This is a genomic window from Cyanobium sp. ATX 6A2 (assembly GCF_024346355.1).
GTDB lineage: Bacteria > Cyanobacteriota > Cyanobacteriia > PCC-6307 > Cyanobiaceae > NIES-981.
This window is the reverse complement of record NZ_JAGQCU010000001.1, coordinates 382,233-436,059: the sequence shown is the minus strand read 5'-3', so window position 1 is coordinate 436,059 and position 53,827 is coordinate 382,233. Positions and strand designations below refer to the sequence as shown.

61 protein-coding genes and 1 tRNA gene (2 of these 62 only partly in view) are annotated in these 53,827 nt (G+C 67.4%); 35 read left to right on the top strand and 27 right to left on the bottom strand.

The annotated features are described in order from the left end of the window. The 14 genes from hoxU to hypD form a co-directional block, all read left to right on the top strand. Nucleotides 1-531: the 3' portion of a bidirectional hydrogenase complex protein HoxU gene (gene hoxU, locus KBY96_RS02365; protein ID WP_254977578.1), read on the top strand. It extends 189 nt beyond the left edge of the window; only the last 531 of its 720 coding nucleotides appear in the window; its start codon lies off the left edge, out of view; its stop codon occupies nt 529-531. 25 nt (nt 532-556) lie between these two features. Continuing rightward, nucleotides 557-1,132: an oxidoreductase gene (locus KBY96_RS02360; protein WP_254977577.1), complete on the top strand. Its 576-nt coding sequence runs from the start codon at nt 557-559 to the stop codon at nt 1,130-1,132. 9 nt (nt 1,133-1,141) lie between these two features. Beyond that, nucleotides 1,142-2,602: a Ni/Fe hydrogenase subunit alpha gene (locus KBY96_RS02355; RefSeq protein WP_254977576.1), complete on the top strand. Its 1,461-nt coding sequence runs from the start codon at nt 1,142-1,144 to the stop codon at nt 2,600-2,602. A gap of 246 nt (nt 2,603-2,848) precedes the next feature. Further along, entirely contained in the window at nt 2,849-3,187 is a 339-nt protein-coding gene (locus KBY96_RS02350; protein ID WP_254977575.1) for a DUF2442 domain-containing protein, read from the top strand. A 118-nt stretch (nt 3,188-3,305) separates the two neighbouring features. Next, entirely contained in the window at nt 3,306-4,028 is a 723-nt protein-coding gene (locus tag KBY96_RS02345; RefSeq protein WP_254977574.1) for a GNAT family N-acetyltransferase, read from the top strand. Between the two features lie 221 nt (nt 4,029-4,249). Further along, nucleotides 4,250-4,666: a hypothetical protein gene (locus KBY96_RS02340; RefSeq protein WP_254977573.1), complete on the top strand. Its 417-nt coding sequence runs from the start codon at nt 4,250-4,252 to the stop codon at nt 4,664-4,666. Between the two features lie 22 nt (nt 4,667-4,688). Then, nucleotides 4,689-5,159, top strand: coding sequence for a hydrogenase maturation protease (locus KBY96_RS02335; protein ID WP_254977572.1), 471 nt, complete (start codon nt 4,689-4,691; stop codon nt 5,157-5,159). A gap of 20 nt (nt 5,160-5,179) precedes the next feature. Next, nucleotides 5,180-5,536 (top strand): hydrogenase maturation nickel metallochaperone HypA, encoded by a 357-nt coding sequence (hypA, locus tag KBY96_RS02330; RefSeq protein ID WP_254977571.1) that lies wholly within the window; start codon nt 5,180-5,182, stop codon nt 5,534-5,536. Nucleotides 5,537-5,560: 24 nt separating this feature from the next. Further along, nucleotides 5,561-6,298 carry a hydrogenase nickel incorporation protein HypB gene (hypB, locus tag KBY96_RS02325; RefSeq protein WP_254977570.1) on the top strand — a complete coding sequence of 246 codons (738 nt, stop codon included), beginning with the start codon at nt 5,561-5,563 and terminating at the stop codon, nt 6,296-6,298. Nucleotides 6,299-6,307: 9 nt separating this feature from the next. Beyond that, entirely contained in the window at nt 6,308-8,896 is a 2,589-nt protein-coding gene (gene hypF, locus KBY96_RS02320; protein WP_254977569.1) for a carbamoyltransferase HypF, read from the top strand. Next, nucleotides 8,853-9,164 (top strand): HypC/HybG/HupF family hydrogenase formation chaperone, encoded by a 312-nt coding sequence (locus KBY96_RS02315; protein ID WP_254977568.1) that lies wholly within the window; start codon nt 8,853-8,855, stop codon nt 9,162-9,164. Before hypF ends, KBY96_RS02315 begins: the two co-directional genes overlap by 44 nt. After that, nucleotides 9,133-12,921, top strand: coding sequence for a pyruvate:ferredoxin (flavodoxin) oxidoreductase (gene nifJ, locus KBY96_RS02310; RefSeq protein WP_254977567.1), 3,789 nt, complete (start codon nt 9,133-9,135; stop codon nt 12,919-12,921). Before KBY96_RS02315 ends, nifJ begins: the two co-directional genes overlap by 32 nt. Next, on the top strand, nt 12,918-13,931 hold the full coding sequence (locus KBY96_RS02305; protein WP_254977566.1) for a dihydroorotate dehydrogenase-like protein: 1,014 nt from the start codon (nt 12,918-12,920) through the stop codon (nt 13,929-13,931). Before nifJ ends, KBY96_RS02305 begins: the two co-directional genes overlap by 4 nt. Continuing rightward, nucleotides 13,928-15,064 (top strand): hydrogenase formation protein HypD, encoded by a 1,137-nt coding sequence (hypD, locus tag KBY96_RS02300; protein WP_254977565.1) that lies wholly within the window; start codon nt 13,928-13,930, stop codon nt 15,062-15,064. Before KBY96_RS02305 ends, hypD begins: the two co-directional genes overlap by 4 nt. Here hypD and KBY96_RS02295 read toward each other — a convergent pair. After that, entirely contained in the window at nt 15,037-16,077 is a 1,041-nt protein-coding gene (locus tag KBY96_RS02295) for a phytanoyl-CoA dioxygenase family protein (protein WP_254977564.1), read from the bottom strand. The two genes, hypD and KBY96_RS02295, sit on opposite strands and share 28 nt — an antisense overlap. A 68-nt stretch (nt 16,078-16,145) precedes the next feature. Here KBY96_RS02295 and hypE point away from each other — a divergent pair, with 68 nt between their 5' ends. Then, a complete protein-coding gene (hypE, locus tag KBY96_RS02290; protein WP_254977563.1) occupies nt 16,146-17,159 on the top strand; it encodes a hydrogenase expression/formation protein HypE in 1,014 nt (337 codons plus the stop codon). Here the strand turns inward: hypE and KBY96_RS02285 are convergent. Further along, entirely contained in the window at nt 17,121-17,657 is a 537-nt protein-coding gene (locus KBY96_RS02285) for a hypothetical protein (RefSeq protein ID WP_254977562.1), read from the bottom strand. The two genes, hypE and KBY96_RS02285, sit on opposite strands and share 39 nt — an antisense overlap. A gap of 113 nt (nt 17,658-17,770) precedes the next feature. On the opposite strand from KBY96_RS02285, the gene KBY96_RS02280 reads away from it, so the two are divergent. Next, nucleotides 17,771-18,004, top strand: coding sequence for a hypothetical protein (locus tag KBY96_RS02280; protein ID WP_254977664.1), 234 nt, complete (start codon nt 17,771-17,773; stop codon nt 18,002-18,004). 63 nt (nt 18,005-18,067) lie between these two features. On the opposite strand, the gene KBY96_RS02275 is transcribed toward KBY96_RS02280, so the two are convergent. Both KBY96_RS02275 and KBY96_RS02270 read right to left on the bottom strand, forming a co-directional pair. Then, nucleotides 18,068-18,769, bottom strand: a complete 702-nt coding sequence (locus tag KBY96_RS02275; RefSeq protein WP_254977561.1) for a hypothetical protein — start codon at nt 18,767-18,769, stop codon at nt 18,068-18,070. Nucleotides 18,770-18,875: 106 nt separating this feature from the next. Further along, the gene (locus KBY96_RS02270) at nt 18,876-19,364 is read right to left on the bottom strand and encodes a helix-turn-helix domain-containing protein (protein ID WP_254977560.1); all 489 of its coding nucleotides are present in this window, start codon (nt 19,362-19,364) and stop codon (nt 18,876-18,878) included. A 287-nt stretch (nt 19,365-19,651) separates the two neighbouring features. Between KBY96_RS02270 and KBY96_RS02265 the strand changes: the two genes are divergently transcribed. The 3 genes from KBY96_RS02265 to KBY96_RS02255 are packed head-to-tail and all read left to right on the top strand — an operon-like array spanning nt 19,652 to nt 23,304. Then, nucleotides 19,652-20,989 (top strand): cytochrome P450, encoded by a 1,338-nt coding sequence (locus KBY96_RS02265; RefSeq protein ID WP_254977559.1) that lies wholly within the window; start codon nt 19,652-19,654, stop codon nt 20,987-20,989. Beyond that, nucleotides 20,989-21,687: a class I SAM-dependent methyltransferase gene (locus tag KBY96_RS02260; RefSeq protein WP_254977558.1), complete on the top strand. Its 699-nt coding sequence runs from the start codon at nt 20,989-20,991 to the stop codon at nt 21,685-21,687. Before KBY96_RS02265 ends, KBY96_RS02260 begins: the two co-directional genes overlap by 1 nt. A gap of 45 nt (nt 21,688-21,732) precedes the next feature. Then, on the top strand, nt 21,733-23,304 hold the full coding sequence (locus KBY96_RS02255) for an alpha/beta fold hydrolase (protein WP_254977557.1): 1,572 nt from the start codon (nt 21,733-21,735) through the stop codon (nt 23,302-23,304). A gap of 300 nt (nt 23,305-23,604) precedes the next feature. Here the strand turns inward: KBY96_RS02255 and KBY96_RS02250 are convergent. Beyond that, nucleotides 23,605-23,678: transfer RNA gene (locus tag KBY96_RS02250), tRNA-Arg, on the bottom strand. Nucleotides 23,679-23,751: 73 nt separating this feature from the next. Between KBY96_RS02250 and KBY96_RS02245 the strand changes: the two genes are divergently transcribed. Beyond that, complete coding sequence (locus KBY96_RS02245; protein WP_254977556.1) at nt 23,752-24,591, top strand: helix-turn-helix domain-containing protein; 840 nt, start codon at nt 23,752-23,754, stop codon at nt 24,589-24,591. Here KBY96_RS02245 and KBY96_RS02240 read toward each other — a convergent pair. Together KBY96_RS02240 and rsmI are read right to left on the bottom strand one after the other, a co-directional pair. Further along, nucleotides 24,570-24,812, bottom strand: coding sequence for a hypothetical protein (locus tag KBY96_RS02240; protein WP_254977555.1), 243 nt, complete (start codon nt 24,810-24,812; stop codon nt 24,570-24,572). The genes KBY96_RS02245 and KBY96_RS02240 overlap by 22 nt on opposite strands. A 78-nt stretch (nt 24,813-24,890) precedes the next feature. After that, nucleotides 24,891-25,814, bottom strand: a complete 924-nt coding sequence (rsmI, locus tag KBY96_RS02235; RefSeq protein ID WP_254977554.1) for a 16S rRNA (cytidine(1402)-2'-O)-methyltransferase — start codon at nt 25,812-25,814, stop codon at nt 24,891-24,893. A gap of 37 nt (nt 25,815-25,851) precedes the next feature. Between rsmI and KBY96_RS02230 the strand changes: the two genes are divergently transcribed. Next, a complete protein-coding gene (locus KBY96_RS02230; protein WP_254977553.1) occupies nt 25,852-26,796 on the top strand; it encodes a 3'(2'),5'-bisphosphate nucleotidase CysQ in 945 nt (314 codons plus the stop codon). Nucleotides 26,797-26,919: 123 nt separating this feature from the next. Then, a complete protein-coding gene (locus tag KBY96_RS02225) occupies nt 26,920-27,426 on the top strand; it encodes a hypothetical protein (RefSeq protein WP_254977552.1) in 507 nt (168 codons plus the stop codon). Nucleotides 27,427-27,431: 5 nt separating this feature from the next. Here the strand turns inward: KBY96_RS02225 and KBY96_RS02220 are convergent, their stop codons facing one another. From KBY96_RS02220 to rseP, 4 genes are all read right to left on the bottom strand, one after another. Further along, nucleotides 27,432-29,558, bottom strand: a complete 2,127-nt coding sequence (locus KBY96_RS02220) for a polyribonucleotide nucleotidyltransferase (RefSeq protein ID WP_254977551.1) — start codon at nt 29,556-29,558, stop codon at nt 27,432-27,434. Between the two features lie 77 nt (nt 29,559-29,635). Further along, entirely contained in the window at nt 29,636-29,938 is a 303-nt protein-coding gene (rpsN, locus tag KBY96_RS02215) for a 30S ribosomal protein S14 (protein WP_254977550.1), read from the bottom strand. Nucleotides 29,939-30,010: 72 nt separating this feature from the next. After that, nucleotides 30,011-30,652: an endonuclease III gene (nth, locus tag KBY96_RS02210; protein WP_254977549.1), complete on the bottom strand. Its 642-nt coding sequence runs from the start codon at nt 30,650-30,652 to the stop codon at nt 30,011-30,013. A 16-nt stretch (nt 30,653-30,668) separates the two neighbouring features. Further along, complete coding sequence (rseP, locus tag KBY96_RS02205; RefSeq protein ID WP_254977548.1) at nt 30,669-31,757, bottom strand: RIP metalloprotease RseP; 1,089 nt, start codon at nt 31,755-31,757, stop codon at nt 30,669-30,671. 130 nt (nt 31,758-31,887) lie between these two features. On the opposite strand from rseP, the gene KBY96_RS02200 reads away from it, so the two are divergent. The 4 genes from KBY96_RS02200 to KBY96_RS02185 all read left to right on the top strand — a co-directional run bounded on the left by KBY96_RS02200 (nt 31,888) and on the right by KBY96_RS02185 (nt 34,635). Next, a complete protein-coding gene (locus KBY96_RS02200; RefSeq protein WP_254977547.1) occupies nt 31,888-32,061 on the top strand; it encodes a hypothetical protein in 174 nt (57 codons plus the stop codon). A gap of 170 nt (nt 32,062-32,231) precedes the next feature. Then, complete coding sequence (locus tag KBY96_RS02195) at nt 32,232-32,717, top strand: hypothetical protein (RefSeq protein ID WP_254977546.1); 486 nt, start codon at nt 32,232-32,234, stop codon at nt 32,715-32,717. Further along, nucleotides 32,717-33,682, top strand: coding sequence for a hypothetical protein (locus tag KBY96_RS02190; RefSeq protein WP_254977545.1), 966 nt, complete (start codon nt 32,717-32,719; stop codon nt 33,680-33,682). The genes KBY96_RS02195 and KBY96_RS02190 overlap by 1 nt, the downstream gene beginning before the upstream one ends. A 44-nt stretch (nt 33,683-33,726) precedes the next feature. Next, nucleotides 33,727-34,635 (top strand): hypothetical protein, encoded by a 909-nt coding sequence (locus KBY96_RS02185; RefSeq protein ID WP_254977544.1) that lies wholly within the window; start codon nt 33,727-33,729, stop codon nt 34,633-34,635. Between the two features lie 12 nt (nt 34,636-34,647). On the opposite strand, the gene KBY96_RS02180 is transcribed toward KBY96_RS02185, so the two are convergent. The 4 genes from KBY96_RS02180 to KBY96_RS02165 all read right to left on the bottom strand — a co-directional run bounded on the left by KBY96_RS02180 (nt 34,648) and on the right by KBY96_RS02165 (nt 38,686). Beyond that, nucleotides 34,648-35,226, bottom strand: coding sequence for a hypothetical protein (locus KBY96_RS02180; protein WP_254977543.1), 579 nt, complete (start codon nt 35,224-35,226; stop codon nt 34,648-34,650). After that, a complete protein-coding gene (locus tag KBY96_RS02175) occupies nt 35,223-36,113 on the bottom strand; it encodes a formylglycine-generating enzyme family protein (protein WP_254977542.1) in 891 nt (296 codons plus the stop codon). The genes KBY96_RS02180 and KBY96_RS02175 overlap by 4 nt, the downstream gene beginning before the upstream one ends. A gap of 52 nt (nt 36,114-36,165) precedes the next feature. Beyond that, a complete protein-coding gene (locus tag KBY96_RS02170) occupies nt 36,166-37,674 on the bottom strand; it encodes an arylsulfatase (RefSeq protein ID WP_254977541.1) in 1,509 nt (502 codons plus the stop codon). Nucleotides 37,675-37,801: 127 nt separating this feature from the next. After that, nucleotides 37,802-38,686 carry a bile acid:sodium symporter family protein gene (locus KBY96_RS02165; protein WP_254977540.1) on the bottom strand — a complete coding sequence of 295 codons (885 nt, stop codon included), beginning with the start codon at nt 38,684-38,686 and terminating at the stop codon, nt 37,802-37,804. 212 nt (nt 38,687-38,898) lie between these two features. Between KBY96_RS02165 and KBY96_RS02160 the strand changes: the two genes are divergently transcribed. Beyond that, nucleotides 38,899-39,453: an AraC family transcriptional regulator gene (locus KBY96_RS02160; RefSeq protein WP_254977539.1), complete on the top strand. Its 555-nt coding sequence runs from the start codon at nt 38,899-38,901 to the stop codon at nt 39,451-39,453. A gap of 86 nt (nt 39,454-39,539) precedes the next feature. Here the strand turns inward: KBY96_RS02160 and KBY96_RS02155 are convergent, their stop codons facing one another. From KBY96_RS02155 to serS, 7 genes are all read right to left on the bottom strand, one after another. After that, complete coding sequence (locus KBY96_RS02155; RefSeq protein WP_254977538.1) at nt 39,540-40,358, bottom strand: pentapeptide repeat-containing protein; 819 nt, start codon at nt 40,356-40,358, stop codon at nt 39,540-39,542. 104 nt (nt 40,359-40,462) lie between these two features. After that, nucleotides 40,463-41,332 (bottom strand): DUF2887 domain-containing protein, encoded by an 870-nt coding sequence (locus KBY96_RS02150; RefSeq protein ID WP_254977537.1) that lies wholly within the window; start codon nt 41,330-41,332, stop codon nt 40,463-40,465. A gap of 14 nt (nt 41,333-41,346) precedes the next feature. Beyond that, nucleotides 41,347-41,538: a hypothetical protein gene (locus KBY96_RS02145; protein ID WP_254977536.1), complete on the bottom strand. Its 192-nt coding sequence runs from the start codon at nt 41,536-41,538 to the stop codon at nt 41,347-41,349. 41 nt (nt 41,539-41,579) lie between these two features. Beyond that, a complete protein-coding gene (locus KBY96_RS02140; protein WP_254977535.1) occupies nt 41,580-41,825 on the bottom strand; it encodes a hypothetical protein in 246 nt (81 codons plus the stop codon). A gap of 7 nt (nt 41,826-41,832) precedes the next feature. Continuing rightward, the gene (locus tag KBY96_RS02135; RefSeq protein WP_254977534.1) at nt 41,833-42,180 is read right to left on the bottom strand and encodes a DUF5615 family PIN-like protein; all 348 of its coding nucleotides are present in this window, start codon (nt 42,178-42,180) and stop codon (nt 41,833-41,835) included. A gap of 21 nt (nt 42,181-42,201) precedes the next feature. Continuing rightward, on the bottom strand, nt 42,202-42,435 hold the full coding sequence (locus tag KBY96_RS02130; RefSeq protein WP_254977533.1) for a DUF433 domain-containing protein: 234 nt from the start codon (nt 42,433-42,435) through the stop codon (nt 42,202-42,204). Nucleotides 42,436-42,513: 78 nt separating this feature from the next. Then, a complete protein-coding gene (gene serS / locus KBY96_RS02125) occupies nt 42,514-43,800 on the bottom strand; it encodes a serine--tRNA ligase (RefSeq protein ID WP_254977532.1) in 1,287 nt (428 codons plus the stop codon). A 200-nt stretch (nt 43,801-44,000) separates the two neighbouring features. On the opposite strand from serS, the gene KBY96_RS02120 reads away from it, so the two are divergent. From KBY96_RS02120 to KBY96_RS02115, 3 genes are all read left to right on the top strand, one after another. Next, complete coding sequence (locus tag KBY96_RS02120; protein ID WP_254977531.1) at nt 44,001-45,836, top strand: hypothetical protein; 1,836 nt, start codon at nt 44,001-44,003, stop codon at nt 45,834-45,836. A 12-nt stretch (nt 45,837-45,848) separates the two neighbouring features. Then, nucleotides 45,849-46,490 (top strand): prepilin-type N-terminal cleavage/methylation domain-containing protein, encoded by a 642-nt coding sequence (locus KBY96_RS16490; protein WP_396122217.1) that lies wholly within the window; start codon nt 45,849-45,851, stop codon nt 46,488-46,490. 688 nt (nt 46,491-47,178) lie between these two features. Further along, the gene (locus KBY96_RS02115; protein WP_254977530.1) at nt 47,179-47,844 is read left to right on the top strand and encodes a prepilin-type N-terminal cleavage/methylation domain-containing protein; all 666 of its coding nucleotides are present in this window, start codon (nt 47,179-47,181) and stop codon (nt 47,842-47,844) included. 61 nt (nt 47,845-47,905) lie between these two features. Here the strand turns inward: KBY96_RS02115 and KBY96_RS02110 are convergent, their stop codons facing one another. Together KBY96_RS02110 and KBY96_RS02105 are read right to left on the bottom strand one after the other, a co-directional pair. After that, complete coding sequence (locus KBY96_RS02110; RefSeq protein WP_254977529.1) at nt 47,906-48,166, bottom strand: NifU family protein; 261 nt, start codon at nt 48,164-48,166, stop codon at nt 47,906-47,908. A gap of 54 nt (nt 48,167-48,220) precedes the next feature. Further along, complete coding sequence (locus tag KBY96_RS02105; protein ID WP_254977528.1) at nt 48,221-48,817, bottom strand: hypothetical protein; 597 nt, start codon at nt 48,815-48,817, stop codon at nt 48,221-48,223. A gap of 149 nt (nt 48,818-48,966) precedes the next feature. Here KBY96_RS02105 and lepA point away from each other — a divergent pair, with 149 nt between their 5' ends. The 4 genes from lepA (at nt 48,967) to KBY96_RS02085 (ending at nt 52,360) form a co-directional block, all read left to right on the top strand. Then, a complete protein-coding gene (gene lepA / locus KBY96_RS02100; RefSeq protein WP_254977527.1) occupies nt 48,967-50,775 on the top strand; it encodes a translation elongation factor 4 in 1,809 nt (602 codons plus the stop codon). Between the two features lie 9 nt (nt 50,776-50,784). Then, nucleotides 50,785-51,204 carry a HEPN domain-containing protein gene (locus KBY96_RS02095; RefSeq protein ID WP_254977526.1) on the top strand — a complete coding sequence of 140 codons (420 nt, stop codon included), beginning with the start codon at nt 50,785-50,787 and terminating at the stop codon, nt 51,202-51,204. After that, nucleotides 51,152-51,592 carry a nucleotidyltransferase domain-containing protein gene (locus tag KBY96_RS02090; RefSeq protein WP_254977525.1) on the top strand — a complete coding sequence of 147 codons (441 nt, stop codon included), beginning with the start codon at nt 51,152-51,154 and terminating at the stop codon, nt 51,590-51,592. Before KBY96_RS02095 ends, KBY96_RS02090 begins: the two co-directional genes overlap by 53 nt. 141 nt (nt 51,593-51,733) lie before the next feature. Continuing rightward, entirely contained in the window at nt 51,734-52,360 is a 627-nt protein-coding gene (locus KBY96_RS02085) for a Uma2 family endonuclease (RefSeq protein ID WP_254977654.1), read from the top strand. On the opposite strand, the gene KBY96_RS02080 is transcribed toward KBY96_RS02085, so the two are convergent. Together KBY96_RS02080 and KBY96_RS02075 are read right to left on the bottom strand one after the other, a co-directional pair. After that, complete coding sequence (locus tag KBY96_RS02080) at nt 52,317-52,790, bottom strand: type II toxin-antitoxin system VapC family toxin (RefSeq protein ID WP_254977524.1); 474 nt, start codon at nt 52,788-52,790, stop codon at nt 52,317-52,319. The genes KBY96_RS02085 and KBY96_RS02080 overlap by 44 nt on opposite strands. After that, entirely contained in the window at nt 52,780-53,013 is a 234-nt protein-coding gene (locus KBY96_RS02075; RefSeq protein WP_254977523.1) for a FitA-like ribbon-helix-helix domain-containing protein, read from the bottom strand. The genes KBY96_RS02080 and KBY96_RS02075 overlap by 11 nt, the downstream gene beginning before the upstream one ends. 246 nt (nt 53,014-53,259) lie before the next feature. Here KBY96_RS02075 and KBY96_RS02070 point away from each other — a divergent pair, with 246 nt between their 5' ends. Then, on the top strand, nt 53,260-53,472 hold the full coding sequence (locus tag KBY96_RS02070) for a hypothetical protein (protein ID WP_254977522.1): 213 nt from the start codon (nt 53,260-53,262) through the stop codon (nt 53,470-53,472). 41 nt (nt 53,473-53,513) lie between these two features. On the opposite strand, the gene KBY96_RS02065 is transcribed toward KBY96_RS02070, so the two are convergent. Continuing rightward, nucleotides 53,514-53,827: the 3' portion of a type II toxin-antitoxin system VapC family toxin gene (locus KBY96_RS02065; protein ID WP_254977521.1), read on the bottom strand. It continues 97 nt past the right edge of the window; 314 of the gene's 411 nt are visible here — the last part of the coding sequence; the start codon falls outside the window, past its right edge; it ends in the stop codon at nt 53,514-53,516.

Genomic DNA, 53,827 nt, shown 5'->3' with positions numbered 1-53,827 from the left:
TGTGCCACCGCCGCCGGCGAGGGCATGGCGGTGCTCACCCAGACGCCGCAGCTGCAGCACTACCGACGCATGGCGGTGGAGCTGTTCTTCGCGGAGGGCAACCATGTGTGCGCCTTCTGCGTGGCCAACGGCAACTGCGAGCTGCAGGACGTGGCGGTGGCGGTGGGGATGGACCACTCCCGCTTCCCCTACCAGTACCCCAACCGCCGGGTGGACGCCTCCCACCCCCGCTTCGCGATCGACCACCACCGCTGCATCCTCTGCACCCGCTGCGTGCGGGTGTGCGATGAGATCGAGGGCGCCCACGTGTGGGACGTGGCCAACCGCGGCGGCGAGTGCTCGATCATCGCCGGCCTCGATCAGCCCTGGGGCGAGGTGCAGGCCTGCACCTCCTGCGGCAAGTGTGTGGACGTGTGCCCCACCGGCGCGATCTTCCGCAAGGACGACACCACCGCCGAGAAGGAGGCGAACCGGGAGCGGCCCCAGCTGCTGCGCAGCGCCCGCGAGCAACACCAGTGGCAGAACCAGTGACAGCACCAGCACCCGTGAGGCAACGATGACGACCCCTTCGAAAAAACTGCGCTTCGCCACCGTGTGGCTGGCCGGCTGCAGCGGCTGCCACATGTCGTTCCTCGATCTCGATGAGTGGCTGTTCGAGCTGGCCGAGCACGTGGACGTGGTGTTTTCGCCGGTGGCCAGCGACCTCAAGACCTATCCCGAGCAGGTGGACGTGTGCCTGGTGGAGGGGGCGGTGGCCAACGTGGACAACCTGGAGCTGGCCCTGCAGCTGCGCCAGCGCACCCGCCTGGTGATCTCCTTCGGCGACTGCGCCGTGACCGGCAACGTGCCGGCCCTGCGCAACCTCTGGGCCGATGTGGATGGCGGCAGCCGCCAGAGCGTGCTCGACCGGAGCTACCTGGAACTGGCGGATATCGGCGCCCAGCACCCCCATGCCCCCGGCATCGTGCCGGAGCTGCTGGAGCGGGTGCGGCCCCTCCACGAGGTGATCCCGGTGGATCTCTACCTGCCCGGGTGCCCGCCTTCGGCGGAGCGCATCCGCGCCGCCATCGAACCGCTGCTGCGGGGCGAGACGCCGGCGATGGAAGGCACGGCGATGTTGCAGTTCGGCTGAGGCCCCCCCATGACACGCACGATCACGATCGATCCTGTGACCCGCATCGAGGGTCACGCCAAGATCACGCTCCATCTGGATGAGGCGGGGCGGCTGGCCGATGCCCGCTTCCACGTGGTGGAGTATCGCGGCTTCGAAACCTTCTGCGAGGGCCGGCCGTTCACCGAGATGGCCGGCATCACCGCCCGCATCTGCGGCATCTGCCCGGTGAGCCACCTGCTGGCGGCGGCGAAAACGGGCGACAAGCTGCTGGCGGTGCAGCCGCCGCCGGCGGCCCGCAAGCTGCGGCGGCTGCTCAACCTGGCCCAGCTCTGCCAGAGCCACGCGCTCTCGTTCTTTCACCTCAGCAGCCCTGATTTCCTGCTGGGCTGGGAGAGTGATCCGGCGCGGCGCAATGTGTTCGGCCTGATGGCGGCCGACCCGGATCTGGCCCGCGCCGGCATCCGCCTGCGCCAGTTCGGCCAGCAGGTGCTGGAACTGCTGGGGGGCCGCAAGATCCACTCCGCCTGGGCGGTGCCCGGCGGGGTGCGCACGCCCCTGAGCGCAGAGGCCAGGGAGTGGATCCTGGAGCGCCTGCCGGAGGCGAAGGCCACGGTGGCCACGGCCCTGCAGCTCTACAAACAGCTGCTGGATGGGCCGCTGCAGCGGGAGCAGAGCACCTTCGGTGATTTCCCGTCGCTGTTCATGGGCCTGGTGGGGCCGGGCGGGCGCTGGGAGTGCATCGATGGCCTGATCCGCTTCATCGACAGCGACGGCCGGATCGTGGCCGATGACCTCTCGGAAGACGACTACGCCAGCTACCTGGGCGAGGCGGTGGAGAGCTGGAGTTATCTCAAGTTTCCCTATTACAAGCCCCTGGGCTATCCCGAGGGGATCTACCGGGTGGGGCCGCTGGCGCGGCTGAACGTGTGCGAGTCGATGGGCAGCGACTGGGCCGATGCCGAGCTGGCCGAGTTCCGCCAGCGCAGCGGCACCGCGGAGAGCGGTGGCCGGATCGTGACCTCCTCGTTTGCCTTCCACCACGCCCGGCTGGTGGAGATCGTGGCCTGCCTGGAGGGGATCGAGCAGCTGGTGGTGGACGACAGCCTGATGACCGACCGCATCCGCGCCCGCGCCGACCTCAACGCCAACGAGGCGGTGGGGGTGAGCGAGGCACCGCGAGGCACCCTGTTTCACCACTACTGCGTGGACGACGACGGCCTGATCACCCGGGTGAACCTGATCATCGCCACCGGTCAGAACAACCTGGCGATGAACCGCACCGTGGCCCAGATCGCCCGGGAGTTCATCACCGAGCCGGTGGCCGATGGTGCCGAGATCCCCGAGCCCCTGCTGAACCGGGTGGAGGCGGGCATCCGCTGTTTCGACCCCTGCCTGAGCTGCAGCACCCACGCCGCCGGCCAGATGCCGCTGCACATCGAGTTGCGCGATGCTGCGGGTGGGTTGGTGGCGGAGCGGCTGCGAGGCTGAGCGGCAGGGCTGAGGTGTTGTGTGTGCACGTAGGTTTTATACGGGTCCGCATAAGTAGCTTGGATTTTGAAGCGCCCACCAAGGAAGCGTTGCGCCAGAAGGGCTTTGGACATGTTGCTCTGAGGTTTTTGCTCTCTTATGCAGCTGAAGAGAGATGGGTGGGGGATTTATACAGGTCCGTTCAATTGGCGTTAGCTGCACAGGAAGGCCGTGGTTGGTATCGTCGGTGTGATAGTGCGATTTCGGATGCCGACAATCCTCAGAAGCGGTCCTTACAGGGTCTACTTCTACAGTCACGAGCCAAACGAGCCTCCCCATGTTCATATGGCTAACCCTGGAGAGCAGGTCACTGACGTTGCCTTGACAGAGGACAGGCTGATCGTCGACCTAGCTGATGGTCGATCTATCTCGGTGCCGTTGGCTTGGTTCCCGAGGCTTCTGCATGCAACTTCCCAGGAGCGTGAAAACTGGGAGATTGCTGGGTCCGGCTATGGAATCCACTGGCCAGATGTTGATGAGGATTTAAGTGTGGAAGGCCTGCTTTGTGGTGCTCCAGCGCACCAGGCAAAGGCACTGGTCAGCTAACACCGCCATGCACCTGAGCCGCCGCCGTGAGGTTCTCTTCTTCATGAAGCACTCCTTGCAGCCAGGTGATGGCGAGCGTTAGCCGCCAAATCACCTTAGATTTCTGAGGAGAAATTTAATGCAAAACAAAAACTATACAATCAAGACAATGAACCGAAAAGAAATAGACATTGCGATTGAATGGGCCGCAAAGGAGGGCTGGAATCCAGGCATCCGCGATGCTGACTGTTACTGTCAAGCCGATCCAAATGGTTTTCTTATTGGTCTTCTTGGTAGCGAACCCATTGCCACAATCTCCGCAATCAAATACGGTAACTCATTTGGCTTTATCGGATTCTACATTGTCAAGCCTGAATACCGTGGCAAAGGATATGGGATTCAAATCTGGAATGCAGGGCTTAAATATCTTAAAGGCCTGAATATAGGTCTTGATGGTGTCGTGGCTCAGCAGGAAAACTACAAAAGGTCTGGTTTTAAGCTGGCCTATCGCAACATCCGCTACCAAGGGACTGGTGGCGGCAGCCCTCTCAAAAGCTCAGGGATTGTAGGCCTTTCCACATTACCTTTCGAAACCATTGATGCATACGATCAACAATTCTTTCCTGCAAACAGGTCTCAGTTTACCAAAGCATGGATCAGCCAGCCTGAATGCCATGCGCTGGGAATCACGAAGAATGGCAAGCTGGCTGGCTATGGTGTCATACGCAAATGCCGCAAGGGTTGCAAGATTGGGCCACTCTTTGCGGACAATCCGGAATTAGCCGAATCCCTTTTTCTAGCCTTAAAAGCCACAACACGTTTGTCAGAACTGATTTTCCTAGATACACCGGTAGTCAATTAAGCTGCTGTTGCATTGGCGGAGAAATATAAAATGCTAGTTTCATTTGAAACTGCCCGAATGTATACAGGAGAGTTTCCTGATATGCCATTCTATCGTATCTTTGGTGCAGCGTCTTTTGAGATTGGATGACCGAGGTTTGGCGGCTAGCAATCAAATGCAGCCGACCTCCTTCGTCAGCGGCTGGTTAAAAGCATTGGGTCTCACGAAAGAGCTCGTCAGCAATGTACCTGTCCTGGATTGCCTTGGTAAAGACCATTCAAGCCGCCCTCGCTTACTTCGCCATGGTGCTGGGCGCGGGATTTACTCTTGGCATGATCAGGGTTCCGTTTCTCGTGCCACGCATCGGCAGGCGCTGGGCGGAACTGGCAGAGATGCCCATCATGACGATGGTCATCTACGTCGCCGCGGGAGTCATCCTTCGCCAATTCCCAGAGGTTGGCTCTCCGGGCCGGTCCTTGTTCGCAGGCGTGCTGGCCTTGGGCCTGATGATTGTGGCGGAATTGGCACTGGCCACCGTGGTGCAAGGGTTGCCCCCCGCGGAGTTCATCGCCAGCCGAGACAAGGTGTCGGGCTCGGTCTACCTCGTTCTTCTGCTGGTCTTTGCCGGGATGCCAAGGTTTCGGGCCTCAGCCCCATGAAACCAGCTTCCCACTGCCTGCTTTGAGCGTTTCTTCAGCGCCACCCCAATGCCTGGTGATCGGCATCGGCAACCCCCTGCGGGGTGACGACGGCGTGGGTGCCCTGCTGGCCGAGCGGGTGGGCGGCCGCTGCGTGCATCAGCTCACGCCCGAACTGGCCGCCGAGCTGGCGCCGCTGCAGCGGGTGCTGTTCATTGATGCCTGGCTGGTGCCCGGCCAGGCCGACGACGCTCCTCCGTCCCGACCCCGGCTCGACCCGATAGCGCCCGAGGTGGCTGGCGACGGCAGCGGCACCAGCCATCACCTCGACCCCGCCCAGCTGCTGGCGATCACCGCTGCCCTCTATGGCCGTGCCCCCAGCGCGGCGTTGCTGCGGGTGCCGGCCTACGGATTCGCCCACGGCAGCACACTCTCGGCGCCATTGCTGGCCTCGCTGCCTGCTGCCCGGGATCTGCTGCAACAGTGGCTGGAGAGCCCGGCCGCCGCTGCCTGAACGCCGCTCCCTGAACGCCGATGCATGAACTCAGCATCATGGAAGCGGTGCGCGATCAGGCGCTGGCCCAGGCCGAGCGCCACGGCGGCGGCGTGATCACCGCCATCACCCTGCGCATCGGCAGCCTGGCCGGGGTGGAGTCCGACGCCCTCGCCCTGGCCTTCGAGGTGGTGATGGTGGGCACCGCCGCCGCCGGCGCGCGGCTGGCGATCGAGGCGGTGGCGGCGGAATGTTTCTGCGCTGGTTGCCAGGCGCCGTTTCCTGCCCAGGATGGAGTGTGCGAGTGCCCCCGCTGTGGCGCCATCAGCCGCCAGCTGCTGCGGGGCCGGGAGCTGCAGCTGGCCTCCCTCGAGCTGGCCGATCCGGAACACTGCTGACACCCCTGCTGGGAGCTTGCTGAGATGTGCACCACCTGCAACTGCGGCCAGAGCGAGCCGGTGATCGAGGCGCCGCTCCCCGGCGCCCGGCGCCTGGAGCTGGGCCAGGCCCTGCTCTCCCACAACGACGCCCATGCCGCCGGCCTGCGCCGGCGCTTCGCGGCGGCCGGCCTGCCAGTGCTCAACCTGCTCTCCTCCCCCGGTTCGGGCAAAACGGCCCTGCTGGAACGGCTGGGGCGCGACTGGAGCGGCAGCGGCCGGCTGGGGGCGATCGTGGGTGATCTGGCCACCGACAACGACGCCCGCCGCCTGCGCGCCGCCGGCATCGAGGCAGTGCAGATCACCACCGGCCAGGCCTGCCACCTGGAGGCCTCGATGCTGGAGCCCGCCCTCGATCGCCTCGATCTGGCCGCCCTGGAGCTGCTGCTGATCGAGAACGTGGGCAACCTCGTGTGCCCGGCCGCCTACGACCTGGGCGAGAGCCTGCGGCTGGTGCTGCTGGCCGTCACCGAAGGGGAGGACAAACCCCTCAAATACCCGGCCATGTTCCACAGCGCCGATGTGGTGGTGATCAACAAGATCGACCTGGCCGAGGCGGTGGAGTTTCAGCGCGAGCACGCCCATCGCCACATCGCCCAGGTGGCGCCGGCCGCCCGGATCGTGGAGGTGTCGGCCCGCACGGGCGCGGGCATGGCCGCCCTGCGCGAGGCCATCGCCGCCGGCCTGGTGGCGCCGGCCCTTGCTTCGCCGGTCCCGGCCTGAGCCCGCCCCATGGCCGAGCAGGCCCGCTTGCTGCTGCACTGCCGCGGCACCGTGCAGGGGGTGGGCTTCCGGCCGTTCGTGCATCGCCTGGCCAGCCGGTATGCGCTGGTGGGGGAGGTGGAGAACGTGGCCGGTGCGGTGCGCATCGACCTGCAGGGTGAGCGCCGCGCCCTGCAGCGCTTCCTGCGCGGCCTGCGCACCGAGCTGCCGGCCCCGGCCCGCCTGGAGCCCCTGCGGCCGCGCTGGTTGCCCGCCCGGCCGCGGCGGCCCGCCGGCCTGCGCATCGCCGCGGCGGCCCCCCGGCCCCTGGGCGTCGGCCTGATCGCTCCGGCGCTGGTGGCCGATCTGGCCCCCTGCCCCGCCTGCCGCGCCGAGCTGGCCGATCCCAGCGGCCGCCGCCACCGCTACCCGTTCATCAGCTGCAGCGCCTGCGGCCCGCGCTATTCGATCGCCACCGCCGAGCCCTTCGCCCGCGCCCACACCACCCTGGCGGCGTTTCCGCTCTGCCCTGCCTGCAGGCGGGAGTTCGAGGATCCCGCCGATCGCCGTTTTCACGCCGAAACCATCGGCTGCCCGGCCTGCGGGCCGCGCCTGCAGCTGCTCGCCGCTGATGGAGCCCACCTCAGCGCGCCTGCCGGTGGTGCCGACGAGCCGGAGGAGGACCCGATCACCGCGGCGGCCCGCCTGCTGCGCGGCGGCGCGATCCTGGCCCTACAGGGGGTGGGGGGATTCCAGCTGCTGGTGGATGCCACCCAGCCGCAGGCGGTGGAGCGGCTCCGGCGGCGCAAGCGGCGCCCCGCCAAGCCCTTCGCCCTGCTGGTGGCCGAGCCGGCCTGGCTGGAGGCCCAGGTGCAGATCGGCGAGGCCGAGCGGCAGCTGCTGAGCGCGCCGGCCGCCCCGATCGTGCTGCTGCGCCGCCGCCACGCTGCTGCGGCTGCCGCTGCCGACGCGGTGATGGCCGACGCTGTGGCGCCGGGCAGTGCGGCCCTGGGGGTGATGCTGCCCGCCTCGCCCTTGCACCAGCTGCTGGTGGAGGCGGTGGGGCGGCCGTTGGTGGCCACCAGCGGCAATCCCAGCGGTGAGCCGCTGTGCATCGATCCCCTGGAGGCCCGCCAGCGTCTGGGCGCCATCGCCGATGGCTTTCTGGTGCACAACCGCCCCGTCGCCCGCCCCCTCGACGACTCCCTGGCCCAGCTGATCGACGGCCGGCCGGTGCTGCTGCGCCGGGCCCGCGGCTACGCCCCGGCGCCCCTGGAGCTGCCGGCCCCACCGACTGCCGATGTCACCGTGCTGGCCCTGGGCGGCGACCTCAAGGCGGCACCGGCCCTCGCCCGGCACGGGCGGATCTGGGTGGCGCCCTACCAGGGCGACCTGGCCGGGGCCCGCCAGCAGCGGGCGCTGGAGGCGGGGCTGGAGGACCTGCTGCAACGCTTCGCTAACGGCACAGACGACGCTGAGGCGCCGTTGGAGGAGCTGGTGGGCGACGCCCATCCCGGCACCGTGGGCCGGGCGCTGGGGGAGTTGCTGGCGCGGCGTCATGGCCTGCCCCTGCAGCTGGTGCAGCACCACCGGGCCCATGGCCTGGCGGTGGCGGCCGAGCACGGCCTCGATGGTCCCCTGCTGGTGTGGGCCGCCGATGGTCTGGGCTACAGCCCCGGCCCGGGACACCAGCTCTGGGGTGGGGAGCTGCTGCTGCTCGATGGCCCCGATGCCGCTGCCCAGCGGCTGGCCTGCCTGCGGCCCTTCCCGCTGCCCGGCGGTGAGCGGGCGATGCGCGAGTCGCGCCGCGCTGCCCTGGGGCTGCTGCTGGCGGCCGATCCGGCGCTGCTCGATCACCCCGGTGCGGCCGCCTGCCGCCAGGCGTTCAGCGCCGACGCCTGCCGGCTGCTGGCGGTGGCGGTGGCCAGCGGCTGCAACGCCCCGCTGAGTTCGGCCCTGGGGCGGCTGTTCGACGCCATCGCTTCCCTGATGGGGGTGGTGCAGGAGCAGAGCTTCGAGGGGGAGAGTGGGCTGCTGCTGGAGGGCCTGGCGCGGCGCTGGAGCAAGCAGCCGGCGCCGCTGCCCACGCTCTCCCTGGTGCCGGCCCCGGATCTGCCCCTGGGCTGGCTCAACTGGGAGCCGTTGCTGCGCCAGCTGCTGGCGGCCCGGGCCGCCGGGGAGGAGGCGGGCCCCCTGGCGGCCGGTTTCCATGCCGCGCTGGTGGAGTCGCTGGTAGCGGCGGCGCGGCGGGCGGCCGAGGCCAGCGGCTGCCGGCGGCTGGCCCTGGCCGGCGGCTGCTTCCAGAACGCCCTGCTGCTGGAGGGCTGCATCGCCGGCCTGCGGGCCGCCGGCCTGGAGCCCTGCTGGTCTTTACAACTGCCGTGTAACGACGGCGGGCTGGCCCTGGGTCAGCTGTGGGCAGCCCTGAAGCGCATGCCTATAACGAAATCGGGAGCCCCCGCTGTGCACCACCTAGATCCTCACCTAGATCCGCACTTGGATCCGCACCCAGATCCGCGCTCCCCGCACTCCGCTTTCGGTCCCGATGTGTCTGGCCACGCCCGGAGTGATCCTGGTGATCAGCGACGGCCAACCCCCAGCCGGGACCAGAGCGGCTGATGGGGCGGCTGGGGCGGCAGCGGCGGCCGATTCCCTCTGGCGCTGCGCCGAGGTGGACTTCGGCGGCGTGCGCCAGCAGGTGAGCCTGGCCTGCCTGCCGGAGGCGGTGGTGGGCGATCGGGTGCTGGTGCACGTGGGGGTGGCCCTGAGCCTGGTCGAGGACGACGACCCCCCCTGGCCGGCGGATCGTCGTTCGCACCCCAGCTCAGCCAGCCAGCCCTCCGCCCCCCGCTCCGATGACGGCCACCCAGTTCAGCCCCGGCACTGACGCCACCGCCACCACTGCCACGATCACGGTGGACGGCAACGAGGCCGTGGCGCTGGTGGCCTACCGCCTCAACGAGGTGATCGCCATCTACCCGATCACCCCCGCCTCGGCGATGGGGGAATGGGCCGACGCCTGGGCGAGTGAGGGCCGGCCCAATCTCTGGGGCTCGGTGCCCGCGGTGGTGGAACTGCAGAGCGAGGCCGGGGCCGCCGGCACCGTGCATGGCGCCCTGCAGGCCGGCTCCCTCACCACCACCTTCACGGCCAGCCAGGGGCTGCTGCTGATGATCCCCAACCTCTACAAGCTGGCGGGGGAACTCACACCGGTGGTGCTGCACGTGGCCGCCCGCTCCCTGGCGGCCCAGGGGCTGTCGATCTTCGGCGACCACAGCGACGTGATGGCCACCCGCGGCACGGGCTGCGCCGTGCTCTGTTCGGCCTCGGTGCAGGAGGCGGGCGACTTCGCCGCCATCGCCACCCGCGCCAGCCTGCGCAGCCGTCTGCCGTTCCTGCACATGTTCGACGGCTTCCGCACCTCCCACGAGATCCAGAAGCTGCACCCCCTCAGCGACCACCTGCTCCGCCAGCTGATCCCCGAGGCCGAGATCAGCGCCCACCGGGCCCGGGCCCTCACGCCCGACCGTCCGGTGATCCGCGGCACCGCCCAGAACCCAGATGTGTATTTCCAGGCGCGGGAATCGGTGAACCGCTTCTACGACGACGCGCCCGGCCACGTGCTGGAGGCGATGGAGCGCTTCGGTGAGCTCAGCGGCCGCCACTACCGCCCCTACGACTACGTGGGGCCGGTCGATGCCGAGCGGGTGCTGGTGTTGATGGGCTCGGGCTGCGAAACGGCCGAGGAAACGCTTGAGGTGCTGCAGGCCGCCGGCGAGCGGGTGGGGCTGCTGAAGGTGCGCCTGTTCCGGCCCTTCTCCGCGCGCCTGCTGGTGGAGGCCCTGCCGGCCAGCACCCGGGCGATCGCCGTGCTCGATCGCTGCAAGGACCCCGGCGCCAGCGGTGAACCCCTCTACCTCGATGTGCTCACCGCCATCGCCGAGCAGTGGCTCGCCGTGCACGGCGGGGGCGGCGCGGTGCCGCTGCCGAAGGTGGTGGGGGGCCGCTACGGCCTCTCCTCCAAGGAGTTCACTCCGGCGATGGTGAAGGCGGTGGCCGATCACCTCAAGGGCGCTCTGGTGGGCGGGGCGGTGCTCAACCACTTCACCGTGGGCATCGACGACGACCTCACCCACCTCTCGCTGCCGCTGGACGAGAGCTTCGTCACCGAGCGGCCCCTGGCCGGCGGCGGTGATGGCGAGGGCGGCAGCGCTGGCACGGGCGGCGAGGTACGCGCTGTGTTCTACGGCCTGGGCTCCGACGGCACCGTGGGGGCCAACAAGGCGGCGATCAAGATCATCGGCGAGGGCACTGATCTGTTTGCCCAGGGCTATTTCGTCTACGACTCGAAGAAATCCGGTTCGGTCACGGTGTCGCACCTGCGCTTCGGGCCCCGGCCGATCCGCTCCACCTACCTGATCCAGCGCCCCACCTTCGTGGCCTGCCACCAGTGGGATTTCCTGGGCCGCTTCGACCTGCTCGCCGGCATCGAGCCCGGCGGGGTGTTCCTGCTCAACAGTCCCTATGCGCCCGCCGAGAGCTGGAGCCGCCTGCCGCAGAGCCTGCGCGGGCAGATCCGCGAGCAGCAGCTGCGGGTGTGGGTGATCGACGCCAGCGGTGTGGCCCGCGACGCCGGCATGGGCTCGCGCATCAACACCGTCATGCAGGCGGGGTTCTTCGCGGTCAGCGGCGTGCTGCCCCGCGAGGAGGCGATCGAGCGCATCCGCGCCTCGATCCGCAAGACCTACGGGCGCAAGGGGGAGGCGGTGGTGGCCATGAACCTGGCCGCCCTCGACGCCAGCCTCGACCATCTCCATGAACTCGACTGGCGGCAGCTCGATGCCGTCGCAAGCCAGGCCGCGGCGGCTGCCGATGCCGGCGTGGCTGGAGCCGCCGCCGAGCCCTCCATGGCCGAGCGGCTGGAGCAGGCGCCGGCCTTCGTGCGGGATGTGATCGCGCCGATGCTGGAGCGCCGCGGCGATGCGCTGCCGGTGAGCGCCCTGCCCTGCGATGGCACCTGGCCGGTGGGCACCTCCCGCTGGGAGAAGCGCAACATCGCCGCCGAGGTGCCGGTGTGGGAGAGCGACCTGTGCGTGCAGTGCGGCAAGTGCGTGATGGTGTGCCCCCACGCCGTGATCCGCGCCAAGGTGGCCGAACCCCAGGCCTTCGGGGCCGCGCCGGAGGGCTTCCGCACCGCTCCGGCTCGCGATCACGCCTTCGACGGCCAGACGTTCACCATCCAGGTGGCGGCGGAGGACTGCACCGGCTGCGACCTCTGCGTGGAGGTGTGCCCGGCGCGCGACCGCAGTGAGCCGAAGCGCAAGGCGCTGAACATGGCCCCGCAGCGGCCCCTGCGGGAGCAGGCCCGGGCCAACTGGGACTTCTTCCTGCAGCTGCCGGAAGCGCCGCGGGGCGGGCTCAACCTGCACAAGATCGGCCAGCAGCAGCTGCAGCAGCCCCTGTTCGAGTTCTCCGGGGCCTGCGCCGGCTGCGGCGAAACGCCCTACCTCAAGCTCGCCAGCCAGCTGTTCGGCGACCGCATGCTGATCGCCAACGCCACCGGCTGCAGCTCGATCTACGGCGGCAACCTGCCCACCACCCCCTGGAGCGCCAACGGCGAGGGCCGGGGCCCGGCCTGGAGCAATTCGCTGTTCGAGGACAACGCCGAGTTCGGCTTCGGCATGCGTGTGGCGCTGGATCAGCAGCGCCAGATGGCGCTCGATCTGTTGCAGGCCCTGGCGAGCTGGCTGCCGAGCGAGCAGCTGCCGCCGGCCCTGGTGGACGGCCTGCGCGACGCCGACCAGGGCGATGAGGCCGGCATCGCCGAGCAGCGTGAGCGGGTGACGGCGCTGAAGCAGCGCCTGGATGCCGTGCTGGCGGATGGCACCGCAGCACCCGACACAGCAGCGAATGGCAGCGCAGATGCGGCCCGCCGGCTGCTGGAGCTGGCCGATGCCCTGGTGAAGAAGAGCGTGTGGCTGGTGGGCGGCGACGGCTGGGCCTACGACATCGGCTTCGGCGGCCTCGACCACGTGCTCGCCGCCGGCCGCGACGTCAACGCCCTGGTGCTCGACACCGAGGTGTACTCCAACACCGGCGGCCAGGCCTCCAAGGCCACGCCGCTGGGGGCGGTGGCCAAGTTTGCCGCCTCCGGCAAGCCAGCCGGCAAGAAGGACCTGGGCCTGATGGCCATGACCTACGGCACCATCTACGTGGCCAGCGTGGCCATGGGCGCCCGCGACGAGCACACCATCCGCGCCTTCCTGGAGGCCGAGAGCTACCCGGGGCCGTCGCTGATCCTGGCCTACTCCCACTGCATCGCCCACGGCATCGACATGGCCAGGGGCATGGGTCACCAGAAGCTGGCGGTGGACACCGGCCGCTGGCTGCTCTACCGCTACGACCCGCGCCGCACCGAGCGGGGCGAGAACCCCCTGCAGCTGGACAGTCCGGCGCCGCGGCGCAAGCTGGAGGAGGGCATGGCCGCGGAAAACCGCTTCCGGATGCTGCGCTACAGCCAGCCCGAGCGGGCCCGGGAGCTGGGCCGCGCCGCCCAGGTGGAGCTCGACCGCCGCTGGGCCGCCTTCCGCGCCCTCGCCGGCCAGGGCACCGACGACGGCAGCGAGCCGGGAGGTGCGTCATGAGCGTGAACACCGCCGTGGACCTCAGCACCACCTACCTCGGCCTGCCCCTGCGCACCCCCCTGGTGGTGGGCGCCGCCTGGCCCCTCAGCGAGCACGTGGAGCAGCTGCAGGAGCTGGAGCGCCATGGGGCTTCGGCGATCGTGCTGCACTCGCTGTTCGAGGAGCAGATCGAGCAGGAACAGCTCGATCTCAACTGGCATGCCAGCCACGGCGCCGAGAGCTACGGCGAGGCCCTCAGCTACCTGCCCGACACCGCCGTGCTGCATCAGGGCCAGGACCTCTACCTGCAGCTGATCGAGCAGGCCCGCCGCTGGCTGCAGATCCCGGTGATCGCCAGCCTCAACGGCAACCACCCCGGCCGCTGGGTGGAAACGGCGCGGCGCATCGAGGCGGCCGGCGCCCACGCCCTGGAGCTCAACATCTACGACCTGCCCACCGACCCGGAGCTGAGCAGCGAGGCGATCGAAACCCAGGTGGAGGAGATCGTGCGCGAGGTGCGTGCCGAGGTGCGGCTGCCCCTGGCGGTGAAGCTCAGCCCCTACTTCACCAACCTGCGCGCCATGGTGCGGCGGCTGGGGGCGGCCGGCGCCGACGGGCTGGTGCTGTTCAACCGCTTCTACCAGCCCGACATCGACATCGAGGAGCTGGAGGTGCGCCCCAACCTGCTGCTCTCCACCCCCCACGACCTGCGCCTGCCGCTGCGCTGGATCGCCCTGCTGCACGGCCGCGAGCCCCTCGACCTGATCGCCAGTGGCGGTGTGTCGCGCGGCACCGACGTGGTGCGGCTGCTGATGGCCGGCGCCTGCGCCACCCAGATGGTGGCGGCCCTGCTGCGCCACGGGCCCGAGCGCCTGCGCGGCATCGAGGATGAGCTCAGCACCTGGCTGATGGAGCACGACTACAGCTCCCTGGCGGAGCTCACCGGCAGCATGAGCCAGCTGCGCTGCGCCAATCCGGGCGAATACGAGCGCGCCCAGTACATGCGCGTGCTGCAGAGCTACCGGCCATGACGTCCACCATCCCGCCACGGCCGGTGGCCTCTGCCGCCGCGCGTGTGGCCGAGCTGGCCGCCGAGCTGGTTGCCATCACCACCCGGCCCTGGACCCTGATGGAGGTGTGCGGCGGCCAGACCCACGCGATCGTGCGCTGGGGCCTGGATCAGTTGCTGCCGCCGGGGGTGGAGCTGATCCACGGGCCCGGCTGTCCGGTGTGTGTGACGCCCGCCGCCACCATCGATGCCGCCCTGGAGCTGGCGCGGCGGCCGGAGGTGATCCTCTGCTCCTACGGCGACATGCTGCGGGTGCCGGGCAGCGACCCCGGCGACGATCTGCTCGGCGTGCGGGCCGCCGGTGGCGACGTGCGCCTGCTCACCTCACCGCTGCAGGCCCTGGAGCTGGCCGCCAGCCACCCCGAGCGCCAGGTGGTGTTTCTGGCCGTGGGCTTCGAAACCACCGCCCCCGCCACGGCGCTGCTCGCCCGCCAGGCCCTGGCCCTGGGGCTCCCCAACCTGTCGCTGCTGGTGGCCCACGTGCGCGTGGTGCCGGCCATGGCCACGATCCTGAGCGACCCCGGCAACCGGGTGCAGGGGTTTCTGGCCGCCGGCCATGTGGGCACGGTGATGGGCCTGGCGGAACTGCACCGGCTGGTGCAGCGCCACCGGCTGCCGGTGGTGATGACGGGCTTCGAGCCCGCCGACGTGATGGCCGGCCTGCTGGCCTGCGTGCGCCAGCTGGAGGCCGGCAGCGCCGAGGTGGTGAACGCCTACGGGCGGGTGGTGCGGCCTGAGGGCAATGCCGCCGCCCAGCGCCAGATGGAGGCGGTGTTCGCGGTGGTGGACCAGCCCTGGCGGGGCCTGGGGGTGCTGGCCGGCGGCGGGCTGGCCCTGCGCGGCGCCTACCGCCGCCTCGATGCCCGCGAACGCTTCGGGGTGGATCGCGCCTTCAGCGCTGTGGGAGGGGGTGGCGCAGCCCGTGACTCTGTGTGCATCGCCGGCGCCATCCTGCGCGGCCAGGCCAGCCCGCCCGACTGCCCCGCCTTCGGCAGCACCTGCACGCCCGACCATCCCCTGGGGGCGCCGATGGTGTCGAGCGAGGGGGCCTGCGCCGCCTACCACCGCTACAGGCCGGCGTCGATCGGGCCCTGACCAGCCGGCTTCCAGGGCATCTTGGCCAGCCCCAGCGGCTGCAGCCGCTGCAGGGCCGCCAGCTGCAGGCTGCCGATGCGGTCGCGCACCCAGGGCAGGGCCAGGGGATCAAGGCCGTTCCAGGGTAGGTAGGGGTTGCGGCGCAGGGCCGCGTAGATCTCCACCCGGCAGGTGGGGTGGTGGCTGGCGGTGCGGCCGTGGAAGCCGCGGGTGTCGGCGATCACCAGGGTGTTGGCCTTCACCGCGAAGCGGCGCGGCTGCGGCAGCCCCATGGCGGCCAGATCCTCCGGCCCCACCCGGAAGGAGCCGCGGGCGTGATAGGTGACCGGATGCTCGGCGGCCTCCAGGCTCTGGCGCCGCTCCCAGGCCAGCCGCTCGCGGGTCATGCGGTGGGAGCCGGGAACGTAGGCGAAGGGCCCCTCGTCCTCGGCCACGTCGTGCAGGAAGAACCAGGCCTTGGCGAGCGAGTGGAAGGTGTCGGCGTGGAGGCTGGCCTGGGGATCGGGCCGGTCCCTGGGCAGCCCGGCCAGGATCGCCTGCAGCGAGAAGATCGGCTCGGCGCCGGTGCCGGCCACGTAGCGGATCAGGTTGCGGATCTCGCGGCTGGCCAGCAACCGCTCCAGCTCGGGGTGGCTGCCGCGCAGACGGGCGCGATCGAGGGGGACCCGGCGGGTGATGGCATTGCCCTGGCGCATCTCCAGCCGCGGCCACGCGCTGCCGAAGATCTCCCGGCGCAGGGCCTCGAACTGCTCGGGGGGCAGCAGGTTCTCGCGGATCACGTAGCCCTGCTCGGCGTAGTGCTGCCGGTCGGCGGCCGTGATGCGCCGGCCCAGGCGCCAGCGCCGCTGGGCGGTGATCGCGTCGGCCAGGCGGATGCGGCCCACGTGCAGGCCGAGGCGGTTCAGGCGCCGGCTGCCGAGCACGGGGTTGTCGCGGAACGACTTGGCTCCGCTGAGCAGGGCCAGGGGGGCCAGGGCGGTGCGCAGGGCGCGAAAGGGGGCGGCCTTCGCCATCGGCAGCGGATCGCTCTGCGGATCTGCCATTCTCCGACCAGGCCCAGCCCGCCCAGCGCCCGAGCCCGATGACCGAGCGGATCCAGCTGGCCCACGGCGGCGGCGGCAGCCTGATGCAGGAGCTGATCCGCACCGAGCTGCTGCCCCTCTACGGCGAGCCGGCCCCGGTGTTGCACGATGCCGCCAGCCTGGCCATGCCCCCGGGCCGGCTGGCCTTCACCAGCGACTCCTACGTGGTGCAGCCGCTGGAGTTTCCCGGTGGCGACATCGGCCGCCTGGCGGTGGTGGGCACCGCCAACGATCTGGCCATGGCCGGTGCCCGGCCGCGGCACCTGAGCGTGGCCCTGATCCTGGAGGAGGGCCTGCCGCTGGAGCTGTTGCGGCGCATGGTGGCCTCGATGGCGGCGGCGGCGAGCGCCTGCGGGCTGAGCATCGTGACCGGCGACACGAAGGTGGTGGAGCGGGGCAAGGCCGACCGCCTGTTCATCAGCACCAGCGGCATCGGCGCGATCGAGGCCGCCGAGCCCATCACCCCGGCGGCGATCCGGCCCGGCGATGCCCTGCTGGTGAGCGGTGATCTGGGCCGCCACGGCGTGGCGATCCTGGCGGCCCGCCATGGGCTCGATCTGCAGCCGCCGGTGCTGAGCGACTGTGCGCCGCTGTGGCCCCAGGTGGCGGCCCTGCTGGAGGCCGGGGTCAGCCCCCACTGCCTGCGCGATCTCACCCGCGGCGGGCTGGCCAGCGCCCTGGTGGAGCTGGCGGAGGCCTCCGGCCTGGAGTTCGCCGTGCAGGAGGAGCGACTGCCGGTGATCGAGCCGGTGGCGCGCACCTGCGAGCTGCTGGGTTTCGAGCCCCTGCACCTGGCCAATGAGGGGCGCTTTCTGGCGGTGCTGCCGGCCGAGCAGCTGGAGCGGGCCCTGGCGGTGCTGGGCGCGCTGCCGGACCCGACCGGGGCGGCCTGGATCGGCACGGTGCGGCCCCGGCCCGCGGGCGCCGCAGCGCGGGTGCTGCTGGCCACGGCCCTGGGCACCGAGCGGCTGCTGCTACCGCTGAGCGGCGAGCTGCTCCCCCGCATCTGCTGAGGCATCTGCTGAGGGGCAGCGCCAGCAGGCCAGGCCGCCGCCGCGGCCCCGGGCCAGCAGCCAGCGGCCCTGGCCATCGCTGCCGCAGGCGATCAGCGCGAAGAACGGCTGCCGGCTGGGCTCAGCCGCGGGCAGGGAGCGCTGCAGTAGCAGCCGCGGACCCAGCCGCAGCTCCAGTTGCTCGAAGCCGAACTGCAGCAGCGGCCGCCGGCCCGCCAGCCGGCCCCAGCCGCAGAAGCGCAGCTCCAGGGAACCGAAGCGCACGCTGTTGGCCAGCTGCAGCGGGGCTTCTGGGTTTGGGGAGCTGGGGCTGATGGTGAGGCTGGCCCTCAGCAGGCGCAGCAGGGCCGCCTGTGGCGCCTGGGGTGTGGCCTGCTCCCGGCTCCAGAGCTGATGCAGCTCCCAGGGCCCCAGCACCTGCTCAAGGCTGATCCCCGAGCCATCGCGGCGCGCCAGCCGTTCCAGCTCCAGCACCTGCTGGCCATCGAGTTGCTTCATATCGCTTGACGTTTACATAGCTTGATCCCGTTTTAAGTATCCCTGCTCAACTCGCTTGTGCCCCAGAAGGGCTGGGCATACGGTGACGATCACCAGCCACACCCGGAGGAGCCATGGCCGTTCAACAGCCCAATGTTCAGCTTAATCACGGGCTCAGCCAACAAGCCCCCAATCATCAAGCCCCCGATCATCCAGCTCCAAGCCTGCAGGCTCATGGGGTGGCGCAGGCTTTAGGCGACACCGCCTTTGATCCGGTGGAGGCCTATTTCGAGTGCATCACCACCTGCTCTCTCGATGATGGCGAGTGCATCACCGTGTGCACAGACATGTTGCGCGATCAGGTGTGATCGTGATCAGGAGGATCCCACGCAGGTGGTGTCCTCTCGGCTGACATCTCAGCTGACATCCACTTACACGAACTCCACCGTGCCGTCGCGTCGCACGGCCAGGGTGCCGCTCTGATCGATCTCGATGCGGTCGCGCCGCCTGCTGTCGATGGCACCCACTTCATCGAAGTCGAACAGCCGCAGCCTGTCGTCGTTGCGTTCGATCCGTACTTCCCGGCCCCTTCGGCCGCCGCCACGTCGACTCACCTCATAGCGGCCGCGGGGCAGCTGCAGAGTGTCGCGGTCGTTTTCGCTGCCGAAGACGGTGTGCTGGCCGAAGCCGATGAAGGTGTCGCGGCCCTGACCCATGTCGATGAAGCCGCGGCCGCGGATGCCGCCGTCACGCACATCCACCACGTCGTTGCCGTCCTGCATGAAGATGAAGCGGCGGTTGCGGATGGCCCCATCGCCGCCGGAGGCCTCGATGCGGTCGTCACCAGGCCCCATGAAGATGAAGCCCTCATTGTTGATGCCGATGCCGTTGCGGCTGCGGCCGATCAGCAGGTCGTCGCCCGGGCCCAGCTGCAGGTTGCCGCGATCGCTGAAGAATCCGGGCTCGCTGTTGTTGGTCTGGCCGGTGATCACATCGTCGCCGTCGAGGGCGTTGATCAGGTCGCGGCCGTCGGTGCGCACCCCACGCCGTTCATCGATCACCCGGTTGGTCCGGCGATTCCAGCTGCCGCGAGTGGCACCGAACCAGCCATCAGGGGTGAGAACGGTTGTCAAGGCAGCGCTGCTCGCGATTGCCCCGATCCTCCCATCGCGTTCCTGGCAGGGTCAAGGCGCGCTGTTCAGGTTGCGGGGCCGGCTTGCGCTGCCGCTGCCCCCGCGTTCAGCTCTGCTCCACCAGCTCCGGGGACAGCAGCAGGGCGTCGCCGGCGGGGTCGAGCCGGAGCAGGCCTTGCTGGCGCAGCTGACTGATCTGGCGGGTCACGGTGGAGCGGGTGCTGCCGATCAGTTCGGCCAGCCGGGCGTGGCTGAGGGCCAGGGGCAGGTGGTAGCCAGCGCTGGTGCGGCGCCCGAAGCGCTGCACCAGAAGTTGCAGCAGCAGGCGCAGGCGCAGATCGGCTCCCACCGGATGGCGCACCAGGTGCAGTTCCAGCAGCCAGTCGCCGATCAGGTCGTGGCTCACCGGGCAGTGCGTCAGCGGCTGCAGCTCGCAGCGCAGGGGCGTCTGGGCCTCCAGCAGACAGCTGCTGGCCGCCGGCAGGCGCAGCCAGGGGGAATCCTCACGGGTGGCGAAGGCCAGGGTCACATCGCTCCAGGCGCGGCCGGCCGGCTGGCTGAAGCAGGCGGCGATCCGACCGATGCCCTCCTGCACCGTGAGCTTCAGGCAGTTGGCAACCTGGGAATCCTGGCCCAGCAGCAGCGACTGATGGGCGGCGAGAGTGATCGAACGCGGCGACTCCAGAAGGGCTCGGCCTGCGGGGTTGGCCCCGATTGTGCAGCGCCTGGAAGCTCGATTCGCGGCCCCCGATCGCCTGTGGCGCAAACGAACCTGCTCAGGTGATCGGGGGCACGGCGGCGGGCGTCGTTGGTCACGATCGATCCCCCGCCTCGCCAGGGTGAAGCCCCTCGATCCCTCCGCCCGCGCGGGCGACGCACCCGATGACGGCCGGCCCGCCCCGTCCCCTGCCCGGCACCGGTGCCGCCAGCGGCATCCTCGAAACCCTGGCCTTCTTCCGCGATCCGGGCTTTGCGCGACGGCGCTTCGAGCGCCACGGCAACGTGTTCGAAACGCGGCTGCTGGGCCAGCCGCTGGTGTTCATCCGCGGGGAGCGGGCGATCACCAACCTGCTCGCCCATCCCCAGAGCGTGCGGGGCTGGTGGCCCGCCAGCGTGCGCGAGCTGCTCGGCAGCCGCTCCCTGGCCAACCGCAACGGCGCCGACCACCGGGCGCGGCGGCGGGTGGTGGGGCAGCTCTTCGCTGCCGCCGCTCTGCGCCGCTACAGCCCGGCGATCGTGGCCCTGGTGGAGGAGCTGGTGGCCGAGCTGGCCCAGGCCCGCGAACCGCTGGCGCTGGCGGAGCGGCTGCGGCGCTTCGCCTTCACGGTGATCGCCACGGTGGTGCTGGGCCTGGAGGGCGATGACCGCGAGGCCCTGTTCGCCGATTTCGAGATCTGGACCAAGGGGCTGTTCGCCTTCCCCCTGGCGATCCCCGGCAGTCCCTTCGCCCGCGCCCTGGCGGCCCGCGCCCGGCTGCTGGAGCGGCTGGGAGTGGTGCTGCGCCGTGCCCAGGCCCAAGCGGCGGCCGGGGAGCCGCTGGCCGCCGGCGGCCTGGATCTGCTGGCCGGCGGGCTGGATGAGGTGGGCCTGCCCCTGGCCGACGACGACGTGGTGGAGCAGCTGCTGCTGCTGCTGTTCGCCGGCTACGAAACCACCGCGTCCTCGCTCAGCTGCCTGATGCTGGCCCTGTTGCAGCACCCGCTGGAGGAGGCCTGGCTGCGCCAGGAGCTGGCGGGGCTGAGCTGGCCGCCGGCGCCGGAGCTGGCCACCACGGCCTACGACCCCAGCCGGGCGCCGCGCCTCGATGCGGTGGTGATGGAGGTGATGCGGTTGACCCCGCCAGTGGGCGGCTTCTTCCGCCGCACCACGGCGCCGCTGGTGCTGGATGGGGTGCTGGTGCCGGCCGATCGGGTGGTGCAGGTGGCCCTGGCCGCCCACAACCGCCATGGGGAGGCCAACCTGGAGACCTTCCGGCCCCAGCGCCACCTCGAGGGCTCCTGCCCGGTGGCCCTGCTGCCCTTCGGCGGCGGTGAGCGGGTGTGCCTGGGCAGGGCCCTGGCGGAGCTGGAGATCCGGTTGCTGGCGGTGGGGCTCCTACGGGGGGTGGAGCTGGAGCTGGTGCCGGGGCAGAACCTGGAGCTGCAGGTGATCCCCAGCCCGTCCCCCCGCGATGGCCTGCTCGTGTGCCCCAGGATGGGATGGCGTGATGCGGTGGCCTGATGGCCCAGACGGTGGAGCCGGTTCAACAGGTGCTCAGCGCCTCCGAACGGTTCAAGCTCGATGCCGGCGACGACGCCCTCTTCTACGCCGAGCCCCGCTTCGTGCAGCACCTCGATGCCGGCTTCCGGGCGCGGCTCACGGCGCTGTATCGCGAGCGCATCCCACCCTGTGCGGTGGTGCTGGATCTGATGAGCAGCTGGGTGAGCCACCTGCCGGATGACGTGAGCTACGAGGAGGTGATCGGTCACGGCCTCAACGACCAGGAGCTGCAGGCCAACCCGCGCCTCGATCGCCACTGGCGGCAGAACCTCAATGCCGATCAGCGTCTGCCCCTGAATGACGCCAGCGTGGATGCGGTGCTGATCGTGGCCGGCTGGCAGTATCTGCAGTATCCGGAGGCCATCGCCGCCGAGCTGCTCCGGGTGGTGCGGCCCCGGGGCCATGTGATCGTGGCCTTCTCCAATCGGATGTTTTTCCAGAAGGCGCCGCAGATCTGGACCGACGCCGGTGACCGCGACCACCTGGCCACCGTGGCCCGGGTGCTGATGGCCCAGGGCTGGCCGCGGCCTGAGCTGATCGCGGAAGACACCCGGGCCCCCGGGCCGCTGGGCTGGATCGGCGGCAAGGGCGATCCCTTCTTCGCGGTGATTGCCACCCGGCCCGACGGCACCCGCCCGGACGGCGCCTCCCAGGGCTGAAACGCCAGCTGCGGCTAGCGTCCGCTTATCACCCCACAACCTGGCATGTCCTCCCCTGGTCGTTCCCGGAGTCGCCGCAGCTGGCGCTTCGATCTGTCGGGCCGTCAGCTGGGCCGCGTGCTGGGCTCCGGCCTGGTGGGGGCCGCTCTGCTGGCGGCCGCCCCCGCCCGGGCGATCGAGGAGGTGATCATCGAGTTTCCCCTCCTCGATATGGAGGTGCTGGTACGGGTGCCGGAGCTGGAGGACCCGGCGTTGCTGCGCCAGGGCACCAGCGATCTGGCCGAACTCGACCGCGCCAGCCGCGGCATGCTCGGCCCCAAGCTGGCCGAGGTGTTCAACCAGCCGGTGCCGGTGGGGCTGGTGCAGCTCGCCGAGGGCTCGGTGGGCTCCCCCCTGCTGGAGCAGGCCCTGCTGGTGCTTTCCTCCCTGGGCTCGGTGGAGGGATCAGATCAGGAGTTCACGGGCGCCGAGCTGCAGGAGGCGCTGCAGGCCGCCTCCGCCAATGGCCCCCCCACCCTGCTGTCGCTGATCAAGGCGATTCCCGGGGATCGGGTGCGCTTCAACCTGGGCCGCATCCGCGAGGTGAGTGAGCAGGTGCTGGCCCAGCGCCGCCGAACCGATGCGCTGATCGCCTCCCTGCCCGCCGCGCCCGTGTCGGCGGTGGCCGAGGTTGCGGCGCCGGCGGTGCGGCGCAGCGAGCAGAGCCTGGTGGTGGCGCACCGCCCCGAGCCCCTGCAGCTGGTGCTGCTGCGGCCGGCCGAGGGGGGCAACGGCCGCCTGGTGCTGATCTCCCATGGCCTCTGGGACGGTCCGCGGTCGTTCGAGGGCTGGGGCCAGCGCCTGGCCCGGGCGGGCTACACGGTGGTGTTGCCCCGCCACCCGGGCAGCGATGAACAGCAGCAGCAGGAGCTGCTGCGCGGCCAGGTGCCTCCTCCGGCACCGGAGGAACTGGTGTTCCGGCCCAAGGACATCTCGGCGGTGATCGATGGCGCCGCCGCCGGCCAGCTGGACGGCGTCTCGGTGAGCAGCGACCGGGTGGTGGTGATCGGTCACTCCTGGGGGGCCACCACGGCCCTGCAGGTGGCGGGGGTGTCCACCACCAGCTCCAGGCTGCAGGCGCGCTGCGACGACCTCAGGGATCCGGAGCGCAACCTCAGCTGGACGCTGCAGTGCAGCTGGCTGGACGCCGCCGAGAAGGCCAGCCTCGGCGATGGCCGGGTGATCGCGGCGGTGGCCGTGAGCCCGCCTCTGGCCCTGCTGTTTCCGGAAGGGGCGGGGCGTGAGCTCCAGTCGCGCGTGCTGCTGGTGAGCGGCAGCAACGACTGGGTGGTGCCTCCTGATCCGGAGGCCGTGAACCCGATTTCCCAGGGCGGCGCCACCGCCCTGGGTCACCGCCTGGTGCTGGCCAACGGCGGTGACCACTTCAACCTGCGGCCGGGCGACGGCCCCAGTGGCGGCGTGCTCGGCAACCTTGTCCTGGCCTGGACCGATGGAGCATTCGCCGCCGGTGCGGGAGTCAAGCCCCGGGAGGGGGCACCCAGTCTGCTGGGCACCACGGACTGGGGGCACGCCCAGATCCCCCTGGTGGATGTGAGCAACCACCTGCAGGCTGAGTGAGCGGCTTGCGATGCGATGCCTGACAGTCGGGGCAGACGGCCGGCTCGTGGCCATGGGGTTCTTCTCGAGCTCCGAGATGCTCACGGCGGTCTCGGTTCGCACTCGATGGACCACCAACGCCAGATCAGCTGGACGTCTCAGCCTGGGTTGCTGGAGAGGTCGTTGCCGGCCAGGTGGTGGACAAGCTCTCGACAGGCCGGGCAGGGTTGGCCCTCATCCGCGCGCCGTGATCACCATTTTGGGCGGCAGGAGTAGCGCACCAGCTGTGCTGGCCGCTGAAAACCCTGGTGTTGTCTGCAACGCCCCCTGTTGGACTTGAACCAACGACCGGCCGCTTAGAAGGCGGCTGCTCTATCCAGCTGAGCTAAGGGAGCCTGTGGTGGCATTCTGCCAAGGACCACCCGGGGCAAGGCCCTTAGAGTGACTGGCTGCGCACAGGCAACGCTGATGGCAGCCACCCGGCTTAGCGACGACCAAAAGCAGGAGATCGTGGCGCGCTACCGCGATGGGGCCAGCAGCACGGAGTTGGCGGCGGCGTTCGCCTGCAGCCCCAACACCGTGAGCCGGGTGGTGAAGGCGGCGCTGACACCGGCTGAGTACGAGCAGCTCAAGCAACAACGCCCCAGGGGTCCGCGCAGCATCACATTGATCGAGGAGGCCCCGGAAGCGTCGGCGCCCGCACCCGAGCTCCCGCCCCCTGCTCTCGCCGGGCCCGAGCCCGAGCCCGAGCCCATAGCGGCTGCGGAGCCCACAGTGGCTGCGGAGGACACCGGCTCCACCCGCTCCCGGCTGCGCGCCGAGGCCGAGGGTGACAGCGATGACGACGGCCCCGGGGTGCTGGCGATCGACGACGCCGACGATTTCGGCGACGACGCCGATCTCGAGGAGGCCCTCGACGATGACGATGACGCCGAGGAGGAGGTCTTCTTCACCGTGCCGGTGCACCTGGGCGCAGCGGTGGAGGAGCGGCGGGTGGAGTGCCGCGCCCTGAGCGAGGCCCAGCTGCCGGAAACGGCCTATGTGCTGGTGGACCGCAGCGTGGAACTGCAGCCCACCCCCCTGGGCGAGTGTCCGGATCTGGGGCCGCTGCCGGAGCAGGAGGCCGAGCGCCAGGCGCTGATGCTGTTCGTGAACCCGCGGCAGGCCAAGCGCCACTGCGGCCGCAGCCAGCGGGTGATCCTGCTGCCCGATCTGAGCCTGCTGGAGCGCACCGCTCCCTACCTGCTGGCCCAGGGCATCAGCCGGGTGGTGATCGAGGGCGGCATCTACTCCCTGCCGGGCAGCTGATCCGGCCGGCGGGCCAGCAGGGCCACGCTGCAGCCGCCGCTGATCACGCCCACCACCAGGGCCACGCCCACCAGAAACCCGGCGGGCAGCGGTGCCGTGCTGCCGCCACCGAGCCAGAGGCGCGGGCGTTGCTCGAGGTTCTGGGCGCCGAGACAGAGGATCAGCAGCAGCAGCAGCCCGCCGCCGAGGCTGGCCAGCAGCAGTCGCGCGCGCAGCAGCATGGCGCCTGGCGGGGTGAAGGGAGGCAGAGCGAGTCTGCCGCCTCCCCGGCTTCGCCTCTCCGGGGCGCCGCTGTTTGCTCAGGGCGTGTCCGGCTGGTTGCTGTGGTGCAGCAGGGCATAGAGGGCGCGGCGGCTGTGGCCGCTGTGCTCGGCCAGCTGGCGGGCGGCATCGCGGCTGCTGAGCCCGCCGGCCACCAACCGCTCCAGTTCAGCGCGCAGGGCCTCGCCATCCCAGGCCGGCGGCTGGGCGGGCGGGGCACCGCCCAGCACCAGGGTGCATTCCCCCAGCGGCGGCACCCGGCGGAAGTGCTCCAGGGCCGCGCTCACCGTGGGCCCCACCTGCTGCTCGTGGCGCTTGGTGAGCTCCCGCGCCACCCGCAACGGTCGATCGCCCAGCACCGCCAGCAGATCCTCCAGCAGCTCCAGCAGCCGGTGCGGCGCCTCGAACAGCACCAGCGTGCGCTCCTCCGTCGCCAGCTCCTGCAGTCGCGCCCTCCGCTGGCTGGCCTTGGCGGGCAGGAAGCCCTCGAAGCAGAAGCGCCCGCAGGGCAGGCCGCTGCTCACCAGGGCGGTGGTGACGGCGCTGGGGCCGGGCACGCAGATCACCTGCAGCCCGGCCTGGCGGGCGGCGGCCACCAGGGCTTCGCCGGGATCGGAGATGCCGGGCAGGCCGGCGTCGCTGATCACCGCCACCGCCTCGCCGGCGTCCAGGGCGGCCAGCAGTTCGGGGATGCGGCTGGCCTGGTTGTGCTGGTGGAAGCTGAGCAGTTTGGGCCTGCGCGGCCCGGCTTGGCCGGGCTGCTGCCCATGGCCAGGCTCGCGCGCAGGGCCGCGCAGGCCCAGCTGGTGCAGCAGCAGGCCGCTGCGGCGGGTGTCTTCGCAGGCGATGCGATCCACCCCGGCCAGCACCTGGCGGGCGCGGGGGCTGAGATCGCCGAGGTTGCCGATCGGCGTGCCCACCAGATACAACACCCCCGGCGCCGGTTCGTGCAACTGGGACACCGGGCTCCTGCACAATGCAGGCCCCAGTCTGTTGCCGATGGCTCCCGCCCCCTCCGCCGCCCTGGTGTTGCCCTCCGGCATCGCCCTGGAGGCCCTGCTCAGCGACCTGCGCCGGCTCAGCTGGGGCGCGGCCGACATCCTGCTGGCCTATGGCCGCGGCGAGCAGCCCCCCTACGGTTTCCCCAGAGCCCTGAGCGTGGATGAGGGCGGTGAGGGCCCCGTGAGCGCGGCCGATCTGGCGGTGAACCGCTGGCTGCTCGATGGCCTCGGCCAGGCCTTTCCGGAGGCCCAATGGACCCTGCTGAGCGAGGAGACCGCCAAGGAGCAGCTCACCGCCGGGGAGCCCCTGGCGGGTGACTGGCTGTGGATCCTCGATCCCCTCGATGGCACCAAGGACTTCCTGCAGGGCACCGGCGAGTACGCTGTCCATCTGGCCCTGGCCCATCGCGGCGTGCCGGTGCTGGGGGTGGTGCTGCTGCCGGAGATGGAGCAGCTGTGGCTGGGGATCACCGAGGCGCTGGCGGGCGAGCCGGGCCAGGCCTGGTGCGAGAACCGCGCCGGCGCGCGCACGCCGGTGCGCTTCAGCGGCCGGCGGGCGCTGGCTGAGCTGGTGCTGGTGGCCAGCCGCAACCACCGCGACGCCCGCCTGGAGCAGTTGCTGGCGGCCCTTGAGCTGGGCGACACCAAGGCGATCGGCAGCGTGGGCGGGAAGGTGGCCACGATCCTGCGCGGTGAAACCGACCTCTACATCTCCCTGTCGGGCAAGAGCGCCCCGAAGGACTGGGACATGGCCGCCCCCCACGCGGTGCTGGCGGCCGCCGGCGGCGCCTTCAGCCACGCCGACGGCCGGCCCCTCACCTACAACAGCGGCGACATCCGCCAGGCCGGTTGCCTGCTCGCCAGCCACGGCCCCGCCCACAGCGAACTGTGCGAGCGGGCGGCGGCGGCGATGGCCTCGATCGATCCGGGGTTTGTGGTGTGAGCGGGGTGGCTGTTGCGGTTGATGATCCGGCTTGTGCCTTGTGCCACCGCAAACTACTTTGAGGCCTGATACAAGAGAGCTGGTGCGTTTTGCATACGCTGCTGGGGGTGGCTCTCTCAAGGCATGAACGATCAACCGTTGTTCCCCAGACTTTTCGGCCTCTCTGTGTTGGCCTTGGTGCTGGGCAGCGGGTTGTTTGTGTTTGCCGAGTGGTGTGAAGAGCTGTTGATCAGTCGCCGCCTGCACAATCGACTTCAGTTATTGCATCGCTATCACCTGGCCGGCATGGACGTGCGTCCAAAGCTCATGGTCGATCCACCTGAGGAGGATGCAACAGCAGAGGAGGAGCCCACAACGCTGCTCACCGTTGTCTGGAGTGGAAAGACTGAAACACTGGGTCGTTTCAAGGGTGCTGTACGACATCCCATCTATGCCCTGCGCATGGAGTTGGTGCAGTGGCACGGATTTTCTGAGAAACAGCGGCTGGGCTGCCTGCACCTCAACACCGGCGAGGTTGCCGTGCAGGCGCGGTTCAGTGACACGATTCCAGAGCTTTGCAGCAAGGTGGCTGAAGGGTTCTCACCACCCAGAAGCGATGGGGGTGGTGAGTTGTTGGGTGTTCGGAACTGAGCGCCTCAGACCGGCAGCGGGGTGTCGGGCTGCGGCACACCGCGGAGGGTGAGGTTGATGCGGCCGCGGTTGTCGATTTCGCGCACGCGCACGGTCACCTGATCGCCCACGTTCAGCACGTCTTCCACCTTCTCCACGCGGGCTTCCGAGAGCTGGGAGATGTGGATCATCCCCTCCTTGCCGGGGAGGATCTCCACGAAGGCGCCGATGGGGATCACGCGGGTGACGCCACCGGTGAAAACCTCGCCTTCAGAGACGCGGCGGGTGAGGCCCTCGATGATCTTCTGGGCCTCTTCGGCGGCGGCGCCGTCGTGGCTGGCGATCGTCACCACACCGCCGTCCTCGATGTCGATCTTGGTGTTGGTGCGCTCGGTGATGCCCTTGATCGTGCGGCCGCCGGGGCCGATCACGGTGCCGATTAGCTCGGGATCAATCCGGAAGCTGAGCAGACGCGGGGCGTGGGGCGACATGGTGTCGCGGGGGGTGTCGATCGCCTCGAGCATCTTCTCGAGGATGTGCAGCCGGGCCGGACGGGCCTGGTTCACGGCCTCGGCCACGGTGCTCACTGCCAGGCCGGTGATCTTCATGTCCATCTGCAGGGCGGTGATGCCCTTCTCGGTGCCGGCCACCTTGAAGTCCATGTCACCGAGGAAGTCCTCGATGCCCTGGATGTCGGTCAGGATGCGCACCTCCTCGCCCTCCTTGATCAGGCCCATGGCGGCGCCGCTCACCGGCGCCTTGAGGGGCACGCCGGCATCCATCAGCGCCAGGGTGCTGCCGCACACCGAACCCATGGAGGTGGAGCCGTTGGAGCTGAGGCACTCCGACACCACGCGCAGCACGTAGGGGAAGGATTCCTTCGGCGGCAGCACGGGCACCAGGGCGCGTTCAGCCAGGGCGCCGTGGCCCACCTCGCGGCGGCCGGGGGAGCGCATCGGCTTGGTTTCACCCGTGGAGAAGGGCGGGAAGTTGTAGTGGTGCAGGTAGGTCTTGTCGCCGGACGGGTTGAGGTCGTCCATCTCCTGGGAGTCGCTCGGGGTGCCGAGGGTGGCGCAGGAGAGCACCTGGGTGAGGCCGCGCTGGAACAGGGCCGAGCCGTGCACGCGCTTGGGCAGCACACCCACGGCGGCGCTGATCGGACGCACCTGATCGAGGCCGCGACCATCCACGCGCTTGCCCTCGCTGAGGATCTGGCCGCGCATCAGCTGTTTGGTGAGGCTCTTGAAGCCGTTGCCCAGGGCCTTGCCGGCGGCGGCGGCCCGGATGGCGTCGTCGTCGGGGAGGGCGGCGATCGCCTCGCCCACCCGTTCCTTGATGGCATCGAGCTGGCTGTCGCGCTCCTCCTTGCTGAGCTCGAACTGCTTGAGCACCTCACCGATCGCCGGCGAGCACTCCTGCTCCAGGTAGGCGGGCAGGGTGGAATCCACGGCCTGCGGCTCGGGGATCACCTGCTCGATGCCGAGTTCTTGGAGCAGGGACTGCTGGGCCTTGATCAGTTCGCACACCGCTTCGTAGCCGAAGTCGATGGCTTCGATCACATCCTGCTCGGGCAGTTGGTTGGCACCGGCCTCCACCATCACCACGCCCTGGGGCGTGCCGGCCACCACCAGATCGAGCTCGCTGCGCTCGATTTCGCGGAAGCTGGGGTTGAGCACGAAGTCGTCGCCCAGCAGGCCCACCCGCACGGTGGCCATGGGGCCATAGAAGGGGATCCTGGCGAGCAGGGTGGCCATCGAGGCGCCGGTGACGGCGAGCACATCGGGCGGCACCCGCTCATCGAGCGACAGGCACATCGCCACGATCTGCAGGTCGTCGCGCAACCAGGACGGGAACAGGGGCCGCATCGGCCGGTCGATCAGGCGGCAGGTGAGCACCGCCCGCTCGGAGGGACGACCCTCGCGGCGAAAGAAGCTGCCGGGGATGCGACCGGCGGCATAGAGCCGCTCTTCGTAGTCGCAGGTGAGGGGAAGAAAGTCAATGCCAGGGCGGCCGCTGGAGCGGGTGGCGGTGACCAGAACCGAGGTATCACCACATTCCACCATCACCGATCCGCCCGCCTGAGGGGCGAATCGACCTGTGGTCAGCCGGATCTCCCGACCATCGAAGGAGACCAACTGAGTTTGTCCTTGCACGTGGGCTTATCTCTTTTTGTCAGATTTGATTCTCGCATCCGGGGGTGTCCCGCCGGGCTGGGATGGCCCGGCCGGGATCACCAGGACGACTTGACCACGCCGGGCAGCTCGCCCTTGTGGGCGCGCTCGCGCAGCTGGTTGCGGCAAAGGCCGAAGTCGCGATACACACCGCGGGGCTTGCCGGTGGCCCAGCAACGGTTGCGCACGCGGTTGGGGGCGCTGTTGCGGGGCAGGTTCTGGATCTTGCGGTGGATCTCCAGGCGCTGCATCGGATCGCTGGCGGCCTCAAAGGCGGCCTTCAGGGCGGCGCGCTTGGCGGCGAACCGCTCCACGATCTTTTTGCGCTTCACGTCGCGCGCGATCATCGACTTCTTCGCCATGCGGCTGCGGAACCTGAGGGTGCAGAGCCATCCACCATACCGTTGCGCGCGGCTGGCTCAGGGGCGGCTGGCTCAGGGGCGACTGGGACAGAGGTCGGCGATCGGGCAGGAGGGGCAGAGCGGCTTGCGGGCGTTGCACACGGCGCGGCCGTGGAAGATCAGGCGGATCGAGAGGGTTTGCCACTGGGCCTGGGGCACCAGCTTCATCAGGTCGGGCTCGATGCGGCGTGGCTCGCTGTGGCGGCTGAGGCGCAGGCGCTGGGCCAGGCGACTCACGTGAGTGTCCACGGTGACGCCGGCGTTGATGCCGTAGGCCCAGGCCAGCACCACCGAGGCGGTTTTGCGGGCCACCCCCGGCAGCACCAGCAACTCCTCCATGGTGCGCGGCACAACGCCGCCGTGGCGTTCCACGAGCAGCCGGGAGGCGGCCACGATGTTCTTGGCCTTGTTGCGGAAGAAGCCCGCTGATTTCACGTAGGGCTCCACCTCAAGGGGGGTTGCGGCGGCGGCGGCGGTGGCATCGGGGAAGCGCGCGAACAGGGCCGGGGTGATCAGGTTCACCCGTTCATCGGTGCACTGGGCCGAGAGCATGGTGGCCACCAGCAGCTCGTAGGGGGTGCGCCAGGTGAGCGAGCAGGTGGCGTGGGGGTAGAGCTCGCCGAGGCGCGCCAGGATCAGCGGCGCGCGGGTGCGGGCGCTGGGCAGGCGCGGCATGGTGCTGGCAGGGGGATCAGCGGGCGAGCAGCTGCTGCACGGCCGGCAGCTGGGAGGTGTCGCGCACGATCAGCACCAGGCTGAGGCCCACCAGGAACACGAAGCCCGACTGCATGAAGGCCATCTGCAGGCGCTCAGGCAGGGGCCGGCCGCGCAGGCCCTCGAGCAGCAGCAGCACGAACTGGCCGCCATCGAGCAGGGGCAGGGGCAGGGCGTTGAGCACCGCCAGGTTGATCGAGATCAGGGCGGTGAACAGGAACAGGCTGCTGCCGCCCTGCTGGGCGAAGGAGGCGCCCATCTCCACGATCTTCACCGGACCGCTCACCTGGCCGGCGGTTTCGCCGAAGTGGGTGATCAGGGTGAAGAAGCCGCCGGCGGTGCGGCTGAGCAGGGTGGTGAAGTCGCGGTTGGCCTGGCGGATCGGCTCCAGGGGGCCGCGGGCGGGCCGGTAGGCCTCTTCGCCGAAAGGCTGCAGCTGGGCGCCCACGCGGCCGGTGCCATCGAGATCACTGGGGGTGAGCTGGAGCTGCACCCGGCTGCCGTTGCGCTCGGCCACCAGCTCCAGCGACTGGCTGGGGGAGGCCTGGATGCGCTCCACCATCTCCATCACGGCCGTCTGGCCGCCGGCCAGGGGTTCGCCGGCGAGGCTGAGGATGCGGTCGCCGGGCTGGAGACCGGCGATGGCGGCGGGCTGGCCGCTCTGCACGCCGCTCACAAGCACGCCGGGGGTGGCGCTGAAGCCGGCGGGAATGCCCACCACGGCGCTCTGGGCCACCAGCACCAGCCAGGCCAGCAGCAGGTTGGCCAGCACACCGGCGGCGATCACCAGGGCGCGCTGGGGCAGGGGCCGGTTGGAGAGCAGGTTGGGGTCGTCCTTGGGGATCGTGCTGCCGGCCTCGTCGTCGGGGAAGGCCACGAAGCCGCCCAGGGGAATGGCCCGCAGGGCGAACTGCACGCCGCGGCGCTGGCGCTGCAGCAGCACCGGCCCGAAGCCGATCGAGAAGCTGCTCACGCGGATGCCCTGCCAGGTGGCGGCAAAGAAGTGCCCCGCCTCATGCACCACGATCAGGCCGGCGAGGATCGCCAGAGCCGCCAGAACACCCATTCAGACCGTTGTGTAGAACGTCCATTGTGGGGCCGATTCGGGTGGCGTTGCGTTCTGAGCCGATCAGGCTGGGGGTGTGATCCCGGGGGGGGGGGTGGGCGGCGCCGGCCTGTGGTGACGGACTGGATCGATGGCCTCGACCGATGGCCGCAATCGCAGTTCGCGCGTGCAGAAGGGGTGCCAGAGACGATTCGGCACTGGCGTGTTCGGGGCGGTGGCCTTTGACCTGAAAGGCGGGCTTTGTACCTGGCTGGCGATCAACGATGCGCTGGTGTCTGAGAGTGGGTCGATCACGATCATCTGAACGGATCGGGCTGGGAGTGCTGCTGTGATGCTTTCTGAACGCAGAAAAAATTTGCGCTCAGGTGCAATCCTTTCGCTTCTGGCCAAGTATTGCCGTTGGGATGCCTGATTGCGGGACTCACCATCACTTAGGTTGCACTGATCATGACCACACTTGGTGCTCGCCGATTCATGTCGATCTCCATCCTCCTGATGCTCGCGGCCTTTGCCGTTGGTGTGGTGCTGCCTTCAGCCCAGGCGCGCACTGAAGCTCCTGAAGTGCTCTACACCCTGCAAACCAGCTGTTCCTTGGCCGGTGGTGAGCCCGAGCCCTGCGTGGTTGAGGCCACGCAAACTGCGGAAGGCACCACCTATCGCCACGTGATCGGCGGGCGCGTTGAAACCGTGCGTATCAGCGATGCTCCGGTGCGCATGACTCTGTGGGATGCCGGCACGAAAACCTGGACCCCCCTCAGCAGCGCCGCCGCACGCTTCTCCACCAACACGATCTGCTTCAACGGACGCGATCTGTGTGTGGTGAATGCCAACTACCTCAACAGCGTGCGCGAAGACCGCCCCGATGCGTCTGCCGGCCGCGACCTGGTGCAGGTGCGCTTCGATGACAGCGGGCGCGTGCACCTCACCTGCTACGACGACGGCTGCAAGGAGCTGCGCTGATGAACCGCACGGCACAACGCGTCAGCCTGCTGCTCACCGGCGTGCTGGCACTGCCCAGCTGGATCACCCCGGCCCTGGCGCTCGGGGGCAGCGCAGCCGGAGCCAACCCATCCCATGGCGCCGCCCTGCTGGCGCGTGGCGGCGGTGGCATCGGCAGTGGGGGAGGCGGCAGACGGGGCAACAGTGGCTTTCAAAGCTCTGGCCCCGGCCTCAGCAGCGGCTCCAACAGGCCCAGTGGCGGCTGGAGCAGCCAGTCGAGGAGCAGCAGCGGTCCGTCGCTGGAGCGGCCCAGAGCGGCGGCGCAACCACGCGGCAGCGGCCTTGGCAGTGGCAGCCGCGACCTCAATCGCAACCAACCGAGCGGCAGTCGCCAGACGGTCAATCGCCAGACAAGCGTGCGCAGCGACAATCTCAGCCAGCGCTCCGATGTGCGCATGGAGCGCATCGACCAACGCGGTGACGTGCGCACAACCCGCATCGAAAACCGCACGGATCGGGTGGAAGACCGCTCCAGGGTGCGCCGTGACCGGGTGGACAGCCGCGGCCGCAACTACTGGGACAGCCACCCCGGCTGGGCCCGCCCGGGCTGGGGCTACGCCCGGCCCTGGAACACCGGCTGGTATGGCGGCTGGTCCAGCCCCAGCTGGGGCTGGTGGGGCCCCCGGGCGACGGCCTGGGGTGTGGCCTCCCTCACCACGGCTGCCGTGATCAATGCCGCTGTGAATGATGCCGTGAACAATCAGGTGACCTACATCGTGATTCCCAACAGCAACTTCGAGCTGATGTACGGCACCATTGCACCGGCGGGCACGGATGTGGTGAATTTTGAGGCCTTCATGGGAGAAACACGCATCACGATGCGGGCCGACTGTCGCCGGGGCACCCTCAACGGCAGCACCCCCAACACCATTGGGGAGGCTGAACTGATGAATGCGGCCTGCCAGGTAGCCTTCGGCAGCGTTTGAGCCCCGAGACCCAGCACCTCCCGAAATCCAGCCTATTCTTCTGCATGACTACAACCTTCGTGCGTGTTCTGGTAACTCGAATCCCCCTTCTGAGCGTTGCTGTGGGGGGGCTGCTGCTGGTGCAACCCTCCGGCCGCGCCGAACCCGCAGAGATCGAATCGCTTGAGGCCGAAACCCTCGAGCTGGAAACCCTTGAGGCCGAAGCTGCCACTCCGTCCCCCTGGCGCAGCACGGTGGAGCTGTATGGCTTCGCCCCGCTGAGAACCACCGGCACCACCCGGGTGCGGGGCTTCGAGGCGGATGTGGATCTCGATCTGGGCGATGTGCTCTCCGCCCTCGACTGGGCCACCTATGTGCGCGGCAGTGTGGAACGCGACCGCTGGGGACTGCTCACCGATCTCAGTTACGTGCGGCTCGGTGCCAGTGGAGCCCGCACCGGCCCCGGCGACCGGCTCACGGGCAAGGCCGAGGTGAGCAGTTCCCTGGGCATCTACGACCTGGCGGTGCGCTATCGCTTCGGCGAGCCGGAGGCCGCCGTGGCCGAAAAAGGCTCCTTCAGCCTCATCCCCTATGCGGGGGTGCGGGTGATTGCCGCCGATCTGGATGTGGACGCTCAGGTGCAGGGCACCGGGCCGCTGGGGGTGATGTTCGAGCGGGAAGGCAGTTTCGGGCGCACCTGGGCCCAGCCGCTGGTGGGCCTGCAGGGCAGCGTGTTTCTCACCCCCCGCCTGCGCGCCTTTGCCAGGGCCGACATCGGCGGCTTCGGGCTCAGCGGTGATCAGGACCTCTCCGGCAATGCCCAGGTGGGTGTGGGGTATGCCATCGGCAACAACACCAACCTGAATCTCTCCTGGCGCTACCTGGGGGTGAAGTACCGCAATGACCGCAATCCCAGCAGTGGCTTCAGCAACTACCAGAACGGCATCGAACTGGGGCTGAAGTTCTTCTTCTGAGGGCGGCGGGGTTCAGCCGTCCTGCTGGTCCTGGTTGCGGCGTCTGTCGAGGCGCACGAGATGGCTGGCCCAGGCCGGTGCGGCCAGCGACACCACCAGAATCGTGAGCGCGGTGCTGAGCCGGCTGGAGAAGGTGCGTGCCACATCCAGGCCGGAGTGCACGTAGGTGAGGGTGACGATGGCGGCGAAGACGCCGGTGGTGAGGGCGCTGGCGGAGCGGATCAGATCGCGTGGCTGCTGGTTGGGGTTGAGGTTGGCCGCGTTGCCGAACAGCTGGCCCACGATGGCGCCGGCCACCACCAGCGCCAGCACCACGAGCCCCCGCTCGCTGGCGTGGTCGGCCGGGTCGGCGGTTTTGAGCTTGTCGGCCAGCACGGTGCCGGTGCCCACCAGGGCGCCGCAGGCCAGGCCGATCACCCCCCACCACGACCCCGGGTGGCGCAGCTGGTTGCAGAAGCCGGCCCCTGCCGCCAGCACCAGGGCGCTCACCAGGGTGGCGGGCACCAGGGGGAGGCGTTGCACGATGGCGTAGCCCAGCGCCACGCCGATCAGGGTGGAGAGCAGGCGGTTGCGCTGCAGCATCTGCTTCATGGGGCCGTGCGCACGATGCAGCGGAAGCCCATGTGGCAGGTGGAGGTGTCGATGCCCTGGGCCAGGCGCGCCGCCGGGCGGTAGCGGCGGCAGTAGCTGGGGGCGCAGAGAAAGGAGCCGCCCTTCACCACCTTGCGCGGCTGCTCCCCATGCTGGGAGCGGGGATCGATGCTGGCCGCCGCGGTTGCACAGCACCCCGATGGATCCGGCTCATGGGGGCCATACCAGCTGTCGGTCCACTCCCACACGTTGCCGATCATGTCCACCAGGCCGTAGCCATTGGCTGGGTAGGCGCCCACCGGCGAGGTGCGTTCATAGCCATCAAGGCGGCTGTTGTGGTGGGGGAAGTCGCCCTGAAAGGTGTTGGCCACGGGGATGCCGCCGGGGTGGAGCTCATCCCCCCAGGCGAATTCGCAGCCCTCGCGCCCGCCCCAGCCGGCCCGCTCCCACTCCACTTCGGTGGGCAGCTGCTTGCCGCACCAGTGGGCATAGGCCAGGGCATCGGCATGGGCGATGTGCACCACCGGGTGCTGGTCGCGGCCCTTGATCGAACTGCCCGGCCCTTCCGGATGGCGCCAGTCGGCACCGCTCAGGTACTGCCACCAGCGGTAGTGATCCTGCTGACCCACCGGACCGGCGGGGGGCACGAACACGATCGAGGCCGGTTGCAGGCGTGTGGGATCGGCCCCGGGGTAGAGGGCCGGATCGGCGGGCAGCTCGGCCTGGGTGCGGTGGCCGGTGGCCTTCACGAACTTGAGGAACTGGGCGTTGGTGACCGGCGTGCGGTCGATCCAGAACCCCGCCACGGTGACCAGATGGGCCGGGGCTTCCTCGGGGTAGTGGTGATCGGAGCCGATCACACACTCCCCACCCGGCACCCAGGCCATGCCCGGAGCCGGAGGGCGCCCCGGGCCGGCGGGATGCTGAACCCGCATCGGCCTACGACTGGCCCATCGTGGCCTCCATCTTGTCGAGCACCTGCTGCACCGAGAAGCTGGCGGCCTTCTGGCGGGGCGGGAACTCCACGAAGGTCTGCAGGAACTGGCCCACGTAGGTCTGGGCTGGCACCAGCAGGAAGATGTGATCGAACATCCAGTCCCAGTAGGTGTTGGAGGTGATGTCGGCCCGCTCGTAGGGGTCGGTGAGCAGGTTGAAGATCTTCGGCACCCGCAGCTGGGTGAAGGGCTCGGCCCAGATCTGGCAGGTGCCCTGGGCGCGCTGCTCCATGAACACAAACTTCCAGTTGTCGTAGCGCAGGCCGGTGAGATCGCCGTCGTCGGAGAAGTAGAAGAATTCGCGCCGCGGGCTGGTGTCGCTCTGGCCGGTCCAGTAGTCGAGCATGTTGTAGCCGTCGAGGTGCACCTTGAAGGTCTTGGCACCCACCTGGTGGCCGGTTTTGAGCTTCTCCTTCACGTCGTCCTCACCGGCGGCCGCCACCAGCGTGGGCAGCCAGTCGAGGTGGCTGACGATGCCCTTGAAAGTGGTGCCCGGCGCAATCCGGCCGGGCCAGCGCACCAGGGCCGGCACCCGGTAGGCCCCTTCCCAGTTGCTGTTCTTCTCGCTGCGGAAGGGGGTCATGCCGGCATCGGGCCAGCTGTTCATGTGCGGCCCGTTGTCGGTGCTGTACATCACGATCGTGTCGTCGGTGACGCCCAGCTCATCGAGCAGATCCAGCATCTCGCCGATGCACTCGTCGTGATAGATCATCACGTCGTGGTATTCCGACTGCCAGCGCCCGCTGCGGCCCACGTCCTGGGGCCTGGCGTAGGTGCGGAAGTGCATGTGGGTGGTGTTGAACCACACGAAGAAGGGCTCACCGGAGGCCACCGCATCGCGGATGAAGCGCTTGGCTTCGGCCATGAACTCATCGTCGGCGGTTTCCATCCGCTGGCGGGTGAGCGGGCCGGTGTTCTCGATCCGCTGGGTGCCATCGCCGTTGGCCCAGCAATGGAGCACGCCGCGGGGGGCGAAGCGCTTGCGGAAGTTGGGAAACTCCGGGTCATCTTCCTTCGGGTAGTCGCGCAGCTCGGGCTCTTCTTCCGCGTTGAGGTGGTAGAGGTTGCCGAGGAACTCGTCGAACCCGTGCATGGTGGGCAGGTGTTCGTCGCGGTCACCGAAGTGGTTCTTGCCGAACTGGCCGGTGCGGTAGCCGAGGGGTTTGAGCAGGTCGGCGATGGTGGGATCTTCGGCCTGGTAGCCCGCCTCTGCCCCTGGCAGCCCCACCTTGCTCAGGCCGGTGCGGTACACGCTCTGGCCGCTGATGAAGGCGGCGCGGCCGGCGGTGCAGCTCTGTTCGGCGTAGTAGTGGATGAACTTGCCGCCCTCCTTGGCCACCCGGTCGATGTTGGGGGTTTCGTAGCCCATCAGGCCATGGCTGTAGCAGCTCAGGTTGCTCTGGCCGATGTCATCGCCCCAGAGGATGAGGATGTTGGGCTTGCCTTTGGGCATTGGGAGACCCGGAACGGGAGCAAAGCAACCTCCAGGCTGAATGGCCGTGGGGCGGAATGGCAACCATGGCGCCATGGTTGCGGGGATTTCGCAATGGCCTGTTCTGCAAACTTCAGAGCCCGTGGCGTCAGTGCGGCTGGAGGGTGCGGCGCTGCCAGCGCAGCACCGGCAGCGACACCAGCACCGTGACCAGCACGTAGACGATGATGCCGAGCTTCACCGCGGGCATCTCGGGGGCATAGGTGGTGGCCAGCAGCAGGGCCAGCCCCGGGTTGCGCATCGAGGTGACCAGCGCCACGGTGACGCGCTGGCCGCTCTGGGTGCCCTCACCGCCGGCCAGCCCGTAGCCGAGCATCAGGCTGACCAGCACCAGCAGCACCATCACGCCGATGGCCCCCAGGTTGGCGCTGGAGAACTGGAGCAGCAGCGGTGCCGTGCGCACGAGCACCGCCAGCACCAGCAGCACCAGCAGGCCATTGGCGAGCCGATCGAGCACCCGCCGCAGCCCCTGCCTGCGCTCGCTCAGCAGGTGGCCGAGCGCCAGGCCCAGCAGCAGCGGCAGCAGCTGCACCTGGCCCACCTGCAGCGCCACCTGGCGTGGAAGCAGGAGATCCCAGCCCTGCACGGCGAAGACCGGCCCGCTCAGGTCGGCCAGCAGGGGCAGCGTCACGATCGCCAGCACGGCGGCGCACACCTGGAGTAGGGCGGCCAGGGAGGCATCGCCGCCGCTTTTCCCCGCCTTGCGCAGGATCAGGGGGGCGCTGGGGCAGGCGGCCATCAGGGCGATGGCATGGCGCGCCTCGATGGAGAGGGCCTGGGCAGGGGGCAGGCTGAGCAGGAGCCAGCCCACCAGGGGCACCAGCAGGCAGGTGGCGAGCTGGGCCCGCAGGATCAGGGGCCAGTGGCGGCGCCAGTGCTGAAAGGCCTGCAGCGGCAGGTTCACGCCCAGGGCCAGCATCACGGTGAAGAGCGTGAGTGGCACCAGCAGGGCCACGGTGGTTTGGGCTGTCAAAGCACCAGTGCGGAGGAACGAATGGCCATCGATCGGGGTGCGTCTTAAGTTGCCTGCGGCTTCCGATCTTGCGGGGCCATCCTGCACGCTGATGGGCCCCGCTCCCCAGGCCCTGGCTGCGCAACTGGCGCAGCACTATGCCGTGCTGGACTTCGGGCCCCGGCCGGGATTCGAGGCCGATTTCCTGCATCGCACCACCACCTGTGCGGTGGGTGATCTTCGGTTCAATCAACTTCATCTTCGGCGGCAGCATCGAATACGAAACCGGCGGGCTGAAGCTGGCGCTCAACGCCAGCTGTCCGCTGTTCTTCACGCCCGGCCAGGAGTATCGGTACACCGCCGCTGCCATCGCCGGGCTGGGGGTGTCCGAGCGACGCTTCACCCAGGAGCTGTCGTTCGCCAGGGTGGTGCGCCGCGCAGACCAGCGCCGGCAACGCCTGCTTGAGATCCTGCACGGAGCGATTCGCTTTCTCGATCATCCGGAACAGGAGACCGATGGCGCGCTGCAGGTGCTGCTGTGTTCGGGGCTGGAGCAGCAACCGGCCCGCACACCTGAGCAGAACGGTGGCCGGCAGCGGATCTTCGAGGAGCTGCTGGAGTGGATTCGCGCCCATCTGCACACCCCGATCAACCTCACCCAGCTGGAGCGGCGCAGTGGTTATTCACGCCGCAGCCTGCAACTGGTGTTCCGGCAGCGCTTCGGCTGCGGCCCGATTCAGTGGATTCGCCAGCCGCTACGGGCTGGCGCCATCCATGCTGCTGCGTGAGGGTCGCCGGCAGTAACCGGTCCCGATCTCGTGCAGCTGCAACGCCAGAGCGTGGGGTTGGTCTTCGTTGTGCTCCAGCGTCAGTGTCAGGTTGAGCGGAACTGCTGCGAATCAACGCTGGCGGCAGCACCGCTGGCCTGCAGGGGCTGGTCGGCGAGGGTGCCGCTGAGGTCGGCGTCCTGGAAGTCGGCGCCGGCGAGGCGGGCGCCGCGCAGATCGGCCTGGCATAGACGGGCCCGCGCGAACCGGGCGCTGGTGAGATCCGCCCCTGAGAGATCGGCGCCGGTGAGATCGGCGTCGCTGAAATCGGCGCCCTGCAGATCCACGCCGTGCAGGTCGGCATGGCGGAGCACCGTGCCGGAGAAGTTGGCGCCGCGCCAGCGGCTGAAGGGAATGCGCAGGCCCTCGAGGTTGGTGCGCTGCAGATCGAAGCCGTCCTGCCAGAGCCCGGCGGCGGAGAGATCCTCGAGGGCGCGGATGCGGCCGAGGCTGTTGGAGGCGCCGGCCTGGCGCTGGGCGAGCAGGAGATCGAACATCTCGTGATGCTCGCGCTCCTTGCGTTTGCCCGCCTCGAAGATGTACACGAAGGCGGCGGCCACAAGGCTGAACGTCTCGACGTTGCCGATGCTGATGATGTCGAGATAGTCGCTGGTGAGGCAGTCGGGCTCGAGCCGGGAGGTATGGCAGTTCTCGAAGCGGTTTACCGCAGAGAGCAGCGCGAAGGAGCAGGCCGCAGCGATCAGCACCCGGAACCTGAAGGAGCGATCGAGCCGGCGAAAGAAGGGCGAGCTGCGGCGGCGCTGCTGGTTGTCGTACCAGGTGGTGGCTGGTTTCGTTCTCTTGGCGTGCAGGTGGCCGTCGGCGCTGCGTTGGAGCACGGCATCGGGGTTGGCGGCGAGGGTCATCAGACCTGCACAGCAGGTGATATCACGCTAGCGGCGGACGCAGAGAAGACTTTTCAGCGGTAGGCCGATTAGGTGATCGGGGTGCAGGCTGAGGCTGCGCCCCTTCAGGCGTTGGCGGCCAGCCAGGCGGTGAGATCGGCCGGACCCTGGAAATCGAGCAGGGCATCGGCCAGCGATTCGAGCTTCCCCAGCGGTAGCGCCTTGATCCGGGCGGTGGTGTCGGGGCTCAGGGGGCCGCAGAGGCGGCCGAGCTGGCGAAGGGCGACCTTGGCCTCGCCTTTGGCCTCGCCCTCAGCTTTGCCGAGGCCAAAGATCTGGCGGTAGGCCACGCTCTGGGTGAAATCGTCGGCGGTGATGCCGGCCATGGCAGCGATCTCCTCTACCGGGCGGTCATAAAATCTTGCAATCAGGATAGTGGGGATGAGGGTGAGCAGGTCGGCGGCCTCGTCTGGTGTTGGCAGGAGTGGGGCCTCACGGCGCAGGCCTTGCACCGCTGTGGGGATCTGCGCTTCCGGTTGTACCAGCAGCGCCAGCAGGCGTTGGAACAGGGGAATGGCTGGCTGAGCTGGCTGCTGGGGCCAGCGCTGCGGTTGCAGCTCCACCCAGTGCAGCCGCCGCTCGAGAAACTCGGCCACGGGCCCGGGATCACCGAAGTCGAGATGGCGCGACGGGGTGATCACCAGCACGCGCCAGGCCGTGATGGTCGGCTGCTGCTGGAGCAGGCGGGCCGTTTCCGCGTAGAGACGGCGGAGGAAACCGGGGTCGGGCGCCATCTGGGCTTCCAGGATCAGTGCCGGCAGATCGGGGCGGTTGGGCGGTGGGAGGAACAGGCCATCCAGGCGGTATTCGCGCTGTTTGAGAACAGGGGCCGAGAAGCTGTAGCCGCAGGCGTCAGCCGGCAGGCCATCGAGCAGCGTGAGGATGCGATCGGGGCGGTTCTGGAAGAGCCAGAAGAACAGCTTGTCTGAAAGCAACGGCTGCACCCCCCTCAGGCGTTGGCGGCCAGCCAGGCGGTGATGCCGGCCATGGCAGCGATCTCCTCTTCCGGGCGGCCATAAACCAGGGTAGTGGGGATGAGGGTGAGGTTTTGCAGCAGGGCTGGTTGCTGGGGCCCGCTGCGGTGCAGCGCCACCCGGTGGACCCGCGGCTGCACCGGGGGGTAGGGCTGTTTTTTGACCAACCGTGATCTGTACAGCCTGTACAGGTTGGGGAAATCGCCGTTTACACCGCCACGGGAAGCTGGGCCTTGAACGGCTCGGCCAGCAGCCTGGCGAGCCCTGCCGGGTTGCGGATGTCGATGCAGAGCAGTGTGGGGCCAATGAACTCCAGGGTGTAGCCATCGCCTTCCAGCACCAAATCGGGGATGCCCCGCAGCGTGGGGTGGCGGAACAGGATCGCTCCGGTGTCGGCATCCAGCAGCCGCTCCATGCCTTCCAGCTGGGTGCTCAGGTGTTGGGGCTGATCCATTGTTTGCTCAACTCTTGCGCAGGATCAGCAGGGAGGTGGTCGGTTCAGCAATGAAGGACTCGATGGTGGAGAAATACCTGAGAAGACACTGCTGGATCTCTGCTGTGCTCGTGTTGCCCACCAAGAGCCACACCACCTTGGGAGGAGCGCCACGCAGCAGGCTCAGGCTTTTGAAATCGTCATCTTTGGTGACGATCGTGAATCCTGCCTTGAGGGCGAACTCCCAGATCGTCTGATCGGAAGCACCTTTCAGCCCCACGACCCGGACGTGAGTGCTACCAGGAAATGTATCGGATAGTGCTGTAGGCAGCCTGGGGCTGAGATTTTCATCGAACAGCAAGCGTCCTGCCTTCACCTGATCAGGAAGCTGGGCGGCTCAGGCCACCGTAAGGCCACTGATCCGCTTTTCGCGCTCAGCCGCGTAGCGCAGTACGGCCTGGATGTGTTCGGTGCGCAGGTCGGGGAAATCGGCCAGGAGGTCGTCTTGGCTCATGCCACTGGCCAGATATTCGAGAACGTCGTAGACCGCGATCCGCGTTCCTGCCACGCATGCCTTGCCGCTGCGCACTCCTGGCGTGCAGGTGATCAGGGGGCTGGGCTGGCCGGTCATGTTCGGGAGCCAGGTAGGGGATCCGGTGGCCTTCCCAACGTTAGTGCCGCTGTTGCGATTGCCAAACCGCAACGCCCCTCACCCCGCCGGGCCGATCCTGTCCCCGCCGAAGTAGGGCACCAGCGCTGCGGGCAGCTGCACGGAGCCGTCGGACTGCTGGCCGTTTTCGAGCAGGGCGGCCATGGTGCGGCCCACGGCCAGGCCGGAGCCGTTGAGGGTGTGGGCGAGCTGGGTGCCCTTGGTGTCGGCGTCCTTGAAGCGGATGGCGGCGCGGCGGGCCTGGAAGTCGCCGCACACCGAGCAGCTGGAGATTTCGCGGTAGGCGCCGGCGCCGGGGAGCCACACCTCCAGATCAAAGGTGCGCGCGGCGGAGAAGCCCAGATCGCCGGTGCAGAGCTCGATGCGGCGGTAGGGCAGCTCGAGGGTTTCGAGGATGGCTTCGGCGTGGCGGGTGAGCTGCTCGTGGGCGGCGGCGGACTCCTCAGGCCGGGTGAACCAGTAGAGCTCCACCTTGTTGAACTGGTGCAGGCGGATCAGGCCGCGGGTGTCGCGGCCGTAGGAGCCGGCCTCGCGGCGGAAGCAGGGGGTGTAGGCGCAGTAGCGCAGGGGCAGCTGCTCGGCGGGGAGCACCTCGTCGCGGTGGAGGGAGGTGAGCGGCACCTCGGCGGTGGGGGTGAGCCAGAGGTCGTCGCCTGAGCAGCGGAAGCTCTCCTCGGCGAACTTGGGCAGCTGGCCGGAGGCGGTGAGGCTGGCGGTGTTCACCAGAATCGGCGGCAGCACCTCGGTGTAGCCGCGCCCCGTGTGCTGATCGAGCATGAAGCTGATCAGGGCGCGCTCGAGGCGGGCGCCGGCGCCGAGCAGGGTGATGAAGCGGCTCTGGGCGATGCGCACCGAACGCTCGGTTTCCCACAGGCCCAGCCGCTCGCCGATCTGCCAGTGCTCCTGGAGGCCGGCTTCGCTGCGGGGGCTGCCCCAGCGCTTCACCTCCACGTTCTCGGCCTCGCTGGCGCCCTCGGGCACCTCGGGGGCGGGCAGGTTTGGGAAGGTGAGCAGCTGCTCGCGCAGCTTCTCCTCCAGGATCTTCTCCTCCTCCTCCAGCACCGCCACCTGCTGCTTGATGCGGTTGCCCTGCTCGCGCAGCGCGGCCACCTCGGGGCCGGAGGGGCCGGCACCGCCGCGGATCAGTTCGCCCACCTGCTTGCCCACGCGGTTGCCCTCGGCCTGGAGCTCGCTGCGGCGCTGCTCGAGGTCGCGCTCCTGGCGGGCGATCAGCTGCAAACCAGTGAGGTCAACCTCGATGCCGCGGCGGGCGAGCTGAACCACGATCTGCTCGGGGTGTTGGCGCAGCAGGCGCTGATCGAGCACGGCGGGGCGGGAACGACGGCCCGCAGCGTAGGAGCCGGGCCCTGCGGGAGCCTGAGCTGAGAGGTTGGTGATGAACCCTTGCCGTTTGTGCTCCGGCCAGTCGTTGGCGGTAGCTTGAAACAATGGATAGAAGGCCTGGATACGCCATGACGCAACCACCCAAGGGCCCGGGGGCGCTGACCCTGCTGCTGAGGCTGACGATGCTGCGGTCCCGCCAACGGGGCGGCGGCAGCCTGGCGGAGCGGGGCTACGCGCTGGCGGTGGCGCTGATCGCCTCCTTTGTGCTGCTGCTGGGGGTGGCGGCGCTGGCCTCAAGGGGGCAATTGGGCTTCATTGGCCAGGCGTTCCAAACGCAGAACCGCCAGGCGAGAGATGTTGCTGAAGCAGGAATAGCTGAATTTGCATCAGTCTTAAACAAAGAAGCCAATCGATATATGCTTATTGCTGGCGATGATTCGAGTTCTGTTTGGAGCACGACTAACCCGAGTGTGGTTAATCCCTGCACTGGCTATAACAGCGATGGCAGCAAGATATCTGCAGGGCCCAGTACTCCAAGCTCGGTAGACATTTCACGATTGCGATCGGGATCTGTTGTGACTATTGATGCGAACAGGAGCTATGTGGTCGAGGAAGTCGAATTTCTTAAGGAAGACAGAACCCCTTACACGCCTTCAGACGTCTCTTATATTTCAACCGTTCAAGCTGGAGTCAATCGGCCACTGATCAGAGTCACCGTAGTTGGCCAATTTATTGGACCTGGAAATAGGAGCAGTACTTCGCGCATATCCAGAGAATTTGAAGTTGTTCCAAAATGTTGCAAACGATCCTTTGGAAGAAATACTATTGGGGGAGTGAACTGGGGCCGAGACAGCCGAGCCTGTGAGATTGCTATTGGTGACAATGACGGCGTCATTGTCGGGATGAATGGTGGCACTAATCCCAATAATGCATGTAAGGATGCTGATGCGGGAATATGCGGCAGCAAAAATCAAAAAGAAATCTATGATGAAAACTGCACGCTTAATGCTGATGGAACTTTAGGGAGTGGTTGCCAACAAGTTAATCAACTCTTGTGCTGGGAAGGAAGTTCATCAGCCCCTGATGCAGGTGCTCAAGATTGTGCCGATGGCAACGTGGCACTGGGGAATCCTGCCACCACCGGCATCAGTTTCGTGCCAGCGATCTTTGACTTTACCTTCCCCACTTATTCCAATCCTGCAGGAACACCTAGCCCGCAGTATCCCACAATTACGATTCCCAATAATGCAACCCGGCACATCACCTACTACAATAATGGCACGGATCCTGCTGGCATTAGAATCTGCGAAGTTAGTGGCTCAACATATACTAACTGTAGGCGTCTTGATGGTGTCGATCCGGCCACAGCAATAACTCCACCTCCGGATCCTTGCTACCAGGTTTCTGGCAGAGATTTGGACCTAACGGCTTCTCCCCCCAGGCCATATCATACATACAATTGCCAAGTTCAGAATATTGTCTTGAGCAATCCAGGCAGTACGCTGAGATTCGATACGACTGCTGCTCAGATCAATATGCTGATGTACAACACAGCCTATACAGGTCTTTATCTCGGGGGCGCAGGGTCCAGGGAGATATCACGTGTCCACTGCAGAACTGACCTCTCAGCCGTACCAAGTGGAACTGCCTCATGTGGAACCACCGTAACCTGGGACATCTTCAAAGAAGATTGTACTCTGACAGGCTGTGAAGGAATTGAATATGATGTTCGCAGGCTTTTAAATGTCTATGCCAATGGGACCGGTAGTTTTGATTTAAATGGTACGGCAGCAGGTGTCGCATTTAATCTCTACGCACCCTTCGCTAGCGTTGAGTTAAGAGGAGGCGGAGGCGCTGTTCCTAACTTTATGGGTCGACTTTGGGTCGATGAGCTATACATTAATGGTAATGCAAAAATCTTCACCTTTTCTTCTGGTGCTGATGGCGATGGGCCAGGTGGTGGAATCCCGTTGGTCGATTTTATTGCGCGTAGCTTTACTCAAGCTTCGGGCTTCTAGGGATTAGAGACTATGGAAACGCATAAGCTTGTGAATTCTTCTATACGAAACTCCCTGGATGTTATTTGCTCCAGGCAAGGTACGACTTGCTGCTCGGGCTTTACCCTACTTGAAGTGATTGTTTCAGCGGTGATTTTAGTTGTAGCCACTTTGGGTTCTATCACTGCATTCAATTTGGCTACGCGGTCGATCCGTGGAACAGGCCTGTTTGTAGAGCAAAACCGAGAGATTGATCGTGATATTTCTGAGATTAGCCGGCTGTCTGAGATTTACACAGCTTGTGTTCCTGGGAGCGGGTCGGGGTCAATTCCAGCAAATCCAAATACGGCCTGCACAGATACATTGTCCGGCCTAGTTGTTGCCCCCAACTCATCATTTTATTACTTCCCTGACCCCGCTAACGCTTCTGATGTTGCCGCTTTTGAAACATCCTGTGGGTCGTCTACGCCCACCAGTCACATAACTTTTGGCTTTAGGTCAGCGATTGATTCATTAGACCAACCAGGCGCAGGGATTACTAGACAAAATGCTACACGTGTGGATGGTTCCGATGCGGGAAATCATCTTGTAGAAATACTATGGGTTGATTCCTCCGACGGGGACGAGCTTCGGCGTATGCGTCTGTCTCCGCTCGTCACTGCATGGTGCCCTTAGCTATAAAGATATGAAAATGAAGCGAATTTCAGAACACTTTTCTGCTCATGCCAAGGGCTTTAGCTTGCCCGAGCTGCTCGTTATTGTTGTTATTCTTGGTGTCACGGCGGCGGTTGGAATTCCCGCATTCTTCTTTCTTGTACAACGAGCGAGAGTTCAGTCTGTCGCATTGGAGGTTGCTGGTGGCATTGAAAACGTAAGAAATGTAGCTGCTAATGTCGATTCGAATTCTAATAGTCGTGACATTGGCGGTTGTCGGCTTACATTCGTCCAAAGTTCAAGTCAGGCTGGTCAAGCTGTGGCATCTACAGATTGCACAAATACTACCTTGCCTGGAGGAGAAATTAGAATACCTGACATTCAGGGCGATTCTGTGGCTCTTTCGATTGAGCAAGGCACGTCTCCCATCTATTTCACTCCTAGAGGCCTGTGGACACAAACTGCAGGTAGCACTACGGCTGGCGGGACTCCGGGCGCTGGCTTCAAACTAAAAATTACTTTAAGTGGTGGGGGACCTTCGCGATGTGTTCGCATATCACCTGTGCTCGGATCTGTAGACATTGGCAGGCCATCTGGAGGCAATAGTGATTCTTGTAGCGACGCCTCGGCCGAATGGCAAACAATCTAGTATCTATATCAAGACCAACAAGAGCTTGACAGTTTTCTCTTCAAAACCATTGTTTGCATTATGAAACGTAAAACACTTAAATCCCATGGGCCTTGGGGAATCGGTTGCCAACATGGATTCACGCTCCCAGAGTTATTGGTGGCTGGAATTATTGCTGCACTATTGGCTGCTGGCACCGCCCAAGTGATGATTGGACAACTTCTTGAGGGCAGGCGCCTTGAAGCAACTCAGAGAGTGAGAGAGAATCTAAGTAGATTAAATTATCTCATTCAGATTGAGGCGTCGGAATCTGATGAAATTGAGCTAGGACAAACTGCGCCTGAATGCACGGCTTCTGGAACACAAGGTTTTACAATGTATGTACCAAAGCCCGCTGGTATTTATGCTTCTGATGAAAATCGCAGCGGAATCGAGTACTTTAATCGCAATGGCAATATTGAGAGATGTGGTCCTCGAGTGTTTCGTAATGGAGTTCTTGAGCATGCTGTGGGAAGTGATGGTGCGCTCCATGCAACTGGAGTTGTGCTGCGAAATGCGCAACTCGTTCTAGATCCGGCAGGTTGCACTCAGTCAACCAGCAGTCGTCAAGTTGTTTATCAGGTGAATTTCCCTGGTAGTAATTTTGGGGAGGAGTCTGGAGCGTGTGTGGTTGCACATGCTAAAAGTGTTTTTGTCTGCAATCCAGAAAATCCAAGCAACCCAGGGCTAATTGGAGATTGCGATTAGACTTGAGGCGATTAAGTCCTCGGTTTGCCCGTCAGGTGGACTGCAGGCATCAGAATGGAAATCAGAGCACCTGCACAACCTCATCAATCTCCGGAATCGCCTCGCGCAGCTTGCGCTCGATGCCCATCTTGAGTGTCATCGTGCTGCTCGGGCAGCTGCCGCAGGCGCCCTGCAGCCGCACCTTCACGATCGGCCCTTCGATCTCCACCACTTCCACATTGCCGCCGTCGGCCATCAGGTAAGGCCGCAGCTCATCCAGCGTGCGCTCCACGTTTTCGATCGTGAGGGCGCTGGGATCGGTGGTGGTGGCTTCGGTGCTCATGGCGGCTCGGCATCACGTGGAGCCCGATCATAGGAACCGCACCCCGCAGCTGACTCACTGCTCGGCAAGCCGGAAGAAGCTGTCGGGCGGATTGGGCCGGCCCTTGCCCCGCCAGCGGGCCACCAGCGCCCGCAACGCCTCCTGGTACTCCAGCCGCTGCTTGTAGCGGTAGCTCACATACCACAGCCCCGGCAGCACGCACAGGCACAGCAGCCCCGCCGTGATCAGGCCGTTCTCCAGCCGTGAGCCGCGATCGGGAAAGTCTTCAGCGCTGCCGATCGCCCAGGCCAGCGCCCGCGGTTCGTCGTCCATCAGCCGCAGCTGATGCACCGTGAATCCCATGTCGCCCTGGCGTGCCACCGCCGGCAGCCTGCGCAGCGGCCCGCGCAGCACCCGCCGGGAGATGCGCATGCGCTGCTTCAGGCGCTTCCGTGCAGCCTCCAGCGGGATCCGGGCGATCACCCGGTCGTGGTCATCCACCAGTGCATAGCTGCTGCGGCCCAGCCGCGAGCGCTCGAACAGCGCTGGGTTGTCGTCTTTCAGCGCACCCTTCTGCCGGGCCAGATCCTGCGCCGCGCCGAACAGCAGCAGTTCACCCTCGCTGCGTGAAATGAAGCGCTGCTCGATCGGTTTGGGATCCTGGCTGTCCATGGCGGCAGATCCCGTTTCCGGTGCACCAACCTTAGGTGGCAGTTTTGATTTCAGGCTCCTCCATCCTTAGGATCATCTGAGCCTCCGCCCCTGGCCTCACCGCTCAGATGCGGCCACGGTTCGGCCTTCACCGCCTTGCCACCCGCCGCATGACCGACGTTCCCGTTTCCCGCATCCGCAATTTCTGCATCATCGCCCATATCGACCACGGCAAATCCACCCTGGCCGATCGCCTGCTGCAGGACACCGGCACGGTGGCGGTGCGGGAGATGCAGGAGCAATTCCTCGACAACATGGAGCTGGAACGTGAGCGCGGCATCACCATCAAGCTCCAGGCCGCCCGCATGCACTACACCGCCGCCGATGGTGAGAGCTACGTGCTCAACCTCATCGATACCCCCGGCCATGTCGACTTCTCCTATGAGGTGAGCCGTTCGCTCCAGGCCTGCGAAGGCGCCCTGCTGGTGGTGGATGCCAGCCAGGGCGTGGAGGCGCAGACCCTCGCCAATGTGTATCTGGCCCTGGAGAACGATCTCGAGATCATCCCGGTGCTCAACAAGATCGACCTGCCCGGCGCCGATCCTGAGCGCATCAAAGAAGAGATCGAGGCGATCATCGGGCTCGATTGCTCCAAGGCGATCGCCTGCTCCGCCAAAACCGGCCTCGGCGTGCCCGAGATCCTGCAGGCGGTGGTGGATCGGGTGCCGGCGCCCGTGGATCGGATGGCCGAACCGCTGCAGGCGCTGATCTTTGATTCCTACTACGACCCCTACCGGGGCGTGATCGTGTATTTCCGCGTGATCAGCGGCCAGCTCAGCACCAAAGACAAGGTGCTGCTGATGGTGAGCGGCAAAACCTACGAACTCGATGAGATCGGCGTGATGGCGCCCGATCAGCAGCCCACAGCCAGCCTCCATGCCGGTGAGGTGGGCTATCTGGCGGCCTCGATCAAGGCCGTGGCCGATGCCCGCGTGGGTGACACCATCACCCTGGCCTCCAACCCGGCGGCCGCGCCGCTGCCCGGTTACACCGAGGCCAAGCCGATGGTGTTCTGCGGCCTGTTCCCCACCGACGCCGACCAGTACCCCGACCTGCGCGAGGCCCTCGGCAAGCTCCAGCTCAGCGATGCCGCCCTGCGCTACGAGCCGGAAACCAGCAGCGCCATGGGCTTCGGGTTTCGCTGCGGTTTTCTGGGGCTGCTGCACATGGAGATCGTGCAGGAGCGGCTGGAGCGCGAATACAACCTCGATCTGATCGTGACCGCGCCCTCCGTGGTGTATCGGGTGAACATGCTCGATGGCAGCACCCTGATGATCGACAACCCCGCCACCCTGCCGGATCCGCAGAAGCGCGAGTCGATCGAGGAGCCCTACGTGAAGCTGGAGATCTACAGCCCCAACATCTACAACGGCACCCTGATGGAGCTGTGCCAGGAGCGCCGCGGTGAGTTCATCGACATGAAATACATCACCACCGACCGCGTCACGCTCCACTACGAGCTGCCCCTGGCGGAGGTGGTAACCGACTTCTTCGATCAGATGAAGAGCCGCACCAAGGGCTACGCCTCGATGGAATACTCCCTGATCGGCTACCGCAAAAATGAGCTGGTGCGCCTCGATGTGCTGATCAACGCCGAGAAGGCCGATCCGCTCACCACCATCGTGCACCGCGACAAGGCCTATGCGGTGGGTAAATCGCTGGTGGAGAAGCTGAAGGAGCTGATCCCCCGCCAGCAGTTCAAGATCCCCATCCAGGCCTCGATCGGCAGCCGCATCATCGCCTCCGAGAGCATCAGCGCCATCCGCAAAGACGTGCTCGCCAAGTGCTACGGCGGCGACATCTCCCGCAAGAAGAAACTGCTCAAGAAACAGGCCAAGGGCAAAAAACGCATGAAGGCCATGGGCCGCGTGGAAGTGCCCCAGGAAGCCTTCATGGCGGTGCTCAAGCTGAACCAGTAGGTGACGGCCGTGGGTGACCGCTCGGGGGATTGGTATTCACAGGCCCTGCGGGATCTGGAGCAGGCCGAGGCCTCTATGGCGGCTGGTCGCCATGAATGGGCCTGTTTCGCCGCCCACCAGGCCACCGAGAAAGCCCTCAAGGCCCTCAACCTCGCTCTTGGCACCCAGGCCTGGGGCCACACCCTCACCCGACTGTGGGCGGACGTACCCGCCGATTGGCCGCCATCGCCGCCGCCCCCCGAGGGGCTGGAGGATCGTCTGCGGTTGCTCGACGGCTTCTACATCCCCACCCGCTATCCCGATAGCTACCCCGAGGGCACGCCCGGCGAACATTTCGGCAGACTGCAGAGCGAGCAGGCCCTCGCCCATGCCAGCGATGTCATCCACTGGATCGGTGCTGCGCTGGCCGAGCTCCGAGGCGGTGCTTGAGCAGGCCCGCGCCTGGGCCGAGCAGCAGGCCGCCGCCAACCCCGATCTCGAGGCGGTGGGGGTGTTCGGCTCCTACGGCCGCGGCGATGCCGGCGTGGGCAGCGACCTCGACCTGCTGCTGATCCTCAGCCACTGTCACCTGCCGGTGTGGGAGCGCCTGCGCCGGTGGGACACCACCCCCCTGCCCCTGGCCACCGACCTGCTCGTGTACAGCCGCGCCGAGTGGGACACGCTGCCCCAGTGGAATCCGAAGCTGGCCGAGGTGCTGGGGCGGGAGGTGCGGTGGTTGGTGGAGAAAGTTGCAGCCCCTGGTGCGATGAAGGGAGACATCGAGGTGGCGGCTGATTTCGATGAGCCCCTCGCCGAGCACTTTGATGCTCTGAGCTGACATGCCCGATGCTGCCTGGGCACAAGCAACTCATTCGTTTTGGCGCCAACTTGCGTGTGCTCTCTTGATAGCGCCGCCCTGTGAGCCAAAAAACACACCACTACCCTGGAAGCACTGCGGTAAGCACTGGGGGGAATGTCCGTGACGCTGGCACCGCCAAGCCCATCAGCAGCACTGCAGCCGCTGCAGCTGCCCTGGGACCTGCGGCTCAACGCCGATCAGTTCGAGCGCGTGTGCCAGGCCAATCCCGATGCCGTGCTGGAACTCTCCGCCGATGGCCAGCTGATCGCCATGACGCCCACCGGCAGTGAAACCGGCGCTCGCAACAGCGAGTTGCTGTTTCAGCTCACCACCTTTGCCAAGTCATCGGGTTGCTGGAGGGTGTTCGACAGTTCCGCCGGCTTCCGCCTTCCCGATGGCTCGGTGCTCAGCCCCGATGCCACCCTGGTGCGGCTGGAGCGCTGGCAGGCCCTCAGCCCTGAGCAGCGACGGGGTTTCGCGCCCCTCTGCCCGGATCTGGTGGCGGAACTGGCCAGCGCATCTGATGAGGGGCCGCGTGGCCTCAGCGCACTGCGCCGGAAGATGGACGCCTACCTGGCCAATGGCGCCCAGCTGGGCTGGTTGTTGCTGCCCGAGGAGCGGGCGGTGGAGATCTGGCGGGCCGGTGCCGGAGCGAACCCGGAGCGGCTCGACAGCGCAACCCGCCTCGATGGCGGTGAGTTGTTCAGCGGCCTGGTGCTGGATCTGGGCCCGATCTGGGACGTCTGAGCAGATCCATGGCGGCGGGGAGCCCCGGCCGTTGGTCCTTCAGCTTGCGCAGCAGGCGCTGATCGGCCGTGATCAAGGTGGCGTGGTCCCGCTCGGCCAGGGCCACATAGAGGCAGTCGGAAGCCGGGTGATCGAGTTCCCGGCACCAGTGGCTGGCCCGGGCCAGCAGCGTCGCGGCGGGAACCAACTGGTGAAAGGGTTCGGCGGCGCGGTGGGCCAGCACCTCGAACTGCTCGGGGGTGATCGCCCCCAGCCGCAGGCTTTTCCAGGCCGTGTTGAGCAGTTCCACCAGCACCAGATCCGGTGCCAGCAGCAGAGCGGCAGGCCCGGCATCCAGCAGCTGGGCGGCCTGCTCCGATCCCGGCACCGCGGCAAACCAGCCGAAGGCCACCGAGGCATCCACCACCCAGACGGCCGGTTCAGCGGCCATCGCGGTCGTCGCGGATCAGGGCCGCCACATCGAGGCTGCGGCCGGCGGGCGGTGTGGTGGCCCGCAGGCGCGCCAGGTCGACCCGAAGCGAGTCGCCGTCCTGAGCGGCGGCGGTGAGCAGATCGCGCAGGCTCTGCTCCAGGGAGACGCCACGGGCGCGGGCGCGGGCCCGCAGCGCGGCCACCACCTGGTCGTCCAGTTGGCGGATGAGCACCTGGGCCATGAGACCTCCGATTGATAGCGCCAATGATAGCGACGGGCTCGGGGCGTGGCGTCCGTGCCGGCGCCCAGGGTCGCAGCCCCTGGTGCGATGCGCGGCCAGATCGGCGATAGCCGATCATTTCGACGGTCTGCTAATTGAGCCAAGCGACGCAGTGTTTTTTCCGCCTGCATGCGCTTGCTAGCGTGATAGCACCGCCAGTCGGGGCAAAAACACACCTCTACCCTGAAGATCACCCGGGAAAGGCCGATGACGCTGGCGCCGCCAAGCTCGCCGCAGAGCTCGCCGCCGGGTGTGCAGCCGCTGCAGCTGCCGTGGGACCTGCGGCTCAACGCCGATCAGTTCGAGCGCGTGTGCCAGGCCAATCCCGATGCCTGCCTGGTGCCCACGTGGAGGCTGTTTTCGGTCCATCGTCATTCTGTACAGGCTGTACAGAATCAGAATCCGCTCAACCAGGGATGAACCAGCGGATTCAGGTGTTCCACCCACAGATGAAGGGGCTCCTACGCCACCCAGTTCTCGATGGCCAGACCGGGGTAGGCGGAGAAGTCTGCGGGGTTGTTGGTCACCAGCGTGACTCCCAGGGCAAGGGCATGGGCTGCGATCAGCTTGTCGAGCGCATCCCGCCGCCGTTCACGGGTCGCCCAGCGCACCAGGCCATAGGCACGGGCGGAAGCGGCGTCGAAGGCCGCCACCGGCACCTCCTGCAGGAAACGGTCCAGGGCCTGCCGATTGCTCGGCTCGTCCGCACCGGAGGCCACCACACCGAATTCCAGCTCCGCGGCGGTGATGGCCGAGATCCGCACCTCCCCGACGC

Excerpts from the sequence above, each read along its gene's own strand:
- KBY96_RS02185 (WP_254977544.1), top strand. The coding sequence starts at position 33,727 with ATGACTACAACCTTCGTGCGTGTTCTGGTAACTCGAATCCCCCTTCTG.
- KBY96_RS02070 (WP_254977522.1), top strand. The coding sequence starts at position 53,260 with ATGACGCTGGCGCCGCCAAGCTCGCCGCAGAGCTCGCCGCCGGGTGTG.
- hypB (WP_254977570.1), top strand. The coding sequence starts at position 5,561 with ATGTGCACCACCTGCAACTGCGGCCAGAGCGAGCCGGTGATCGAGGCG.
- KBY96_RS02285 (WP_254977562.1), bottom strand. The coding sequence starts at position 17,657 with ATGAAGCAACTCGATGGCCAGCAGGTGCTGGAGCTGGAACGGCTGGCG.
- KBY96_RS02170 (WP_254977541.1), bottom strand. The coding sequence starts at position 37,674 with ATGCCCAAAGGCAAGCCCAACATCCTCATCCTCTGGGGCGATGACATC.
- rseP (WP_254977548.1), bottom strand. The coding sequence starts at position 31,757 with ATGGGTGTTCTGGCGGCTCTGGCGATCCTCGCCGGCCTGATCGTGGTG.
- KBY96_RS02340 (WP_254977573.1), top strand. The coding sequence starts at position 4,250 with ATGTACCTGTCCTGGATTGCCTTGGTAAAGACCATTCAAGCCGCCCTC.
- KBY96_RS02255 (WP_254977557.1), top strand. The coding sequence starts at position 21,733 with ATGTCCTCCCCTGGTCGTTCCCGGAGTCGCCGCAGCTGGCGCTTCGAT.
- KBY96_RS02195 (WP_254977546.1), top strand. The coding sequence starts at position 32,232 with ATGTCGATCTCCATCCTCCTGATGCTCGCGGCCTTTGCCGTTGGTGTG.
- KBY96_RS02110 (WP_254977529.1), bottom strand. The coding sequence starts at position 48,166 with ATGAGCACCGAAGCCACCACCACCGATCCCAGCGCCCTCACGATCGAA.
- KBY96_RS02350 (WP_254977575.1), top strand. The coding sequence starts at position 2,849 with ATGCCGACAATCCTCAGAAGCGGTCCTTACAGGGTCTACTTCTACAGT.
- KBY96_RS02200 (WP_254977547.1), top strand. The coding sequence starts at position 31,888 with ATGGCCTCGACCGATGGCCGCAATCGCAGTTCGCGCGTGCAGAAGGGG.
- rpsN (WP_254977550.1), bottom strand. The coding sequence starts at position 29,938 with ATGGCGAAGAAGTCGATGATCGCGCGCGACGTGAAGCGCAAAAAGATC.
- KBY96_RS02120 (WP_254977531.1), top strand. The coding sequence starts at position 44,001 with ATGCTGCGGTCCCGCCAACGGGGCGGCGGCAGCCTGGCGGAGCGGGGC.
- KBY96_RS02360 (WP_254977577.1), top strand. The coding sequence starts at position 557 with ATGACGACCCCTTCGAAAAAACTGCGCTTCGCCACCGTGTGGCTGGCC.
- KBY96_RS02265 (WP_254977559.1), top strand. The coding sequence starts at position 19,652 with ATGACGGCCGGCCCGCCCCGTCCCCTGCCCGGCACCGGTGCCGCCAGC.
- hypD (WP_254977565.1), top strand. The coding sequence starts at position 13,928 with ATGACGTCCACCATCCCGCCACGGCCGGTGGCCTCTGCCGCCGCGCGT.
- KBY96_RS02115 (WP_254977530.1), top strand. The coding sequence starts at position 47,179 with ATGAAACGTAAAACACTTAAATCCCATGGGCCTTGGGGAATCGGTTGC.
- KBY96_RS02225 (WP_254977552.1), top strand. The coding sequence starts at position 26,920 with ATGAACGATCAACCGTTGTTCCCCAGACTTTTCGGCCTCTCTGTGTTG.
- KBY96_RS02080 (WP_254977524.1), bottom strand. The coding sequence starts at position 52,790 with ATGGCCGCTGAACCGGCCGTCTGGGTGGTGGATGCCTCGGTGGCCTTC.
- KBY96_RS02230 (WP_254977553.1), top strand. The coding sequence starts at position 25,852 with ATGGCTCCCGCCCCCTCCGCCGCCCTGGTGTTGCCCTCCGGCATCGCC.
- KBY96_RS02190 (WP_254977545.1), top strand. The coding sequence starts at position 32,717 with ATGAACCGCACGGCACAACGCGTCAGCCTGCTGCTCACCGGCGTGCTG.
- nifJ (WP_254977567.1), top strand. The coding sequence starts at position 9,133 with ATGACGGCCACCCAGTTCAGCCCCGGCACTGACGCCACCGCCACCACT.
- KBY96_RS02105 (WP_254977528.1), bottom strand. The coding sequence starts at position 48,817 with ATGGACAGCCAGGATCCCAAACCGATCGAGCAGCGCTTCATTTCACGC.
- hypE (WP_254977563.1), top strand. The coding sequence starts at position 16,146 with ATGACCGAGCGGATCCAGCTGGCCCACGGCGGCGGCGGCAGCCTGATG.
- lepA (WP_254977527.1), top strand. The coding sequence starts at position 48,967 with ATGACCGACGTTCCCGTTTCCCGCATCCGCAATTTCTGCATCATCGCC.
- KBY96_RS02280 (WP_254977664.1), top strand. The coding sequence starts at position 17,771 with ATGGCCGTTCAACAGCCCAATGTTCAGCTTAATCACGGGCTCAGCCAA.
- KBY96_RS02345 (WP_254977574.1), top strand. The coding sequence starts at position 3,306 with ATGCAAAACAAAAACTATACAATCAAGACAATGAACCGAAAAGAAATA.
- KBY96_RS02295 (WP_254977564.1), bottom strand. The coding sequence starts at position 16,077 with ATGGCGAAGGCCGCCCCCTTTCGCGCCCTGCGCACCGCCCTGGCCCCC.
- KBY96_RS02140 (WP_254977535.1), bottom strand. The coding sequence starts at position 41,825 with ATGGATCAGCCCCAACACCTGAGCACCCAGCTGGAAGGCATGGAGCGG.
- KBY96_RS02175 (WP_254977542.1), bottom strand. The coding sequence starts at position 36,113 with ATGGCCTGGGTGCCGGGTGGGGAGTGTGTGATCGGCTCCGATCACCAC.
- KBY96_RS02130 (WP_254977533.1), bottom strand. The coding sequence starts at position 42,435 with ATGACCGGCCAGCCCAGCCCCCTGATCACCTGCACGCCAGGAGTGCGC.
- KBY96_RS02075 (WP_254977523.1), bottom strand. The coding sequence starts at position 53,013 with ATGGCCCAGGTGCTCATCCGCCAACTGGACGACCAGGTGGTGGCCGCG.
- nth (WP_254977549.1), bottom strand. The coding sequence starts at position 30,652 with ATGCCGCGCCTGCCCAGCGCCCGCACCCGCGCGCCGCTGATCCTGGCG.
- KBY96_RS02245 (WP_254977556.1), top strand. The coding sequence starts at position 23,752 with ATGGCAGCCACCCGGCTTAGCGACGACCAAAAGCAGGAGATCGTGGCG.
- KBY96_RS16490 (WP_396122217.1), top strand. The coding sequence starts at position 45,849 with ATGGAAACGCATAAGCTTGTGAATTCTTCTATACGAAACTCCCTGGAT.
- KBY96_RS02240 (WP_254977555.1), bottom strand. The coding sequence starts at position 24,812 with ATGCTGCTGCGCGCGCGACTGCTGCTGGCCAGCCTCGGCGGCGGGCTG.
- KBY96_RS02180 (WP_254977543.1), bottom strand. The coding sequence starts at position 35,226 with ATGAAGCAGATGCTGCAGCGCAACCGCCTGCTCTCCACCCTGATCGGC.
- hypA (WP_254977571.1), top strand. The coding sequence starts at position 5,180 with ATGCATGAACTCAGCATCATGGAAGCGGTGCGCGATCAGGCGCTGGCC.
- KBY96_RS02090 (WP_254977525.1), top strand. The coding sequence starts at position 51,152 with ATGTCATCCACTGGATCGGTGCTGCGCTGGCCGAGCTCCGAGGCGGTG.
- hypF (WP_254977569.1), top strand. The coding sequence starts at position 6,308 with ATGGCCGAGCAGGCCCGCTTGCTGCTGCACTGCCGCGGCACCGTGCAG.
- KBY96_RS02355 (WP_254977576.1), top strand. The coding sequence starts at position 1,142 with ATGACACGCACGATCACGATCGATCCTGTGACCCGCATCGAGGGTCAC.
- KBY96_RS02155 (WP_254977538.1), bottom strand. The coding sequence starts at position 40,358 with ATGACCCTCGCCGCCAACCCCGATGCCGTGCTCCAACGCAGCGCCGAC.
- KBY96_RS02260 (WP_254977558.1), top strand. The coding sequence starts at position 20,989 with ATGGCCCAGACGGTGGAGCCGGTTCAACAGGTGCTCAGCGCCTCCGAA.
- KBY96_RS02305 (WP_254977566.1), top strand. The coding sequence starts at position 12,918 with ATGAGCGTGAACACCGCCGTGGACCTCAGCACCACCTACCTCGGCCTG.